We start from the raw sequence: 57,671 nt of genomic DNA on the forward strand, positions 1-57,671 counted from the left end.
ATATCCAGTCCTACAATAATGGGTTGTTCAGTGTTCATGGTGGTTGGTTTATTGCGTTGTGTAACTGTTGTTATTGTTTAATAAATTGTTAGGAATAATAATACTGCGTGTGGTGTCTTTTCGTGTGGCTACCACCTGCCCCCTGTACTGCACATTAATAGTGGAATAGGTATTCCATCCCACTTTTGCCAGCACTTCCCGGTAAAATATATACAGCTTCCTGAATTTCTGTTCCAGGTTGTATCCATCTCCTAACACGATAACATGATCTCCTATCTGCGGCGATAGCTCAAAGTTTTTTTGCTGTGTATAATCCACCTGTTCTATCTGCGCCAGCCAAAACGGATCAGCAGTAATTAATTCGCTTATTGCTTTGATCTGTAACAGCAGTACGCTGTCGGCTTTGTTCCATTTTGTTTTGTCTAAAGGGCAATTGGTAAAAACCGGAACGCTTGCTGAAAATTTGCTGCTCAGTGGCAGGCGCACAAATTCCTTATCTATATAATAGCTTTTGTTGCCTGTAGTAAATATCCTGGCCAGTGGTTCGCGTTCTTTTATTTTTACCTGCAATACTTCATTATTGTCAAAGAACAGCTCAGCATCCTTTATCCATACATTTCCTTCCAGTGTTTGTTCCATTTGCCGGAGGTTAAATTCAGTTAGCTTTTTGCCTTTAATATCCGGCATCATATGGGTGAGCATACCAGTGATGTCGTTTTTGTCTGCAAAAAGATTATTCTTCACTTCCCTGATCTCTATCTCTAATCCATTGCATATTTTATCATCCCTTTTACGCATAGCGGCAATGAGCAGCACCACCAGCGCCACGCCTGCAGCCACCCACAAGGTGACTGCAATAAACCTCCCTATTTTTCTTTTGCTTAGCCGCATATTGTTAACACTTTCTGTTTTTCACTCACCATTCGCTATTCACCATTCTCCAGTATTTCCTTTACCGGCTGAACCAGTTGATCAATGTCTCCTGCTCCTGCGGTAATGAGCAGGTTAGGATTGTTTTGATCGTACCTGTTTTTTATCCAGTTCAGTACTTCTGCTTTATCCATTATATGTTTACGTTCATTTTTCATTTTGTCGAATATCATTTTGCTGGTTACGCCAGCTATGGGTAATTCCCTTGCGGGATATACCGGTAATAGTATTACCTCATCTGCGAGGTCAAGGCTTGCCGCAAACGCTCCGGCAAAATCCCTGGTGCGGCTGAACAAATGCGGTTGAAAAACCACTGTACATTTTTTACCGGCGAACAACAGCTTCGCACCTTTAATTAAAGCCTCCAGTTCTGCCGGATGATGTGCATAGTCATCAACATACACTGTTCTGCTGTTTGATGGCGGGATGATGTATTCAAACCTCCGCTTTACTCCTTTAAAATCGGCTACGGCCGCTTTTATTTTTTCATCTTCAATATGCAGTTGCTTTGCTATGGCGATAGCTGCAACGGCATTTTCAATATTATGCAAACCGCCCATGTTCAGCGCTACATTTTTTAGCCACCCACCAGTTGTATGCACATCAAATACATAACCGCCTTCCTTATTTACAATGTTAGCCGCGTATGCATCGGCATTGCTATTTTGAAGACTGTAGGTAAAATGATGATCTGCTTTTAGCTCCGCCGATTTCTTTAATCCCCATTTGCTAAACAGCACGCCTCCTTTTTTTACCTGGCCTGCAAAATCAACAAAGGCCTGCTGCATTTCATCTTCCGTTCCATATATATCCAAGTGGTCGGCATCCATGGCGCTGATAACAGCGATATCGGGATGGAGCTTTAAAAAGCTCCTGTCGTATTCATCCGCTTCTGCCACGCATACATTTTTTTCGCTGCTCCAGAAATTACTGTTGTAATTGGCTGCTATACCACCCAGGAAAGCATTACAGCCATAACCCGAATGACGAAGCAAATGTGCCGTCATGGTAGTAATGGTAGTTTTGCCATGCGTTCCTGCTATACATATATTAAAAGAACTTTTGGTGATCTCACCCAGCACATCACTTCGTTTTAAAAGTGGATAACTGTTATCCCGGTAATACGATAAGCCTTTGTGTGCTACAGGAATTGCCGGTGTATATACTACTATATCCGCTTCTTTCGCTATGTGCTTTTCATCGTCTTCGTAATGCACCGTTATTCCCTCTTTTACCAGTTGCTTTGTTAGGGCTGTTTCCGTTTTATCGTAGCCGCTTACCTTTTTTCCCTTTGCTTTAAAATACCGGGCCAGCGCACTCATGCCTATTCCGCCAATGCCAATAAAGTAAACTTCCTTTATGTTATTTAGTTCTTTCATTTTTTTGTCTTCGCATGCAACGGATCAATGTTGTTATTCCTTATAATCCCGGGCAATTCCATCTCAAATTCAAATCACCTCCAGCACTTCTCTTGCAATCACTTCGTCTGCATTGGTTACAGCCAGTTCACCAATATTGTTTTTTAATTCCTGCCTTTCCGTATCATTTAATGCCAGCGCTATGGCACGTGCTGTTAATGTGTTTTTTGCTTCGCTGTCTTTAACGATCAATGCTGCGTGTTTCTCCGCCAGCCGCATTGCGTTAACCGTTTGGTGATCTTCAGCGGCAAACGGAAAAGGCACAAATATCACCGCCTGCTTTACTACGCACAATTCGGCTACCGACATGGCGCCCGACCTGGATATTACTACGTCTGCGGCGGCAAAAGCGTTTTCCATACCGGTAATGAAATCATTGGTCCATATATTATCCTTTCCCTGTGCCAACTGCTTTGCCTGGTCAACAAATAATTTGCCTGTTTGCCATATCAGCTGCAGGTTGTTTTTTTCAAACGCTGCTATATGGGCCGCTATCGCTTCGTTTATGGATCTGGCGCCCAGGCTTCCACCTGTTACAAGAATGGTTTTCTTCTGAGGATCCAATCCAAAAAACTGAAGCGCTTCCTCCCTGCTGATCCGGCTGTTTACAATAGCATCCCGTACCGGGTTGCCGGTAACCCGTATCTTTTCGCGCGGAAAAAATTTTTCCATACCATCATTACCCGTGAAAATCTTTGCCGCTCTTTTGCCCAGCAGCATATTTGTTTTGCCTGCAAAGGAGTTGGCCTCGTGGATAAATGTGGGGATACCTTTTTGCTGTGCATACCGCAGTACGGGAAAGCTGGAATACCCACCCACGCCAATTACCGCATCGGGCTTAAACCTGTTAACGATTTTTCTTACCTGCAAAAAGCTCTTCAGGAGCTTAAGTGGCAATCCTATATTTTTGATCAAAGAACTCCGGTTAAATCCTGCTATATCCAAACCCTCAATGGCATAGCCGGCCTGTGGTACTTTTTCCATTTCCATTTTTCCTTTCGCCCCCACAAACAACAGCACTATGGTTTTATCTTCTTTCTTTAATGCGTTGGCAATGGCAATGGCAGGAAAAATATGACCTCCTGTTCCTCCACCCGCTATGATTATTTTTTTTGCCAAAGCACTTTATTTTTATATCCTTTTTTATTCTGCCGCTGCCGGTTGTATTGTTCCTTCCAGTTTTTCAGCGTTTCTTGCAACGCTCAGTATAATGCCTATAGACATACATGTAAATAGAAAGCTGCTGCCACCCATGCTCACCAACGGTAACGGCACCCCTGTAACGGGAAAAAGATTTACGTTTACCGCCATATTCACCAGCGCCTGTATAACCAGCGTAAAGCTTAATGCCAATGCCAGGAAAGCGCCAAAGGCAAAGGGGCATTTTTTAAAAATGCGTATACTCCTGAATAAGAACAGGAGGTATAGAAATAATATCAGTACGCCGCCCAATAACCCGTATTCCTCTATGATAATGGCATAAATAAAATCGCTGTAAGGGTGGGGCAGGAAGTTTCGTTGCTCGCTGTTGCCTGGTCCAAGCCCGAGCCACCCGCCCTTGGCGATGGCAATTTTAGCCTGCTGCACCTGGTAAGCGGTTTCTATTTTATCGGCGTAGGCAAAATCCTGTATACGTTTTATCCATGTGGGGATACGTCCTACACTCAACACGACCGGCAGGTCTTTCGCCTGGTGATTTTCTTTGTCGTAATACGAAAAAGCGATACTTACCAGCAAAACCAGGGGTATTAGTGCGATACCTATTGTTGCCGCTATGTGCTTAAGATTTACCCTGCCAATAAACATCAGCAGCAAACTGGTAGCGCCAATTAATAAAGCGGTTGATAAATTAGCCGGTGCTATTAATGCGCAAATAATACCAACCGGAATAATAAGTGGGAGAAATCCCTGCTTAAAATCCTTAATATCGTTTTGAGACCGGCTAAGCTGCCGCGACAGGTACATGAACAGCGCCAGCCGGGCAAGGTCTGAAGTTTGAAAAGTAAGGTTAATGATGGGGAGTTTAATCCACCGGGTGCCTTCATTAATTTCGGCCCCGAAGAAAAGCGTGTATATTAGTAGTGGTATGGAAAGCACAAACAGGATCAGTGCGGCCCGGGAGTATAAAGTATAATTGATACGGTGTGCAAAATAAATGATCATGAAGCCAATAGCCGTAAATGCAAACTGTTTGAACAGGTACGATTCTGCGCTTTTCGACAGCCTGTAGGCAAGAGTGCCCGTACTGCTGTATATCACCAGCAGGCTCAGCAGGGTGAGCAGTATTACCGCCACCCAAATCACTTTGTCGCCCCGTGTTTTATTTAATAATGCCTGCATAATTAATTTCAAATTTGAAATTTCAAATCTCAAATTTTCTATAGTTCCCTTACCGCTTCCTTAAATTGCCTTCCCCTGTCTTCATAGTTTTTAAACAGGTCAAAGCTGGAGCACGCCGGGCTAAGCAATACCACATCGCCTTTATTGGCTAAATGATAAGCGGCATGAACGGCTTCCTTTGCACTCGTTGTATTTACCATTACTTCAACATCCCTGCCGAATGCTTCATGAATTTTCCTGTTGTCGAGGCCCATGCATACAATGGCTTTTACTTTTTCTTTGACCACATCCAGCATGAAGCTGTAATCGTTGCCTTTATCAACCCCTCCCAGTATCAGTATTACCGGCTGCATCATGCTTTCCAGTGCGTACCAGGTGCTGTTAACATTGGTGGCCTTACTATCGTTGATAAATTCAACACCCCTAACGGTCAGCACTTTCTCCATCCGGTGTTCCAGGCTTTCAAAATTTTCAACCGCTTCGCGGATCTTTTCTTTCCTTATACCGATCGTGAGGCCTGCCAGTCCTGCGGCCATGGTATTGTACTGGTTATGCTTTCCTTTTATGGCAAAGTCCAGCACACTCATTACAAATTCCTCATTATCTAAATGTATGGTCATGTTATTTCCGCTCACATAAGCTCCTTTGGGTAGTTCGTACTGCATAGTAAATGGCAATGGGTTAGAAAGTAATGGATTTGTTTCCAGATGTTTTGTTATCACAGGGTCGTCTGCACAATAGATGAAATAATCTTTGTGCGTTTGGTTTTTTATAATATTGAATTTTGAACGGATATAATTTTCAAACCTGTATGCATAGCGATCCAGGTGGTCTTCCGTTATATTCAGCAACACTGCTATATCCGCGTTAAAGTTTTCTATATCGTCTAACTGGAAGCTGCTAACCTCCACCACATACAGTGGTTTGGGATCCAGCGCTACCTGCCTGGCAAATGAATAGCCGATATTACCCACCACGGCGCAATCCATCCCGCCGGTTTTACATATATGCCCTGTTAAAGCGGTAGTGGTGCTTTTTCCATTGCTGCCCGTAATCGCTATTATTTTGCTCCCGCCTTTATACCTGTACGCCAGCTCTATCTCACTGATTACTTTAATGCCCTTTGCTTTTATTTTTTGTACCAGCTCATTTTTTTCCGGTATGCCCGGACTTTTTACTACTTCATCTGCGTTTAAAATTTTCTCTTCCGAATGTTTTTCTTCTTCAAATGCAATATCATATTGCCGCAGTTCGTTTTTATACCGGTCGTGTATCTTACCACTGTCCGAAACAAAAACTTCAGTTCCCTGCTTACGGCAAAGGATAGCTGCACCTGTGCCGCTTTCACCACCGCCCAATATGACCATTCTTCTTGCCATCACCTTGTATTAAAAGGGTATTCAACGGATTGATTCCCCCGGAATAATTTTTCATTTACCTGTTAAAGCACAGGCCGGCTTTGTATTTTATAATTTCTACTTTCTGCTTAGCGCATTTTGAATGTGGCTATGGCAAATAATACACACAAAACCGTTACGATCCAGAACCGGACCGCGATCTTACTTTCATGATATCCCAGCTTCTGGTAGTGATGATGGAGCGGGCTCATCAAAAATATCCGCCTCCCCTCGCCATACTTTCGTTTTGTATATTTGAAATAGCTTACCTGCAGCATAACGCTCAGGTTTTCTACCAGGAACACCCCGCAAAAAATGGGGATCAGCAATTCTTTGCGCACAATAATAGCCAGCGATGCTATGATGCCGCCCAGCGCAAGGCTCCCGGTATCGCCCATGAATACCTGTGCCGGGTAGGCGTTATACCACAAAAATCCTATACATCCCCCCACGAACGCACCAACAAAAACCGATAATTCCCCAAGGTTGGGGATATACATGATGTTCAGGTATTCTGCAAACCGCGTGCTGCCGCTTACATATACAAATATGCCCAGGCAGGCGCCGATCAGTGCGCTTACTCCCGCCGCAAGGCCGTCTAACCCATCGGTGATATTGGCCCCATTGGATACCGCCGTTATGATAAAAGTTACCGCTATGATGTAAATGATCCAGGTATACCTATCCGCTCCTTCTCCTATCCAGCTAATAAGCCTGCTGTAATTGAACTCATGGCTTTTTACAAAAGGGATAGTGGTAATGGGTGTTTTTACAACAGCATACCGGTGTTCTTTTCCTTCCATCGTTACAATGGTGTCGCCTACTTTTTTTTCTCCTTTCTTTAAAAAACTTTCTGTAATGGCAGTGGCCTGCGGCTCGTAATACTCTCTCCATACTACTACCCTGTCATTAAAATATAGTGTTGCCCCAATGATAATACCCAGTCCCACCTGCCCGAATATTTTCGTCATGCCCGCCAGCCCGTCGCTGTCTTTCTTTTTATATTTTTCACCTTTTGCTATGGCCGTTTTTCTTGCTTTCAGCTTCAGGTAATCATCCATAAAACCAATAAAGCCCAGCCAAACCGTGCACAACAGCATTAGGTGAATGTATACTTTGCTTAAATCGGCGAAGAGTAAGGTGGGAATAAGTATGGCCAGCAAAATAATGATACCGCCCATAGTGGGGGTGCCCTTTTTCTGTTGCTCTCCCTGGAGGCCCAGCTCGCGTACGCTTTCGCCTATTTGTTTTTTTTGCAGCAGGTTAATGATGCGTTTGCCGTACAGGGTGGAAATTAAAAGCGACAGCAATACCGCCAGCAATACCCTGAAAGTAATGAACTGCATTAACCCGCTTCCGGGAAATTTAATGCCTTCATCTCTTAGCCAGTCAAAAAAATAGTACAGCATATCTGCGCTTTATTTTAAGTTATCCCTTGTTTTATTTTTCCAGCAGATCGAACATATCTTTCAATACCGCTTTGTCGTCAAAAGGATGTTTCACGCCTTTGATCTCCTGGTATTTTTCATGGCCTTTGCCTGCTATCAGCACAATGTCTTCTTTGCCTGCCAGGGCAACGGCTGTTTTAATCGCCTCTTTCCTGTCGGTAATGGATATATACTTTCTCTTTGCCGATGGCTGCAGTCCTTTTTCCATATCCTGTATAATGTCATCCGCTTCCTCACTTCTCGGGTTGTCGGATGTAAACACCACGCTATCGCTGTGCGTGCAGGCCACTTCGGCCATTACCGGTCTTTTTGTTTTATCCCTGTCGCCGCCACAACCTACTACGGTTATGATTTTCTCGTGTCCCTGCTTTAATTTTTTTACCGTAGTCAAAACATTCAGCAGGGCATCGGGTGTATGCGCATAATCTACAATACCTATGATTTTTTCCTTTGGCGAAATGATATATTCGAACCTTCCTTCAGCCCCCGTAAGATTGCTGAGCACCTGCAGCACTTTGTATTTGTCTTCCCCCAGGCATACTGCAGCACCATAAACCGCCAGCAGGTTATAGGCATTAAACTCACCAATAAGCCTGAAGTGTACTTCCTGCTCGTTTACATTCAACTGCAAACCGGTTATGCTATTGTCTATAATCTTTCCTTTAAAGTCTGCCATTGTGCGCAGGCTATAGAAATATTTTTTAGCGGCTGTATTCTGTAACATTACCGCTCCTCTTTTATCGTCTGCATTGCTAATGGCAAACGCGTCAGCGGGCAGGTTATCGAAAAATGATTTTTTTACACGGATATATTCATCAAAGCTTTTATGGTAATCTAAGTGGTCGTGCGTGATATTGCTGAACAGGGCGCCCGAAAAATGCAGGCCGGTTATCCTGTGCTGGTGAATGGCATGGCTGCTGCATTCCATAAATACATGCGTGCATCCTTCTTCAAGCATCTGGCGCATTAAGGCGTTGATGCTAAGGGCATCGGGTGTGGTATGCGATGCCGGGATAATATTTTTGCCAACCTGGTTTTGTATGGTTGAAAGCAGCCCGCATTTGTATCCTAATGCGCTGAACAGCTTGAACAGCAGGGTAGCAATGGTGGTTTTTCCATTGGTTCCGGTTACGCCTGTTACTTTCATTTTGGATGATGGAGCGCCATAGAAGTTATGGGCTATATAACCGGCCGCTGCCGCACTGTTTTCTACCTGCACATACGTAACGTTTTCTTTTTTTATTGCCGGCAATTGCTCGGCGATAATTGCAGTAGCCCCTTTTTGAATAGCCGCATCAATAAAAGCATGTCCATCCTGCACACTCCCTTTAATAGCTATAAAGCAGGTTTTTTTCGACACTTTCCGGGAATCGAGCTGTATATCCTTTACCTCCGCGCCCATATTGCCCTGCACCGAACGGATGTTTACCCTGTATAATATGTCCTGTAATACTGCCATTTGCTTTTATATCCGCTTTCGTTTATGTTAATTCAATTCCAGCGCTATGGTTTGCCCTCTGTTGATAGCCAGTCCGGCATCCAAAGACTGGCTGGTTACCTTGCCCTTACCCTTCACTGTTACTTTTATGTTCATGTTTTCCAGTAAATGAAGGGCATCTTTTAATCCCATTCCCTTTACATCCGGTATCGTTTGTCTGCTAACGCTTAAATCTTTTAATACCGGTGTGTACGCGTTATTGGTTACAACGCCCCATTTGCCGGATGCTATGGAATCTGTATAGGGCACATTCATTTTCTCCAGCACATTTTTAAGCTCGCTGCCATAACCGCTCCACCTGTACTTATTGCTGTCGGTGGCTACGTTGGCAATAAACAACTGCTGCCTGTCGGCGCTTTCAGCATATAGCTTATCGGCAATTTCCCTGAATACCGGCGCCGCTACCGCTCCGCCAAAATATTTAGCGGCACGGGGCTTGTTCTTAATAACCACTATGCAGGAATATTTGGGGCTTTCAACCGGGAAATATCCTGCAAAGGAGGACTGGTATGCACCATCTCCGTATTTAAACTTTCCGTCGTTCACCTTAGTGGTACCTGTTTTCCCGGCGGCATAATATACTGCATCTTTAAAAACGGATTTGGCCGTTCCTTCGATGCAAACGGCATTAAGGCAATCTTTTAACTGGCGCAGTGTTTCTTCCGAACATATCCTGTTATTCAATACCTGGGGTTCAAATTCATGCAGCAGGTTCCCGTCTTTTTCTACCCTGTTCACTAAGTAAGGCTTCATAAGCCTGCCCTCATTGGCCACGGCGTTGTATACCATCAGCAGTTGCAGGGGGCTCAGCATTACTTCATAGCCGAAACCCATCGAAGGGAGGGTTTGCAAATGCCAGTCTTTGCGCGACGGGTTTTTTACCAAAGGCCTGAATTCTTCTTTCAGATCAATGCCCGTGCGCCCCGTAAGATGCAGCGCTTCGTAATGCTTTATGAACTGTGCGGGGTTTTTTGAATAATAAGTATAAGCAAGCTTGGCCATGGCTACGTTGCTGCTATGTTCGAATGACTCTTTTATGGTAAGCAGGCTTTTTGGCGATCTTTCCGCATCCCGGATATTTCTTCCGTTCAGTATCCACGAACCATTATTGATATCTATCATATCTGAAGTGGTAACATATTTATCTTCAAGAACAGACAGGAGGGTGATAAGCTTTATGGTAGATCCCGGTTCGGAAGTTTTTAGCGCGTAATTATCTGATTCAAAATAAGAGCCGTCGGGCATACGGCCCAGGTTAGCGATCGCTTTTATTTTTCCTGTAGCTACTTCCATTACTATGGCGCAACCTTCCAGCGCTTCATTGGAAACCATCATGCGCATCAGGGCGGTTTGCGTAATATCCTGTATGTTCACGTCTAATGTGGTTACAATATCTTTCCCGTTTTCCGGTTCAATCTCAGACCCTTCCACCGGCACAAAGGCGCCGCCCGATATACGGCGCACCAATCGTTTGCCCGATACGCCTTTTAACAAACTGTCGTACGTTTTTTCAAGTCCAACGTTTTGGGTTACCACCTGCTTGTCATTATTTACATAGGCCCTCGACAAACCGATGGTGCGGTTTGCCAGTAAGCCGAAAGGGGTGAGGCGCTTTTCCATATCTTCTGCAATAAACCCGCTTTTATTTCGGCCCTGCCTTACTAAAGGCAATTCACGCAAAGCCTGGTATTGTTCGAAACTCACTTTTTTCTTTAGCAGGAAGTAGCGCTCTTTTTTGCGGTATCCTGTTTCTAATGTTTTTTTGTATGCTGCGGGGCTTTTGTCTTTAAAAATATCCGCCAGTCCTGCGGCAAGGGAATCAATATTTTCTTTAAATCTTTTTCCTTCCTTTTCGCGAAGCCCGTCGGCCATAAAATCAATCCGTATGTCAAAGAATGGAATGGAAGTGCTTAACATGCTTCCGTCCTCACTGTAAATGGTTCCCCTGTCGGCATCTAAGGTGCGGTATTCGAGGTGCAGGCTGTCGCTAAGGCTTTTCCAGTAATCACCCTGGAATTGCTGAATGTAAAAAGCCTTGCCTATCACGCAAAGGCTTAATACCACTACCCCCAGGAAGCAGAGATAAACCCGCCATAGTATGTCTTTTTTTATTTCCAAAATTGTATCGGCAACCGTCTTTTATTTTAAATTGCTGACGGATTTTTTTATTTTTTCTTTTCTGTAATTTTTACCGGCGGTGCTTTCAGTTCTTTTAGTCCCAACGGCTCCACGGCTTTAGCCAGCTCACTTTGTTTACCCCGCATCATCAGTTCACCTTTTACTGTTTTGTATTCATACTGCAATTCTTTTAGTGCTTTGGCACTGCGGTTAATGTCTTTAATCGTATTTTCTGCGTAATGCCCGTTGTATATATATATTACGGCCAGTATGGCCAGGAAAAGAAAGAAATAGATGTTTTTAACCACCCATTGGTAATTCAACCATTTTTTTATTCCATCCATTAAGGAGGAAGGCGCATCGGGCTTTATTTTTTCTGTTTCCGGCATTATATATTGTATCGTTATTATTGTTTTATTTTCTTTCTGCTACCCTCAGCTTGGCGCTCCGGCTTCTTGGATTTGCTGCTATTTCGGCTGCGGAAGGCAGTATTGGTTTTTTGGTAATGATAAGAAAAGGATTTTCCGGCTTGGTGCCATATAAAGAATCGGCTGCCATTTCCTCAAAACTTCCGTTCCGGAAAAAGTGCTTTACCATCCTGTCTTCAATACTGTGAAATGTTATAATGGCAATACGGCCACCTTTCTTAAGGAGAGAAGGGAGTTGTTGCAGCATTTCCCGTAATGACCCCATTTCATCATTCACTGTAATGCGCAAAGCCTGGAATACCTGGGCAAAGTATTTGTTAGGATTACCTTTCACCACCGGGGAAACTGCATTTTTAAATTCATTAACCGTTTTAATGGATACCAGTTGCCGCTGCTGTACGATTGTTTTAGCCAGGGTTTTGGCGTTCGTAACCTCGCCGTACTGTTCAAACATTTTATGCAGCTCCTGTTCGGTATAGCTGTTGAGTATGCCGGCAGCAGTGAGTTCCTGGCGCTGATCCATGCGCATGTCTAACAGCGATTCATCAAAGCGGGTGGAAAACCCCCGTGCGGCTTTATCGAACTGGTGGCTCGATACACCAAGGTCGGCTATGACGCCATCTACCTCCTCTATTTTATGAAGCCGCAGGAATTTTTTAAGATGGCGGAAGTTATGCGGTACAAATGTGATCCGGGGATCATCGGGTATATTGAGCCTGGCATCCTCATCCTGGTCAAAAGCAATTAACCTGCCTGCCTGGTTCAATTCACGCAAAATAGCCCCGCTGTGTCCTCCACCGCCAAAAGTGCAGTCTGCATATACCCCCCCGGGTTTAACCTGCAGGGCACTAACCAATTCGCGGGCTAAAACAGGTATATGATATGGTTGATCCATAATGGTAAATTAAAGGTGAAAAGCCAGCGTGGAAATGGTTGTTTCCGCTTTGACCTTTCACCTTTTGACACTGTAATAAATTATACCTGCCCGCTTTTATCCGTCATTACGTCCTGAGCCAACTGGCTGAATGCTTCGGGTGAAAAAGTGTCAAAGAACTGCTGATACTTACTTTTATCCCAGATTTCAATTTTATCGAAGGCCGAAACCAACACAATGTCTTTTTCCAGTCCGGCGTATTCCATCAAATTTTTGGGTAACAATAATCTCCCCGCACTATCCATCTCCACGGTTATCCCATTTAAAAAGTAGCGGCGGAATTCGCGTACTTTTGGGTCAAAATCACTTTTTCTCCCTATGTCTTCAAAAATCGGTTCCCAGTTTTTCATCGGGTACAGGGTTAAGCAACGCTCAAATCCCCTGTTAATAAAGAAGCTACCGGTTTCCCCCTCCGGGATTTGCCTTTTAAATCCTGTTGGAAGGAGAAACCGACCTTTTGCGTCCAGAGTAGCTTCATATTCCCCTAAAAACCGTATCATTTATAAAGAGTTATGCGTAATTCCCATTTATTCCCACAAAATAACACATTTTCCCACCTTTAACGCAGGTTTTAATTTAATTATTTTATCCACAGCAAACTTTTTTTTGAGAATCCTTTTCCAGCGTGAATTTTAAAGGCTTTTTTGATGTGATTTGCTTCTCTACACCTGCGAATAATGTGAATAGCTGTGGATAAATGTGGATAGCCGGCTTACGCTTGCTATGCTTAGGTAACTGAGGTGGTTATGGTGTGTACTTATCCGGGTGGATCTTAAAAAAACAATTTAGCCACAAAGACACGAAGCCACAAAGTGTTTTCCCTTGTGCCATTGCGGTATGCGATTAATTAAGCCGAATGGATTTACCTTGCAAAAAATACAGTTGCATATTTGTACTATGGATCCAAAACAACTCCAGATCAAAGATTTTACCTATGCTTTACCTGAAAACCGCATCGCCGCCTACCCTTTAGCCGGTCGCGATGCCTCAAAACTATTGGTATATAAGCAGGGAAACATTTCCGAAGATGTATATCGCAATATTGCCCTGCATTTGCCGGAAGGGGCTTTACTGGTATTGAATGATACCCGGGTAGTGGAAGCAAGGCTGATTTTTCAGAAGCCAACCGGGGGGAGCATTGAAATATTCTGCCTGTCGCCGCATGCGCGATACGCTGATGTTACTACCGCTATGCTGCAAAAGAACAGGGTATGGTGGAACTGTCTTATCGGGGGCGCATCCAAATGGAAGCGGGGCGCCGTGCTGGAAAAGAAGATAGCTACCGGCACGGTTGATATTGTGCTGAAAGCGTTGCTTATAGAAAGGTTGCCCGACAGTTTTACCATTGAAATGCAATGGGAGCCGGGTGATTTATCTTTTGCGGAGGTATTGCATCATGCCGGCGTTATACCCCTTCCGCCCTATATAAAAAGGGAAGCCGATGAAAATGACAGGGAAAGATATCAAACCATTTATGCCCGGCAGGAAGGATCAGTGGCTGCCCCCACCGCAGGATTGCATTTTACGGATAGTATTTTCCAATCGCTCAGCGATAAAGCTATTGCACATGATTTTGTAACGCTTCATGTAGGCGCCGGCACCTTTAAACCGGTTAAAGCAGACCGCATGCAGGATCATGCGATGCATGCGGAGTTTATAGATGTACGTTATGAAATCATCGAAAAGTTACTACATCACGCGGGCAAGGTTTTTTGCGTGGGCACCACTTCGCTGCGAACCGTAGAAAGCCTGTACTGGATGGGAGTTAAAGTAAAGCAAAACCCGGACATTGACGTTGATGATTTGGTGATAGCACAATGGGAAGTATATGAAACGTTTGCGGCGCATGCCATACCCGTAGATGAATCCTTACAGGCCTTGCTGGAATGGATGAAGCGCCGGAATATGAAAAGATTGCTTACGCAAACACAGATTATGATAGCGCCGGGTTATTTTTTTAAAATTATTTCCGGGCTGATCACTAATTTTCATCAGCCACAATCTACCTTACTGTTACTGGTAGCCGCACTTATTGGAGAACGCTGGAAAGAAATGTATAACTATGCGCTGGAAAATGATTTCAGGTTTTTGAGCTATGGCGATGGTTGTTTATTGTTTGCCGGAGCAAAGGGAACTCCATCGTAAACGCAGATCCCCTTCCAGGCGTACTTTCTACTTTTATTTTCCCTTTTTGTGCTTCCACCATAGCTTTAACATAGCTTAATCCCAGCCCAAATCCCTTTACGTTGTGTACGTTACCCGTGTGCGCACGGTAAAATTTCTCAAATATCCTGCTCACGGTTTCCTTGGTCATACCTATACCGTTGTCTTCAATTTTAACACGGATGGCATTGCCTGTATTTTGAGTAAAGATCTTTATGTGCAGTCCGCTGTCTTTTGAATATTTGATCGCATTGTCAACCAGGTTACTGAGCAGGTTGGTAAAATGTACTTCATCTGCTTCAATAACGTCTTTTGCCGCATTAAGGTGCAGTTCGGCCTTGCCGTTCCTGTCTTCCATCTGCAGTCTGAAATTATCGGCCACGTGGTTAATAACCTCGTGCACATGCTGCGGCTTCATGTTAAGCTGCACTTCCTGCTTGTCGAGCAAGGCAGCCTGCAGTATGGTTTCTACCTGCTTGTTCATCCGCTTGTTTTCGTCTTTTATGATACCGCTGAAGTAATCCATCTTTTCCTTGCTTCGCCATACCTTATCGTTTTTTAATGCATCCACTGCCAGCGATATGGTTGCCAGCGGCGTTTTAAACTCATGCGTCATATTGTTGATGAAATCACTTTTAATTTCACTCAGCTTTTTTTGACGGAGCATAGTGCGAACGGTAGTAAAAAATGCCGTGCAGATCACCAGGGTAAACAATACCGATCCCGCAATCATCCAGCTCATGGACTCTAAAAGGAAATTTTTTACATCCGGAACAATCACCCACAGCTCCTCGTCTGCAACCAGTCCTTCGGCAATGCTCCCGGAAGGCGCCGAAAGCGGGAACCAAAACGTGCGGCTCCGGGTGGTGTCTGCCAGTAATTTGCTGAAATTAAGGGTTTGCATTTCATAGTTATTGGTAATGCTGTTGCGGTTCAGCACGGCAAATTCAAAATTGGTTTTTTTTAAGCCATGTTTATTTAAAGCCATCTTCAGTTTGTCGTACACCTGGTTAGGCGTATATCGTTGCGCTACAGTAGGTGTTTTGAGCAATTTTAAAAACTGGTCAGAAGGCCATTCCGGAGATAATTTGGGAAAGCCTGCGGATGGAAATTTGCCCGATTGTTCGGCTATTTCCTGGCCTACTTCATTTACCGCCATCTGGATATTCTGTTCCAGTTGCTCGTTCTTAATAATAAGGGCATTTTTGATGGACATGATCTGCACCACTATAATGCCAATAAGCGATAGGGTTATAAGAATAATAATCAGTAAGTAAATTTTCTTCATCGGCCTGTAAAATTACTTTGATATTAACCGGGGTTTAGCTACGGTATGAATGATTTAACTCAATTTTACACATGATAAGGGCTGGTATGCTGGTTTGCGATGGCAAGTATACAAAAATTAGCACATTACTGAGCCATATCTGTAAAAACGGGTGCATTTAAAATTGTTGCTGGTTTGGTTGGAACACCAACCGGGGCGGACTGTCGTGGGCGGTAGAGCCACCGTCCACACGAAGCAGAGCGATACGGCAATTTTAAATGCACCTGTAAAAACCTGTCCTGAACAAGGATATTTTTTTGATTTTAATTGCCGGCCAATATTTTCTATACTAACTTAGATCAAATGCTTACACCTTCTGCCGGTATATTATTAATTGCAGAGCCTTTTCTTAAGGACACTAATTTTATGCGTACGGTTGTTTTATTATGCGATCACCAGGAGGAGGGCAGCATTGGCTTTGTTTTGAACAAGCATATAGCGCATACCCTTGATGAAATTGTACCTGAACTGGAAGGCATAAAGATACCTGTTTTTTTTGGCGGCCCCGTGCAGGCCGATACGCTTCATTTTTTGCATGTTTGCCCGGATCAGATACCCGGCAGCCATGAAGTAACCGATGGCATTTACTGGGGCGGCGATTTTGGAATTGTTAAAGACCTGTTGCGGAAAAATAAGCTTAGCCACAGGAACATTCGCTTTTATATAGGTTATTCAGGATGGGGCAGCAACCAGTTAAATGAAGAGCTGAAAGGGGAAAGCTGGATCACCGCTATGGCAAAACAAGACCTTGTGTTTAACTATGATACAGAAGACATATGGAAAGAATCGCTGAGGCTGCTTGGCGGCGATTACAGCTTAATGACCAACTTCCCTATTGATCCGCAATTAAACTAAAAGTCCCCCGGCATTTACCTGGGGGACGCATTCTTGCACATAACCTAATTATGTTAGTTTTATTACTATTATTTTAAGGGGAATTTTATACCTGCATATAGTCCCCAGTTATTTAAATTTTTATTATCGCTGTAGCTAAAGGGCATAAAGTTATACCTGCCGCCTAATGTAAATGCCGATGCCCCGTGCTTCCTGAATGGTATAGCGATACCCGCCTCGGGTGAAGCAGCGAAATAAACACCGGATTTGCTGCCTGCAAATTCACCCAGGTACTGGCTATACGATACGAAGTTGCCTCCCACTCCGGCGCCAACATACGGTTGTACCATCCCCGAAGGCGCCAGGTTAAATCTTCCTTTAAGCATTACCGGCACGGTTTGTATAGAATTGCTCAGCACTGCCGATATGGCGCCGTCTTTAGTATCATATACCTGCCGCGGATATTTCTGGTAATAATCATTAAAGCCGGCTTCAAGGCCAAGTGAAAGCCGATCTGTAACGCCGTATAGTACATTAGCATTCCATCCGCGAAAAGAAGTTTTGCTTACGAGGTCCGATTTAAAACTTCCTGTGGGGGTATTTACAGCATAATTAATATGCATGGTTAGTTTTTGCTGTTGTGCAAGCGCCGGCAATCCGAACCCTGCACAGAGCATGGCTAAAAAAAATATTTTAAGCGGTTTCATGACGATATATTTTTAATGTATGCAACTACCTGTTTTTTAGTGATTGCTGCTGATGTATGGCGACTGATCAAATAATGCTTTTACCTGGGAAGCGGCGGTTGAAGCGTTAAAAATGGCTTCTCCCCTTATAAGTCCGTTCCACACGCCTTCGATCTTTTTGTCGTTACCTGCGTCTTTCAGATCAACCATATCAATTGATAATGCACCCTCGCGGATCTGGTATACGGCATAGGAAACATAAGGAAAGTAATAATCATAACCGCCGAAGCCCCAGTAATAAGGATCCCAGTAGCTGCCATAATAACCCCAGTAAGAAGGATAGCTGATTACACCTGTTTGGTTGTTAAATACGCTGCTGATATTTATACCAAGGTCGGGATGTTCATTATTTGCTACCAGTTGATAACCACGCTCCGCCATGTTATCTTTTACTGCCTGTATAAAAGCGGCATCAGTTGCCGTTAGCGTTCGCTTCTGCAACGCGCCATTGCTTATTACCGCCACCGAGTCGGTTATACTGTACGTTTGAAATGAACCGAAATGAGCAGAGCTGTCGTAATTGGTTATATAAATGCGGCTTTCTTCGTTGGTCATATTTTTTAACGGATCTTTTGCACAACTGCCCAGCAGCACAATGCCCAGCAGGCTTCCCGTTAGCGCCAGGTATATTTTATGTTGTTTCATGGTATGTTTTTGGTTATTGACGCTGATAAGGCATAAATGTTTAATTATGCCTGCTAATGTTAACAATGAGCTAACATTCCTTTTCCCGGCAAAGAAAAGCCGGCGGTATAACCGGGTGATTTGCGGCTATATTTTCGCACGCAGGGGAAATAAAAAAGTGTAAAGACGATTTTTACGATGACCTGTTTTTGCTGAACAGGAAGAATAGCGGGTTGCTCCCTGTTGCTTTGTATAGTAGTTTCTACTTAGTTGTTAGTTGCTTTAGTACGATTCTTCCTTGTTTTTTTGATTTAATTGGTATGGGTATGTTGAAGTTGTTTTGTTTTTATGTAATTTCCTGATGGTTAGCGCAATTAAAAATGTATAAATAAAAATAGCATTAGTATTACTGGTTTTTAATGAAGTTGACTAAGGGAAAATATTGTTGCTTACATTTCCGGCGGGAAAGCATGGTCGGACAGTATCATTAATATGCGCCGGCTGGAAGGACAGGCGAAGGCTGCAAGAGAAATTCATGATGAGTTGAAAATATGTAATTGAAAGCAAACCGGGTGAAGGCGCTGCGGTTAAAGTAAAAGTTCCTGTGGAAAAGAAAAATACGATTATCTAAATCCGAAAAACCAGGCATTATGATGCGGATTCTTATTGCTGACGATCATGCTATTGTACGAAAAGGGCTAAAGCAACTTATTCTTGAAGAGTATCCTTCTGCGCAGTTAGCCGGGGCTAAGGATACGGAGGAGCTCATGTCTAAGCTGGTGGAAGCGTCATGGGATATTGTAATCTGCGACCTCAATATGCCCGGGCGGAGCGGGTTAGATGCGCTGCATCAGATCAGGCATGCCTATCCTTCCCTGCCGGTATTAATTATGAGCATGTATCCCGAAGATCAGTATGCCCTCAGGGTATTAAAGGCCGGCGCTGCCGGTTATTTGGGCAAGGATAATATTCATGAAGATATTATTAAGGCGATACATACGGTTTTGCTGGGTAAAAAATTCATTACACCGGCAGTAGCGGAAAAATTAGCTGATGTCTTCGGCTCCAAAAATCAGGAACTCCATCTCCATGAAAAGCTTTCCGACAGGGAGTTTGATGTGTTTAAGCTGCTTGCTGCCGGGAAGCCGGTATCAGATATTGCAGAGCAGCTTTGCCTGAGCGTTACCACCGTTAGTACCTACCGGGCAAGAGTACTCGAAAAAATGGAAATGAAATCCAATGCAGATCTTACCCGTTACGCGCTTGATAATAAGCTTATCTGATGCGGAAAGGTGTAAGGTAAAAGGGTATAGGGTGTGAGAGTATAAAGTATAGAATGAAAACAAGCCTTTGATGTCCCGTATAAGCTGCAAGGATAAGTTTGGTTCCAGCAATAGTCTTCCCTGGAACCTGAAAATTCTTACCCCTTATTCCTTCTCCCCACTGTAGTAGTTCGTCTACAAGTTTTCGGCTTTTCACTCTACACAACGGCAACGGATAGTTATTTAATTTTCTCCCTGCGCTAAAGCCGCTCACTTTTATATGCTCAGGATATTAATTGCCGATGATCATGAATTTATCCGTAAAGGACTCAGGCAAATACTTACGGAAGCATTTGCTTCTGTTTATATAGGTGAGGCGGGAGATACCGGTACCTTAACCTCAATGGTTTTTTCAGCACCCTGGGACCTGGTGATATCCGACATTTCCATGCCGGGGGGAGGGGGGCTTGAAGCATTGAACAGCATCAAACGGCAGTTACCCGAAATGCCGGTACTGGTACTGAGCATTTATCCCGAAGACCAGTTTGCGCTGCGGGTATTGCTTGCCGGCGCTTCCGGTTATCTGAATAAGGATGCGGCGCCTGAAATGCTGATAAAAGCAGTAAAAGATATTCTTGCCGGTAAAAAATAATTTAGGATGAGCTTCAGCTCTTTTATCATTGGCAGTGTCATAAAAAAGGCCGCTTCTTTTGTGAAGCGGCCCGGAGTTTATCGGTTCATTTTAATTAATTATACCCATCATTTTGAGTCAGCTTACTGTTGATGAGGATTTGCGGGGCCGGAACAGGCAACAGGTATTCATGCGGCTCATATATATAATCCAGTTGATTAAAAGCCACGCCACCCCGGGGAACGGTGGGGTTTGCTTTTTCCGCTGTGCCATGGGCATTCATAAACGCGGCCAGCTCTGCAGGTGTCATTGTTCTTTTCAAATCAAACCAGCGGTGGTTTTCAAATGCCAGCTCTACTCTTCTTTCTTTGAGCACGGCGGTTCTGAAAGCGTCTTTGCCTAATCCGCTCAACGGGTCAAGCCCTGCTCTGTGGCGCACTTCATTCAGATAGCCTTCTGCCACTGAGCCTGGGCCGGTAGATTCATTAATCGCTTCTGCCAGCATCAGCAGCACATTGGCATACCTGTAAATGGGCCAGTTGTCATTGGTTCGGCCGGGAATGTTATGCGGGTGATTGTATTTATTTACGTATGGAATAGGATATAATACCCCGTCTTTTGTAAATCCGGTTTTTAATGATACATCTTTACGCAAATCTCCCGCTTCATAAGCGGCAATCATATTGTTGGTAGGAATGTTGCGTCCACCCAAACCCTGACCGGCAAAACCAACAATGGAGCTGGACGATTCCCTTGGAGCAAATACATACATGAAGTTGCTCTGTTCGCCGAGGTCGTTATCTCCCTGGTATTGTATTTCAAAAACAGATTCTATATTGTTTTTATTCTCAGTGCCGAAAACATCCGCGTAGTCCGGCACTAAATCGTAGCCCATTGGCAAAATGCTTTGCAGGGTGCTTACCGCTTCGGGGTATTTTTTAACGGTAAGGTACATTTCGCCAAGCGTAGCCAGGGCTGAACCTTTGGTAGCGCGTCCTCTTTGTGCGGCAGGCTGATCCGACCGGGTTAAAAGACCGGCAACCGCTTCTTTCAGATCAGTTTCAATTTGTGTATATACCTGATCCACCGATTCCGTCCTTATTATTTCAAAAGCCTCCGCAGGTGTTTTAAATGTATTGGTTACAAGCGCAACATTACCAAAATAACGTACCAGGTCGAAATACAAAAAGGCTCTGAGGAATTTTAACTCCGCATCGAGTGGCTTTTTCACAGCATCGTCTATAGTTGTTGATGCCGACAATTTTTCAATGGATAAGTTAACATTATACAATGCGCTGTAATACCTGTTCCATAAATTGGAAATTTCTCCATTCCCCGGATTTACGGTAGAATATTCAAAAGCTTCCCAGCCGGCGGCGCCACCACGGTCGGAAGGGTTCATGTCTATAGTGGTATTGTCTGATTGCATTTCCTTAAAAATGTAATTAACACTGGTAATACCCTGTAACTGGCCATAAATACCATTAATGGCACGATTTACCTGCGCCGCATCCTGGTAAAATATATCCACACCTATTCTGGTAGGATCTGTTTTGTTCAGGAAATCTTTTTTACATGAAAAAAGAACAGAACAAAAGATTAAGCTGATTATCGCAATTATATATTTCATGTGAGTAGCTTTAAAAGTTTAGTTTAGCGCCTATCGCAAATGTTCTTGGAACCGGGTAAGCTTCATCGTCATTTCCAGCCTGGGTACTGCCTCTCTGACTTACATCCGGATTATTGCCGGGGTATTTGGTAAAGATGAAAAGGTTATTGGCGCTTACAAATACACGGATATTGTTGAAGTATTTTGTTCTGGGGAAATTGTAACCTAAGGTTACGTTCTTTACCCATCCATAGCTGGCATCATACACATACCGGTTACTGCTTTCGCGCGACCATTTAAAGTAACTGGTGCCGCCCTGCGCATTCACATGAGTGGGGTTGGTGCCCGGATTTTCAGCAGACCTCCACCGGTCCTTTGCTTTATCCAGCACATTGAATACGCCATCCATATTCATGGTAGAAGCTTCAATATTCCGGTATACATCAAAATCCTGGGCGCCCATAAACAGCACATTAAAATCAAATCTTTTATAATCACCGTCAATATTAAGCCCCCATGTAAATTTGGGATTGGGGTTTCCTATTTCTACCATGTCTTTGGTATCATAGGTGATCTCGCCGTTACCATCTGCATCCCGGAACCTCATACCACCGGGAATCACACCATCCTGCTTGGGCGCCTTATCTATTTCGTCCTGTGTATTAAAAATCCCTATTTTATCATAGCCATAGATCATGGCAATAGGTCTGCCTACCTTTTGCACATTATAACCGCCATAAAAGCTACCGTACCATAATATATCATTCGGTCCGTCAATTTCAAGCACTTTGCTTCTGTTGAAGGCGATATTAAAGCCGGTTCTGAGATGCACTTCGCCTATGCTTTCCCTGTAATTAACAGCGAGCTCCACTCCCCTGTTCTGTACTTTACCTATGTTGCTAAGGCTGGAAGTAAAACCGGAAATAGAAGGAATGCTTACGGGCAACAGCATGTCATTGGTCAGTTTATTATAGTATTCGGCTGTAACCACTACTTTATTACTAAAGATCGAGAGATCCATCCCAATATTTAACTGGTCGGATTTTTCCCATTGCAGTGAGGAGTTGGCAAATGCGCTAACAATCACCCCCGGTGCAAATGAGTTATTCAGGATATAGTTGGTGGCGCTCAGGAAGGAAAGACTGTTATAATTTCCGATATCGTTATTACCGGTTTTACCATAGCTTGCCCTTAGCTTCAGATCCGATATCCAGTTAACGCCTGACAGAAAAGCTTCTTCACTTATTCTCCATCCTACAGAAGCAGATGGGAAGTCCCCATATTTATTCTGAGCTCCGAACCGCGAGCTTCCTTCCCGTCGGAAAGAAGCGGATAATAAATATTTGTCTTTGTACGAATAGTTCGCTCTTGCTATATAGGCCTGTAAGCTCCATCCCGCTTCAAATGAAGAAGATGACCTGATGGCGCCCGCATTTAAAAAAGGTGTTAAATCATCCGGAAAAGTATTGGCATCTCCCCTGATATTCTTTACAGTCTCTTCCTGAGCGGTAAAGCCTGCCAGGAAATCCAGCGTATGATCATCTCCAATATTGGGCGCATAGGTAAGCAACTGGTCGGTAGAATAATTCAGCAGCCGGTCATTGATTTCGATTGCGCTTGCTGTTTGGGGCGGAGCGCCGGATGTGCCGGTGGTAAGCCCTCTTCCGATAGTAGAAGGTCTGTATTCTTTGTACGTATTGTAATTTAACCGGATGTTAACCGAAGAACGGAATTTTAGATTCTTCAATATAGCCACCTCTATATAAGCGTTGGATAGTACATCTGCTATATCCCTTTTCTTTGAATAGTTTTCCAGCAGAAACAGCGGGCTGGGGTAGGCGAATACACCATCTTTGCCTCCTATAAATGGCCTGATTTTTCCGTTTTCATCATATGCGGGCTCTCTTGGGTCTATCAGCAGGCTTGAACCCACTATTGCATCGCGTCCGTCTGTACTGGCCTGGTTTTGCCTTGTATAGCTTCCGTTTACATTTAACCCGAGCGTAACAAAATTCCTAACTTTACCCGATATGTTTGAGCGCACGGAAAAGCGGTCATAGCCGGTAACTTTAAGCGCCCCGTCTTCTTTATAATACCCAACAGACAAAAGAGAATTCACATCTCCCTTGCCTGACGCGAGGGTTAGGTTAACATCTGTATAGGGAGCATTATTATGCAATATTTCATTAAACCAATCGGTGGAGTATTGGGTCTGTTCCGGGTAGCGGTATCCTTCGGGTATTTCATCAATGCTGGGCTCACGGTTTTGAAACATCCTGATCTTATCTGTAAATACATCGTTTAAAAACTGTGCGAACTCCGGCCCGTTTAATACTTTTACCCTTCTTGTTTTGGGTATGTTCTGAATGCCATAATCAACGGAAAGGTTTAAGCTGGATTGGCCTTCTTTTGCCGTTTTTGTGGTAATCAATACAACGCCGTTTGATCCGCGGGCGCCATAGATGGCCGTGGCAGCCGCATCTTTTAAAATAGAAATACTTTCTATATCATTTGGATTGAGGTTTTGGCCAACGCTTGTGCCTACAGCAAATCCGTCAATAACATATAGGGGCGAACTGCCTGCTCCCAAAGAGCCCACACCCCTTATTCTTACCTCAAATTCTCCACCCGGTGTTCCGTTCCGCTGGGTAGCAACAACACCCGGCGCCTGTCCCTGGATCATTTGCGTTACGTTTCTGGAAGGTAACTCTCCCACATCATCGAGGCTAATAGTAGATACCGCTGCTGTGATATCTCTTTTCCGTTGAGAACCATATCCTACAACCACTACTTCATCCAGCCCTTTCTCTGCTGCAATGAGCCGGATAGTAAGGGGGGTGCTGTTGCTTACGGTTACCTCAGTTTCCTGGAAACCAACAGAGCTGAAAACAAGCGTTGCACCCTGCGGTGCTGTGATGCTAAAATTTCCTGCGTCATCGGTTGTTGTTCCGTTTTGTGTGCTTTTAACTGTTACGGTTACGCCCGATAAAGCGCTTCCGTTTGATGCGGCAACTACCTTACCCGAAATGGTAAGGTTTTGCTGGGCGCAGAGCGCTGCACTAAGTAGCATCGCCGCAATAAACGCCGCCATTTGCTTACCTCCACGTGAGGCCTGGAGACACTTTTTAATCATAAAAGTTGTTTTGATGTTTAAAAATCTGTGATAAAGAATAGAAATGGTGATCTGAAAATGTATTCCGGAAGGTTAGAGCAGGGGTGCAGGATCGGGTAAAGAAAAGGAAGCTTTGAAACCTGTTATATGCATATTGCATTAAGCATCTGCCAGCGGGCAAACAGACGCGGGAATAATATACACGCTTACGCTGGTATATTGCGCAGGGCAATATCAATATTAAATATCTTCTCATATAGCAGTTTTCGTATCGTTTACCTAAGCCCGGTTACCGCAAGCGTACAGCAGTAAAACAACGCTTGTATCGAAAGATATTTAATAGGGCATGTGCCTGCATCCTGTACCTTCCTGTTAGAAAAAGCGTCATTTAGCAGGAAGATGCCTCACGGCTTTGCCTTTCATTTTAAGATAGGTATACGTTCAACTGCCGTGTTGTTTTTTTCTTTTACCGGTGCATCGCTTTTCTGAACTGTTCGGGCGAAAGACCTGTTTTTTCCTTGAATAGTTTTGAAAAGTAAAAAGAGGATTTGAAGTTTAAGCTAAAGGCTATTTCCTTTACCTGTTTGGAATGATCGGCTAACAGTGTTTTTGCTTTTTCAATTTTTAATTGCAGCAGGTATTGATGCGGTGCGATGCCGGAGTAAGCTTTAAAAGCTTTCCGGAACCATGCGTAACTTACGTTCAGCTCTTCCGCTATACTTTCTATCGAAATATCACGGTCAATATTCGTTCTGAAAATAATTCTTGCTTTATGAATAATAGATTCGGTAATATCTTCCGGCTTAAAATTATTTTGTTTGATACGGGAATGAATTTGTCCGAGCAAATGCAGCACAATGCCCGCCACCATTGGCTGGTAGCCCGTTTTTTCATTTTTTGTTTTTTCAATGATCTCCAGCATTAAATGAATTATGCTTTCATGAATGCCAACAGGTAATACCGCTTTGCGGTGATTGAAAAATTTCTGTTGTACGATATTGTCCATAATGGGGCCTTTAAAGCCAACCCAGTATTCATCCCATCCTGTTTGCTCATTGGGTTTAAAACGATGCCATTCTCCGGGAAACAGCAACAGCACTGTTCCTTCTTTTATAATGCTTTTTCTGCAGCTTGCAGATTCAAAAATACCTTCGCCTTTTGTAATGTAAATGACCTGGTACTCATCAAACACACGGCCTTTTCCCCAGTCAAAATAATGATGTGCGGGATGCTGCACAGAAGGATAAATTTCTTTTTTACTGATCCTGTTACAACCGGCATTTAATACATGCAATCCCCAGTTTTCATCCTCTATGCTGGTGGGGAGATATTTGTAATAATTGATCATATGCGGGAAAATTTTATATCAGGATGTACATCTGAAATATCAAATTGTGTATCTCTTTATGTGTTTATTAAACTGCTTTTTACAACCTGTATTTAATACAGCCGGCCACCGGTTTTTGCATTCAACTTCGCGCCGCGCTATTGGTAATGGTTGTACCATGCATAAAAATTTTATATCAGGATGCGTATCTGAAATATCAAATTGTGTATCTCCTTTTAATTTTTTTCATGATACTTTCATACCGGAAAATAGAGCAATGCAAAATAACGCCGCATTACAAATTAGAAATGGTGCGTGTTATTTGCATTGTCTTATTAAGATAATGATTTTATAAGTGGTTTTAAATATTTTATTATGATCAGATATTTATTATACACGGCAGTATTTCTTCTGGCAACAATCATAACTCCATTTCATGGCAGTTCACAAATGATCAGGGATAATGCAGATAGCAATACGTTTAAATATTTGCAAAAAGGATTTATATCCCCGGATAAAGCATACGGCAGTGCGCCCCTATGGGTGTGGCATACTAAAGTAACCAAAGCGATCATTGACTCCATGATGCAGGAATTCAAACAAAATGCGTTTGGCGGCGTAATGGTGCATCCCCGTCCGGGACTTATTACGGAATACTTATCTGCGGATTGGTTCAGCTTATATCAGTACACTATACAAAAAGGAAAAGAACTGGGACTGGATGTGTGGATATATGATGAAAATTCTTACCCCTCGGGCTTCGCCGGCGGCAATGTGCCCGACCAGATGCCGGAATCGTATAACCAGGGGCAAATGCTGCATTTAACAAAAGGAGATGCATTGCCTCCTGATGTTAGTGATATTTTTATTATCCTGAAGGAAGAGAATGGGAGTTTTATTGATATAACTTCTGCGGTGGAACAGGAAAGAGCAAAACAAGGGAAATATTATTTTTTTAAAAAAGCGTTTTATCAAAAACAGGCCGGTACCGTTGGTCCTCCGGAATTTCCTTATGTTGATCTTATGGTGAAAGGAGTTACCGAAAAGTTTCTTGAAGTAACCATGAAGGGATATGAAAAGATTGCCGGCAATGAATTTGGGAAAGCGGTTCCCGGCTTATTTTCGGATGAACCCAGCATCCCCTCGCATGGTGCAGGAAATGTGCGCTGGACACCTGATCTTTTCAGCAGCTTTCAACAAAAGTGGGGATACGACCTGAAGGCGCATCTTCCTTCTCTTTTTGAGGAAACGGGCGACTGGAAAAAAATAAGACACAATTACCAGCAAACCCTTTTGCAATTGTTTATTGACCGGTGGTCGAAGCCGATGTATGCTTATACCGAAAAACATAACCTGAAATGGACGGGTCATTACTGGGAGCACGGATGGCCGCACCCGGGGGAAGGACCTGATAATATGGCCATGTATGCCTGGCACCAGCAACCGGGTATTGATATGTTGTTCAACCAGTTTAATGAAGAAAGCCCCAATGCGCAGTTTGGGAATATCCGTTCGGTAAAAGAACTATCCAGTGTAGCCAATCAGCTCAGCAAAAAAAGAACGCTTAGTGAAACCTATGGCGGAGGCGGCTGGGAGCTTACTTTTAAAGACATGAAACGGCTGGGCGACTGGCAGTATGTGCTGGGCGTTAATTTTTTAAACCAGCACCTTTCCATGATGACGCTTACCGGGGCAAGGAAATACGATTATCCGCAAAGCTTTTCCTATCATACGCCCTGGTGGCCGTATTACAAAGCGCAGAATGAGTACTTTACACGCTTATCCTTTGTGATGTCGCAGGGCAAGCAACAGCATAATATTTTAATTATTGAGCCCACAAGCTCGGCCTGGATGTATGCCCGCCCGGGAAAGCAGCATGAAGGATTAAGCGCTATAGGGAACCGTTTCCAGCAATTTATAACCACGCTTGAGAAAGCGCAGGTGGAATATGATTTAGGTTCAGAGAACATTATTCAGGATCACGGGAAAACGGAGGGTACGAAATTTATAGTTGGTGAACGGGCCTATAGCACCGTAGTTATACCGCCGGGAATGGAAAATATAGACAAAGGTACTTATGCATTGCTGAAAGCGTATGCAGCGGCGGGCGGGAAAGTAATATTGTTCAACAAACTGCAAAGGCTCGATGGCGCCCTGGAAAATGAATTGCAGTATTTTAATGCGCCCAAAGATCATATTCTTCAGTTCACAGCACTCAATTCATCCATTATAGAACAACAGTTCGGGCAGGATGGTTTTCAGATCGCTCCAAATGAAGGGGATACTATCGGGGGCGATTTGTATCACCACCGCAGGATCATGAACGATGGGCAGATACTCTTTCTTACTAATGCCAGCATGACGTTGCCCGCAAAAGGAACCGTGCGTATAAAAGGAAAGGATGCGTTGCTGATGGATCTTGATACCGGGAAAATATCAGACTATCCGGAGCAGGAGGAGTTAGATAAAATAGCGGTAAGCTTTAATATTCCGCCAGCCGGTAGTTTGCTATTTTTTATTTCCGGTAAAAAGCAACAGGGATTGCAGCGTTATGTGGTTGCAGAGAACAAATCGGTAATGAAAGGATCGGGTGTTAAAACCATTCGCCCGGCAGAAAATACGCTGATGATAGATTTCTGTGATGTGCGGTTTGGCGATACCCTGTTGGCAGATGCCCATGTGGGCGCGGCGTCAAGGGCGGTATTTATGCATCATGGTTTTAACAGGAATCCGTGGAACCACCAGGTACAGTTTAAAGATCACATTATTGCAAGAGATACTTTTCCCAAAGGAACAGGGTTTACCGCTACTTATCATTTCACGATTGACAAACAGGTAAACTTTGAAAAATTCCGCGCTGTGGTAGAACAGGGAAGCCTGTGGACGGAAATTAAAGTGAACGGCAAACCGGTAAAGCCGCTTGCAGGGACGTGGTGGTTAGACCGGTCATTTGGTGTACTGCAGATCGGCGCGTATCTGAAAACCGGCGACAATACCATATCCGTTACTGCAAATCCCATGAGTGTATATGCGGAAATTGAGCCCATATATATTCTTGGCGATTTTAACCTGCAACCGGCAGATAAAGGGTGGCAGATTGCACCTCCAAAACCGCTACAGCCGGGAAGCTGGAAGGAGCAGGGGTTGCCATTATATGGATTTGGCGTGAGCTACGTTAAAGATTTCAACCTCGAAAAAACAGGCAGCCAGTTTGAGCTTCAACTGGGAGAATGGAAAGGAACAGTGGCCGCTGTAAAGGTAAATGGCACGCCTGCAGGTATTATATTTTCGGAGCCCAATACATTGAACGTTACAAAATACCTGAAGAAAGGCATTAACCGGGTGGAAGTTGAGGTAATTGGCAGCCTGAAAAACCTGTTGGGCCCCCACCATAATACGCCCAAACCAGGTATGGTTGGGCCGGGGCATTGGTGGAATATAAAATCATATCCCCCGGGTGAGGCTTACGATACGTATGATTACGGACTGATGAGTGATTTTCAATTACTGCAATACGCAAATAAATGAGCGCTTTATCCGTTGTGTTAAAAATGAATGAAGTTGCAGGGATGCCGTCTGCAGGCAATACATACCGGGCAAACTTTAGATGAAAAATATCAAATCATAACAATGACTCCCGCACTTAAAATTGGATTGTTTGGAATTGGACTTGAAGCGTACTGGGAGCAATTTGAGGGATTAGAGAAGCGGCTTTCAGGTTATGTGGATGTTGTTGCCGGCCGGCTAAAAACATTTGGCGCCGAAGTGGTTAACATGGGCTTAATAGATACCCCGGCCAAAGCGTTTGAAGCGGGGCACTGCTTTCGTACAGAGGATGTAGATCTTATATTTTTATATGTCACTACCTATGCCTTATCGTCTACGGTGCTGCCGGTAGTAAAGCGGGCGAAGGTACCTGTGATCGTGCTCAACCTGTCGCCCCAAGCGGCTATAGATTATGAATGGTTCAACAGACTGAATGACCGTACCCGGATGACAGGAGAGTGGCTGGCCTATTGTTCGGCCTGCCCTGTACCGGAGATAGCCAGTGTGTTCAACCGTTCGGGTATTCCTTTTTACCAGGTTACCGGCATGCTGCACGATGATCCTGAAGTATGGAAAGCAATAGAAGAATGGATAGCGGCGGCCAAAGTAGCCAATATCATGTATCACAATAACCTGGGTGTGATGGGTAATTATTATGGGGGCATGCTGGATATTTATTCCAATTTCACCTTGCATTGTGCGGTACTGGGCGGGCATATACAGATCATTGAGGCAGACGAGCTTTCTTTTATCCGGCGGCAGGTAACCGGCCAGGAGATAAAAGATAGATTGAAAATATTTGCAGAAGCGTTTGATGTGCAGCCTGATTGTTCTGCATTTGAGCTGGAACGGGCCGCGCGGACATCGGTTGCGCTCGATCAGTTAGTGCAAAAATACGGGCTGGGCTCAATGGCGTATTATCATAAAGGAACCGGTAATGCTGAAAATGAAGATACCATGAGTTCTGTTATACTGGGTAATTCGCTGCTTACCGCCAATGGCGTGCCGGTAGCGGGAGAATACGAGATCAAGAATGCACAGGCTATGAAAATAATGGACAGCTTTGGCGTTGGCGGATCATTTACAGAATATTATGCTATGGACTTTAATGATGATGTGGTGCTGATGGGGCATGACGGCCCCGGTCATTTGGCAATTGCGGAAGGAAAGATAAAAGTAAAGCCTCTGCGGGTATATCATGGTAAGGTTGGCAACGGGCTTTCTGTAGAAATGTCGGTACGCTATGGAGCCGTAACCCTGCTGTCGGTTGTGGAAACAAGAGATGGAAAATTATTATTTCTGGTTGCGGAGGCAGAATCCGTTCCGGGGCCTATACTGGAAATCGGCAACACCAACAGCCGTTATCGCTTTCCTGTTGGCGCACGGCAGTTTGTGGAGCAATGGAATGTGCATGGGCCAGCCCATCATTGTGCGATAGGGATTGGCCATATTGCATCAAAGATCAAAAAACTCGGTGAGCTGCTTGGAGTAGAGACGGTACAGGTATGCTGAGGAAGAGAAGTGAAACGTGAGACGAAAGACGTGAGAGGTGAATGGTGAATTCACTATTGCCTGTTCACTCCCTTTCACCTTTATTATCTCCCGTCTCACGGTAACACACAGGCATCATTTGATTGGCTTAACACTATGCCGCCCCTATTGGTGAGAACATCAACCGGCGACAAATATCCAAAATTGGGAATGAGATGATCTTGAACAGTATTTTTAAAGACGGGCTTATGTTTTTACTTCGGAATAGCAAATTAGGAACTGTTTTTATTTCAGTTATTGTGCTCCTTTGGTATGGATGCAATAAAAAAATAACCGGTTCCGATAAAGCAGATATATCGGGCATACAGGCGCTGCGGTCCGGATTTGTAAAGCCGCCTGATGCAGCCAAGCCCGGGGTATATTGGTACTTTATGGATGGAAATTTATCGGAGGAAGGTATGACGAAAGACCTGGAATCTATGGCTGAAGCAGGCATTGGCAATTTAATTTTTCTTGAAGTAAATGTTGGCGTGCCGCGCGGCAGGGTTGATTTTTTAAGCGACCGGTGGCTTGCGTTATTTGCACATGCTGAGAAAGAATGCCGCAGGCTGAACATTGCCATGACGCTGGGCATAGGCCCCGGGTGGTCGGGAAGCGGCGGCCCCTGGGTTGCTCCTGAACAATCTATGCAGCACCTGGTATCGGAAAGTATAGTAATAACAGGAAATGAAAACAAAAAAATAAAGCTCACGGTTCCTCCTCCCAGAAGACCGTTTTTTGGAGAAGGCGGATTCACCCCTGATTTGAAAAAGCAATGGCAGGACTTTTATGAAGATGTTGCTGTGCTGGCATTTCCTCAGCCCGCAGGAAATGATACAATAAAAGATATTGATGAAAAAGCGCTGTACTATCGTGCACCTTATTCGTCTGTTGCCGGTGTGAAGTCTTTTTTAGCTTCTTTTACAGATACCGGGAATGTTGCTGCCGGCGGCGCTGTTTCAAAAAGTGAAATAATAGATCTCACCGGTAAATTACACTCCGATGGAACATTAGACTGGGAGCCGCCACGGGGCAACTGGATCATTATGCGGTTTGGCAGACGCAACAATGGCGCGGTTACCCGGCCTGCACCTTTTCCCGGCTTAGGGTTTGAAGCAGATAAGTTTGATACGGTTGCTTTAAACAATCATCTTGATGAATACACGGGACGGATATTCAGGAAGATCGGAAAGCCTGCTAGGAGAAAGGAAGGCGGATTGAAATTCCTGCACATGGACAGTTGGGAGATGGGGGCGCAAAACTGGACAAAAAACTTCAGAACGGAATTTATAAAAAGAAGAGGGTATGATCCGTTGCCTTTTTATCCGGTATACAATGGTGTTGTTGTAGAAAGCCCGGAGATCAGCGAACGTTTTTTATGGGACCTGCGGCAAACAGGGCAGGAACTGGTATTGGAATACCATGCCGGGCAGGTTAAAAAATACAGCCACCGTCATGGCTTAGGCTTGTCTATAGAGCCGTATGATATGAACCCTAATGCCGATCTTGAGCTGGGCGCTGTTGCAGATGTGCCGATGTGTGAATTCTGGAGTAAGGATTTCGGCTATAATACTTCATTCAGCTGTATCGAAGCTGTTTCTGTTGCGCATGTAAACGGGCAACCGCTTGTTCCTGCAGAAGCATTTACCGCCGAAAAAAATGAAGGATGGAAGCAGCATCCCGGTTCCATGAAAGCACAGGGCGACTGGGCTTTTGCAACCGGCATCAACCGCTTTGTATACCATACTTTTCAAAGCCAGTCTTTGGCAGATAGCTTACGCCCCGGTATGACGATGGGACCTTATGGCATTCATTGGGACAGGAATCAAACCTGGTGGCCGATGGTAGCGGATTATCACCGTTATATTTCACGCTGCCAGTTCCTGTTGCAGCAGGGCAGAGCCGTGGCGGATATCTTATATCTAACACCGGAAGGCGCCCCGCATGTTTTTAGGCCACCTTCATCGGCGCTTACCGGCGAAGAACCGGTGCGCGACAGGAGAGGTTATAATTTTGACGGATGTTCTCCGGGGCAGTTGCTTACCGCAAGCGTTAAGGATAACCAGGTGGTATTTCCGGGAGGAGCATCTTATAAATTATTAGTGCTGCCGGATGTGGAAACAATGACCCCCCGTTTATTAGAAAAGATCAGAACCCTGGTATATGAAGGAGCTATCATAGTGGGTTCTCCGCCTGTTAAATCGCCTGGCTTAACAGGGTACCCGGGCTGCGATGAGGAGGTAAAAACATTGTCACGTACTATATGGGGCAGCCTGGAAGTTCCGCCTGTTTACACAGAACGCATATATGGTAAAGGAAAAATATTATGGGGCGCAGGTATAAGCACAAAATCTGATGGGCTTTACCCCTTATATAACATAACTGCCCAGTTGCTAAAAAATATGAACCTGCCCGAAGACTTTGAATGGGCCGGCGATTTGCGTTACACACACCGTACAGCGCCGGGCTGGGATATTTATTTTGTAGCCAATAAAACCGATGAACCTTTACAGGCGGATGCTGTATTCAGATGTGATAACAGCAGTCCCGAGCTCTGGGATCCCGTTACGGGAGAAATGCGAAGCCTGCCTGCGTTTATGCAGGGTAATGGTCAAACCAGCATCCCTTTGCAATTTGAACCTCATCAAAGTTTCTTTATTGTTTTCAAAAAGGGTAAAGCAACAGCCCCTGTTCCGGGAAAGGAGAATTTCCCGGAGTTCAAAAACATCGCCACATTAAATACAGCATGGACCGTGTCTTTTGATCCCAAATGGGGAGGGCCGGAAAAAATAATCTTCGATCAGTTAGAAGATTGGACAACCCGCCCCGAGGAAGGAATAAAATACTATTCGGGAATAGCGGTTTACAGCCAGCGCTTCGATCTTTTGGAAACAGGTACGGGAAATAAAAAAGAACGTATTGTTCTTGATCTGGGAGAAGTTAAAAACCTGGCGCGGGTAAAGCTTAACGGTAAAGATTTGGGTGTAATATGGACGGCGCCCTGGCAGGTGGATATTACAGGAGTGGTGAAACAGGAAGGAAACGAACTGGAGATAGCGATAGCCAACTTATGGCCAAACCGTTTAATTGGTGATGAGCAATTACCGGATGACGGAATAAAGAACGGGCAATGGCCCGAATGGCTGCTGCAGGGAACGCCGCGAACAAGTGGCAGATTTACATTTACCACTTTCAAACATTATAAAAAAGATGCGCCGTTATTGAAATCCGGACTTATAGGGCCGGTAACGATTAAACAAACAGAATTTTAATATATCATGATTACAACAGGATGGAACAGGATATGCAGCACCGGTTTAAAAGGTATCTTGCCGGAGTGTTTACCGGGGTTACATTTTATTGCTGAAAGTGGTTGAATGAAATGCCTTATGCTATTCGGGAAGTGCAGGCAGGGTAAGACTTTTAGCTATCTTTGAGGCAGGAAACTGTTGCGGTGTTTCGTGTCTACTATGATGCACTGTTGAGGTAGTTCATTTTTTAGTGTATTGATAATTTATATAACGATTGTAATATTTAGATTTTGATGAGCCAGACAACCATAAAAATACAATGTAAAGAAATTTTGAAGGCAGGTTATTTTAAAGCTGCTGGCATACTGCTTTTGCTTTCGGTTATGGTGCATCCCGCTATTGCCAATGAAACGGAAATAGCTTCCGGAACGCCTTTTTGGGTTTGGACCTTCCTGGGAAGATTACATCCCCTGGTTGTACATTTTCCTATTGGGCTGTTAGTTGTAGCCTGGTTACTGGAATTATTGGTTTGGAAAAGAAAATCGAATGATTTTGGTCCTGCCATCAGGGTGTTGATGGTTATTGGAACGATTTCATCTGTTATATCGGTTGCGTTTGGGTTGCTGCTCATTAATACGGAAGAATACGGGGGAGATATACTGCCCATCCACCAATGGACCGGAATTGCCACTATGGTGCTGGCGGCTATCACCACCTATACCTATTTCAAAAGATCACGGCGTATACAAAAGGTATTCCTTACGCTAACGGTAGCGGGCGTAACGGTGGCCGGGCACTATGGCGCATCCTTAACGCATGGCGAAGATTATTTGACCAGTGTATTGCCATCTTCCCAACCCGCTAATGCGGTTAACCAGCCCACATTTGTACTGGCTAATCAAACAGGCCCCTTAAGTGAAACACAGATACAGGAATTAAACCTGCAGATCCGTACCATTTTTGCGCATAGCTGCACCAATTGCCATGGAGAGGCTAAGCAAAAAGGGGATTTAAGGCTTGATTCAAAAGAAGCTATTTTCAAAGGAGGGGAAGATGGACCTGCGCTTGTAGCCGGCAGCCCTGAAACAAGTGAACTGGTAAGAAGGATTAAGTTGCCCCGTAATCATAAGGAAGCCATGCCTTCCAAGGGAAAGGGGCTCACTCCGCAGGAGATAGCTACTATTGAATACTGGATAAAACAGGGTGCGCCATGGCCTACGGGCGATTTAAAAAGTATTTACCGTGTGGCCGCACTGGAACCCCGCATGCCTGAAATTCCTGCCGCTACGGGCGATCTAACGAGCCCCGTTGATCTTTTTGTAAACGACTATTTTAAAAAGCATAAAATTGAATGGAACAAAAAAGTAGACGACCGCACGTATATACGTAGGGTGTACTTAGATGTAATTGGCCTGGTGCCTGCTGCTGATTCGGTAGACGCTTTTATCAGTGACAGCCGGCCAAATAAACGGGAAGTATTGGTAAGCAACCTGCTTAGCCGTAACAACGATTACGCCCAGCACTGGCTTACTTTCTGGAACGATGCGTTGCGCAATGATTACAGCGGTACCGGTTATATAACAGGTGGCCGTTATGATATTACAGCGTGGTTATACAATTCCCTGCGTGATAATAAACCCTATAATACTTTTGTAAAGGAGCTGATCAGTCCTGATGAAAAATCAAAAGGTTTTATAGCAGGTATTAAATGGCGTGGTACCATTAATTCCAGCCAGCGAACAGAAATGCAGGCGGCGCAAAACGTTTCGCAGGTTTTCCTTGGTCTCAATTTGAAATGCGCATCCTGTCACGACAGCTTTGTGAGCGACTGGAAACTGGAAGATTCTTACGCGTTTGCCAATGTATTTGCCGAGAGCCCCCTGGAGATTAACCGTTGTGATAAGCCTACGGGCAAAATGGCGCCTACCCGCATATTGTACAAACAATTGGGAGAAATAGACTCCAACGCCATTCCACAGGAGAAATTGAAGCAACTGGCCGATTACTTGGTACAGCCTAAAGATGGAAGATTGTACCGCACCCTTGTTAACCGGATGTGGGCGCAACTAATGGGGCGCGGCATTGTGGAGCCTGTGGATGTAATGGACAATGAACCCTGGAGCCAGGATTTGTTAGACTGGCTTGCGTCTAACTTTGTGGAAACCGGTTATGATGTAAAAAAGCTTATCTATAAAATTATTACTTCCAAAACCTATCAACTACCGTCGGTAGGCATAAAGGAAGCGGAGCTGATTGTTGCACCCGATTATACATTTACAGGCATGCTACGCAGACGGCTAACCGCAGAACAGTTTACCGATGCGGTAAGTAAATCCATTCAGCCCGTATATGGCGACAGCGCTATTGTGTATAAATTGTTGCCGGAAGATATTAAAGCCGCGATTCCTTTTCCCCGGGCGTCGCTGGTTAAAAATGATGCTTATCTTACGGCGTTGGGCCGCCCTAACCGCGAAACCGTTTCCACCGGCCGCTTGTCGCAGGCTAACCTGCTGCAGGCGCTTGAGCTTACCAATGGCGACAGGTTCAATAATGCAGTAGCGCGTGCCGCGGAAAAATGGAAGCAGGCATACCCCGACCCTCAAAAAATGGTAACTGAAATATACCGGAACACGTTGGGGAGGCCGCCGGCAGCAGATGAGCAGTTGGTGGCGCTGAAAGCGTTGGGCAAAACACCCACTGAGGCAGCAGTGCAGGACTTTTTGTGGGCGATGACCCTGCATCCCGAATTTCAGTTGATCTATTAGGAATGTTTTGCAGGAAAGGAGGGATGATGATTTTGTATAAATGAAAGATGCCACCGGTACAACTGTTGAAGTGATTGCGACGCAACAAAGATGCCATGAAATACAGAAGCCGGTATCTTAAAAAAATAACTAAAACGATTTGAATACTCCATTTAAAATATGCAGATAATGAAAGCCAATTGGAACAGGAGAGAATTTATTAAAAAGTCCGGCGCGGCAACGCTTGCTGCTTTGGCGGCAGGTGCACCGGTATCCAGCCTGTTAACCGGGTGCGGAAAAGGTAGAAAGATAGCGGCGGATACCAGCGCCGACACGGTTATATTATTGTGGTTAGCCGGCGGCATGGCACATACCGAAACTTTTGACCCCAAAAGATATACGCCCTACGAAAACGGGCTGGAAGGCAACCGGGTGCTGAGTACCTTTGAATCTTTTCCTACTGCTTTAGAAGGCATCCGGTTTTCCGACGGGCTGCAGTCTGTTGGCAGTGTAATGGATAAAGGCACTTTGATCAGGTCGTACGTAGCTGCCGACATGGGGCACATCCTTCATTCCAGGCACCAGTACCACTGGCATACCTGCTATGAACCGCCTCAAACCGTTGCCGCTCCGCATATGGGCGCATGGATAGCTAAAGAGCTGGGTCCCAAGAACCCGGTGATCCCCGCGTTCATTGATATAGGGCAACGGATGACCGTTGGCGAATCGGAAGAATTAAAAGCTTTTCATACTGCCGGTTTTCTGGGTAATGAATTTGGTCCGTTTTTAATCCCCGATCCCAGCCAGGGACTGGAGAGTGTTCGTCCGCCCGTAGGGATGGATGCCAAGCGCTTTGAGAAACGCAACCAGTTGTATAACGACCTGATCAGCAAAAGTGCGATAGGCGACCTGGGGAGCGATTACCAGAAAGAATCCCTTAAAAGATCTATGGAGCAGGCCTATATGCTGCTCAATTCGCCCGAGGCGAAGGCATTTGACCTGAGCTTAGAACCCAAAGAAGTGTATGATGTGTATAATACAGGTCGTTTTGGTTTGGGTTGTTTGCTGGCAAGGCGGCTTACCGAGCAGGGCGCCAGGTTCATTAGCGTTACCACGGAATATGAACCGTTTATGGGATTTGACACCCACGAAAACGGTCACACGCGTATGGTGGGTATGAAGAAAATGGTAGATGGCCCCATTGCGCAATTAGTAAAAGACCTGGATAAGAGCGGTCATCTTGACCGCACCCTGATCATTGTAGCCAGTGAGTTCAGCCGGGATATGATGGTGGAAGGGCGGCCCGATGCTAAAGTACAGGAGCAGGTAAACCAGCCCGACATTTTGAACGATATGAAGTTCTATGGCATGCATCGTCACTTTACGGATGGCTGCTCAATGCTGATGTTTGGCGGTGGCATTAAGAAAGGATTTGTATACGGCAAAACAGCCGATGAACGGCCGTGTAAAACCATTGAGAATCCTATAAAGATTGACCAGGTGCATCAAACCATTTATCATACCCTGGGCATTCCACCTGATACTAATTACGAAGTGGAGAAAAGGCCTTTTTATACCACACCCGATGGCGATGGAAAAATAGTAGAGGATTTGCTGATTAAGGTGTAGGGATTATTTTTTAAACCCGATCCTTTCCCTGTCATCCCATGTACGTTGAGCCGCTTTTTCATCCAGCAGGTTTTCGATGCTGTCGTAAACCTGCCTGCGGTAGGCAGGTCTGGCTGAGCTGCACATCGTGCCCGGTTATGCGTTCCTGTATTAAGCGTAATTGCTCCTTTATATCAGTTTGCTGTAACAATATCCGGCGCACTTCTATAAAGGCCCTCATTATGGCAATGTTCATGTTTATCGCCCGGTCGCTATTCAGTATGCCACTTAACATGGCTACTCCCTGCTCGGTGAAGGCATAAGGTAAGGCAGTTTTTGAACGGTGTTTTTGTGAACCGGTCACAATTTGTGACCAGTTGCTTCCAATGCTTTGTATCTCAACATCTTGTCCTATTGCCAGAGTCTTCAACCTATTCCATTCCGCCCGGGTAAGCTGAAACATAAAATCAGCAGGAAAACGCTTTATATTCCGCTTTACGGCCTGGTTAAAAACCTTTGTTTCTACCTCGTATAATCCGGCAAGGTCAAAGTCAAGCATTATACGCTCGCCTCGTACTTCGTAAATCCTGTTTTATTCAAACTTTACTTCAGGTAGCGCATTCACAATATCCACCGTTTGTACGCTTACATTGATGATGCTTAAAAGCAAATCTAAAATATAGCGTGGCTGGTTGTGTTCGGTAGCCCAGTCGTTGGGATTGTTGGTGATGCCGCTTTCCTTATGCGTGGTTATTTGGTAGCGTTCCATGATCCATTCAATGGCGGATTTGCCGTTGACCATAATTCATGCAGGAGTATTATTCTTTGCATGGGATATTGCTATAGTTAATTTGAAAATTAGAACTATTTCGACTGACCATGGGTGTCTCACGCCGTACTTCAATTTATACAAAAGATTCTTTCCTGTTCCTCGATTTCCTTTCCCAATACCCGACCGGTTTATGAAGGGTTAATTGACTTGAAATGTTTGATGAGCAAGACCTCCGGCCCCAAATCAAATTGATTTTGAGATTTGGCAGATAATTTATATTCTTGTACAACCATTACTCTATGAGAATTCGTAACTTTGCACTCCTCAAACAAACTTTATGGACAAAGCAACAAAAAAGCAAAAGCCCAAAAACTTTGAAAAGGAATATAACAAAGTCATGAAAGGGTTTCAGGCGCCTGTTTATCATGGTAATCAGCAACAATGGGCTGCACCGGGAGACTTTTTTGTGAAATTTTCAATGTACAGGGAAACCTCTTCGGGAGCTACGTCCTCCAACACCATCTACATAAGCCAGTAGCTACATGCCTAATTGGAAAGAAGTATTAGCAGAAATTCAAGATGAAAATAAGAAGGGTAATAAATCTTCCCTTGATACAGTTCGGAGAAAATACCTAACTAAAATCAGTGAAAAGACAGGAAGAAATGTAATTGCTTATTATTCCGGCTGGCTTCAGGGACGAAATCCTGCAGATGTAATAGTAAATGATAAAGACAAGAATGCTTTTATGGTCAATATACATAAACTTGACCGGAAAAAAGGACTTGATCTCATTTTACATACACCAGGCGGTGATCTGGCAGCCACTGAAAGTATAGTAGATTATTTGCATTCTATATTTGGAAAAGATATCCGGGCAATCATTCCTCAAATATCAATGTCTGCCGGAACGCTTATAGCGTTATCCTGTAAGGAAATAATGATGGGTAAACAATCCAACCTGGGACCGATTGACCCGCAAATGGGAGGAGTTGCATGTCAGGCTGTTCTTGATGAGTTTGAGCAGGCAAAAAAAGACATAAGAGCTAATCCCAGTTCAGCACCTTTATGGCAGGTGATTATATCAAAGTATCATCCGACCTTTTTGGGGGGCTGTCAACATGCCATTGATTGGTCTGAAAAGTTAGCTGAAGATTGGCTTACCCGGAATATGTGTGGTGGAGATGGCGCTAAAGCAAAAAAGATATTAAAGGAGTTTAGCGATCATAAAACACAAAAATCCCATGCAAGGCACATATCAAAAGCAAAGTGTTCAGATATTGGCGTTTCGATAATTGATATGGAAGCTGATAATGAATTACAGGATCATATTCTTACAACACACCATGCCTTTATGCATACTTTTTCGCAATCTAGGGCATCGAAAATAGTAGAAAACCAGATAGGTGTTGCTTATATAGAAAACGAAGCAGTACAGATGGCTATGCCGATTCAACTTCCTGGAGGGCAAAAATAACCATAGCCAAGGTGGTTGGCTGCTTCACTTCAGTAATTCACTCAAACCTCACCTTCGGAAGCCCCTCCATAATATCTACCGTTTGCACACTTACATTGACGATGCTTAAAAGCAAATCTAAAATATAGCGTGGTTGGTTGTGTTCGGTAGCCCAGTCATTAGGATTGTTGGTGATGCCGCTTTCCTTATGCGTGGTTATTTGGTAGCGTTCCATGATCCATTCAATGGCGGATTTTCCGTTTACCACGTATTCATAGGCTTTTGCAGGAATGTTGGAAACCGTGATCCGGCTGTTGTAAATGATGGTATTCTTCTGGCCCTTTTTTGGAAAACGCATTTTCTCTACCATATAAGATTCGCTGTCATCCCCCTCCACTTTTACGTCAGGGTAAGGAGCTACCGATTCGTAATTCAAATGCAGCTCCGCTAATTGTCTGCCTGCCTTGCTGAACGCCCAGAAATCTTTCACCGGTTCCACCAGTGGTAACCGCGGCAGCATTTTCTTTAGATCGTTGGCAAAGGTTTCCCGGTACTGCCTGCTGTGCAGGAAGCCGTATACATAATAGAAAATATCTTCTTTGGTAAGCCCCTCCCCGGCCCTCCCCGAAGGGGAGGGAGCCTTTAAACCATATTGCTTTCTGGCTCTTTCAAAAATGAAATCGCTGATGGCATCCCTACGGGTATATTGCTGTCCGCTGTCTTCGTCAAATAGTCCTTTTTGGATGGCGTTGTTTTCTTCGTAGTAGTAGAGAGGGAAAGCCTGTGTATCGCCATTAAAATGTAAATCTGGTATTTTATTTGTAATTATGATCGAACCATCTTTAAATGTTTGAGATACACAAATCACCAAATTTTTGAGAGAAGGATTTGGAAAAAACTCTTCAAATTGCCCACGTCTATGTATCATTTTATTGCCACGATAAACGTATTGTTTAATGTAAGGACGATAAATTCCAATCTCAATTTTGTCACTTTCAAAAAGTATCTTTTCACCCTTATCAAATTTTGCAACCAGACTGCTTGTCCAACTCAGTTTAGTAGGATCTGTATTGATAAAGTCAGTTGCTCTAACATTTTCTGATTTTCTTTTTGTAGCTGTATGTCTATCAATTTCGCTGTTATAAAATGCAATTGAAGAATTTATTTTAATTGAAAGTGTTTCTTTTGATGAATTATAAATCCACGCATCACGCCCTGTTTCCAATCCTCTTGAATTTACAACAAACCAGGATTGTGCTTTTACTTCAAATTTCCTTTCTGAATCAATAGCTATAAACGTACTAAAGCTATCACTCCTCAAACTAATCCAATCTCCATGCTCATTTGGTTGCAGTGATTTTAAGAGTAGCCTTGAATTTGCAAAGGTTTTGAAGTCGTGTATGATCTTCAGTTTTTCTTCCCTGCCCAGGTAGTCTCCAATATCGCGGTAATGAATAGCCGCTTTATCTGCACTTGCTGCCGGGTTTTTAACCAGTAAGGTAATGGCGATGGGTGTCCGGCTGCCTATACCAAATACGTTACCTGCTTCTTTTTGTCTTAACTCTCCACTTGTACGCGCATTGCCTCTTAAATTAAACACATAGATGGATGTAAATTCTTTTTCAATGGATTTACGAAACCCATCAGCACTATTACCATCTAACCAGGCTCCGTTTGAAACAAAACATATGATGCCGCCATTTTTATCCAAACGGTCGGTACTCCAACGGAAAGCTTTAATGTAACTATCGTACAAAGAGTTTTTGTTGGTGGCTTGTGTTTCCTTAGCGTAGGTGTTGGCAATTCGTTGGTTCAGCTTTTCATAAGTTTGGTTTTGGGCATTGTCGTTCGCAGAGTTTTGACCCACTGAATAAGGCGGATTCCCCATAATAATTTTCAGCGGGGCTTTCTTTTGCCGCTGCACCCTTTCGGAGTTTTGAGGAAACATTTCAGAAAACAACTTTTCGCCGTCTTCAGTTTCACCCAGTTGAAAGGTATCGGTTAAGCAAATTCCCTGGAATGCTTTATAAATCCCATTCGTTTTTCCCGGGGGAGCATCAGGAAGAATGATGTCGTGATATGCATTTTCAATGTTTACCGCTGCAATATAATAGGCCAATAAAACAATTTCGTTGCAATGAATTTCATGGTTGTATTTGCGCTCCATATCTTCTTTCCGGATCAGCCCGCTTTGCAATAAGCGGGTAATGAAGGTGCCGGTGCCCGTAAAGGGATCAAGGATATGTACGTTTTCGTCTGAGATGCTACGGTTAAATTCTTTTTGTAAAATATCGCTTACCGAATGAATAATGAAATCCACTACTTCAATAGGCGTGTACACAATGCCCAATCTTTCCACCATTTTTGGGAACGCGGTTTTAAAGAACTTGTCGTACAGCTCAATGATAATGCGCTGCTTTCCTTCCGCGTTGTCAATGCCGGAGGCCCTTGTTTTTACGGATGCATAAAACTTTTCAAGAACCAGGGCATCTTTTTCCAGCGACTGCTCTTCCAGCAGGTCCAGCATTTTTTGCATAGACTGGCTTACCGGGTTGTTGCGTACAAACGAATAGTTTTCAAACAGCGCATCAAATACAGGCCGGGTAATAATATGCTGCGAAAGCATTTCTATGGCTTCCGCCTGTGTAATGGAAGTATTGATGTTTTTATGCAGCCCTTTTAAGAAATTATCAAATGCCTGGTGGTGCCTGTTGTCTTCATTAATGATTTTCGTTATCCGTTCCGTTTGCCGTTGTGCAATTTCAGCTACTGATCTTGCCCATTGTTCCCAATACCTCCGGTCGCCTACTTTTTGCACCAGCCTTGCAAACATTACGCTTTGCAGTTGCTCAAACTGCAAGCTCATTTGCTGGCTTATGCTCCTGGTATTATAAGGCGCTTCATCTTCGTTTACCATAGACGCCATGCCATCATTATCAAATGTATATTCAGGTCTGCCAACAAGGATATTATTGGGTTTCTTTTTATTCAGTTCTATTTTGTTGATCGTTGCGTTAAAACGGTCGTCGTGTGCACGAAGGGCATTCAGCACGGTCCATACCACTTTATAGCGTGCGTTATCATCCAATGCGCTTGCCGCGTCTACATCGGACGGAACAACAACCGGTATAATGATATAACCATATTTTTTCCCCGGCGCCTTCCGCATTACACGCCCAACAGATTGCACCACATCTACCTGTGAGTTGCGTGCCGAAAGGAACATCACCGCGTCAAGAGACGGCACATCCACACCTTCGCTCAGGCAGCGCACATTGGTAAGCACACGGCATTCATTGCCACTGCTGTCTGCTTTCAGCCAGCTTAATAATTCATCTCTTTGAGGGGCGGCCATTGTACCATCAATATGTTTGGATGCAACCGATACCATTTGCCCTTTTTTTTCATAGGGTAATGCATCAAGGTAAACATCTGCGGTGCTGTTATAGGTAGCGGTAATCTTTTTTGAAACGGCAATGCTTGAACAGAAGGCAACCGCTCTGCGCATGGGTTCCGGGTCGCTGGATTGTATTACTCCTTCATCACCGAGAATTTTTTTCGACAAGGCATTGATACAGCCGATCAGCTTTGAAGCGTCATCGGTATTGATCTCACTTTTTTTATCGGCAATGATATCCTGCACGGCAGGCGGTATATCTTTATCGCTAAGGGTAAGGATCAGCACTTTGTAATCGCTGAGCAAATCTTTTTCCACTGCTTCGCCAAAACCTATCCGGTAAATTTCTTTCCCGTATAACTGCTCGTCATCCATAGAGCACAAAACTGCCTCCGCCTGCGCCGCTTTGCTTTTTGTATCGTCGCTGTACAGTCGTGGGGTGGCGGTCATGTACAGCCGCTTCCCCGCTTTGATGAAATCATTGTCATGCACTTTGGTAAAGGCCGATTCATCTTCATCAGACAGGGTTACACCTGTGGTTCTGTGCGCTTCGTCACAAATGATCAAGTCAAATTCGCCAAACCCCTTTTTGATCATTTCTTTCTGCGCTTCGGCTATTACTTTAATGGACTGATAGGTAGAAAACACTACCGTCATTCCCGCCGGGGGATGGGTGCGGATATGGTTGAATTGCCGGAGAATATCTTCCTTATTGGTAGATGCGGGTAAAGCCAGGTCTACAACACTGAAGGTATCGCTGTCATCATTCTTCGTTTTCTTTCTGGAGATTTCCGGATCAGAACAAATACAAATGGCATGTATTGGTTCATTGGCATCCGCCGACCATTCACGGAGGGTTTGTCCTAATAAGGCAATAGAAGGAACTAAAAATAAAACCAGGCCTTTGCCATTGGTTTCATTTTCAGCAATACGCAATGAGTTAAAAGTTTTACCGGTTCCGCAAGCCATAATAAGCTGACCCCGGTCGGCAGTTTTGAAATATGTATGTGTACTATTAAGCGCTTCTTTCTGGTGTGGGCGCAACGATTTTTTGGGTGCACGCGAGGCATCGCCATGAATTCCTTTATCTAATTTTTCCCAGTCAACCGGCGCTTCCTGTAAATCGTGGAGATTGAGCCTGGTTACCGCAGGATGCTGGTTCCGGATAGCTTCCGTTGCATTCGGCCCCCATTTGTTGCTTGTTGAGATCCAAAGCCGGTGGGAGAAGCCGATTGTCTGCAAGTCTTCACTTTTAAACTTCCTGCCCGATGTAGACAGAAAGCTGTCAACCGCGGGTTTGTCAATTACCGCATTTTCCTGGAAGCATTTGCATTGTATGGCCCAATAATCACCATCAAGGGTTTGAGCAACCAGGTCAATACCTGTGTCGCTTCCGCCCAAATCATTCCTGCCATGAAATTCATTCCAAAGCCATACTTTCTTTAAACGGTTGGAATATTGGGGATCGGTAAGCAGGTATGCCTGCATTAATCTTTCAAATCGTTCGCCTTTATCTTTCTCTGAAAAAGAAACCTTGCGGTACTTGTTAAGGAGTGTATTAAAAGTCATTCGGATTGCTGATGTTGGGTTTGGTTTACTGGATTTCGTTCAGTTACAGTTTGTGTCGTAAAAAAAACAAAAATATACTTTAAAGATAGTTTATCAACTTTAAAGAAATATAAAGGTTGTTAAAGGAAAAAATCTATACCTGCGTGAAGGGAAATTTGTGAGGTGAAGTACAAAATAGGATACCGGATAAGAAAGCTGCGGGAAAGCAAGGATTACAGCCAGCAAAATATGGCGGGAGAATTAGGTATTTCTACCAGCGCTTATTCCAAAATAGAAACAGGTAAAACTGATCCTTCGATTGGAAGGATTGAAGAAATAGCAGCAATTCTTGATGTAGATGTCTCCTATTTTTTTCAGGATGAGAACGTAGAAAGCAAAGTAAAAGATCCCAATAAAGCTTACGGTTTTGCCACTAAAAGCGATATGGAAGAATTGATGTTACTGATCAATGGCTTAAAAAGGGAAGTTGAAAATTTAAAAGCGCGTTTTCAAAACTTTAAAATTACCAAAGGGAAGAAAGTATAAGATCATACCTGTTATTGCTTTACGGCGGAAATGCTTAATAGTGTGAGGCTGCTGAGCTTGTTTCCTCTACCATCAAATACCTTGTGCTTCTTCCTCCTTCCGAACCTTTCATTAGTATGCCTTTTGCAACGAGGTCATTAATATCACGTACAGCGGTATCCGTAGAGCTGCCGGTGATCTTTGCCCAGTTGGAAGAAGTGATATGACCCTGGTAGCCGTCAAGTATTTTATTCAGCATGGTTTGCTGCCGGGTATTCAGGGAAAGTCCCATGTGCTTTTTCCAGAATGCTGCTTTCTGCATTACCATCGAGAGTTCATCCTTACTGGCATCCATTGCCCTACCCAGGCATTGCAGAAACCATTCCAGCCAGGCGGTAATATCTATTGAGCCTTTTTGAGTGGTTTCAAGCGTATGGTAGTACCGGTTACGTTCTTTACGGATCTGTGCAGACATGCTGTAGAACCGCAATCCCGATCCGTCTGACCTGGCAAGCTGCAGGTCAGTGATGGCGCGGGCAATACGCCCGTTACCGTCGTCGAAAGGATGTATGGTTACAAACCAAAGATGAGCGATAGCGGCTTTGAGCAGCATGTCCATATCATTACTGTCATCGAACCATTGCAGGAAGCCAAACATTTCATCAGGAACCAAAGCTGCATCCGGGGCCTGGAAATGCACTTTCTCCCTTCCCATCATGCCTGAGATTACCTGCATGGGTTGCTGCGGAGGATTGTTGCGCCAGTGGCCGGTTACAATAGGTGTAATGCCACTTCTGCCGGTAGGAAAAAGTGCCGCATGCCAGTTGAACAATCGCTCTGATGTGAGTGGCTGCCCGTAATGTGTGGTCGCATCGAGCATCATATCCACAATGCCTTCCACGTGCCGATCTGCAGGAGCAATACCGCCGGCTTCTAATCCAAGCCTTCTCGCCACAGATGAGCGTACCTGTGCTGTGTCGAGTATTTCGCCTTCAATTTCACTTGATTTTACAATATCAAGCGTTACTGTCTGGAGGTTCGCTTCTTCCTGCAAAGCAAAACCCAGGGACCACATGCGACCAAGCAGCCAGGCTTGTTTAACCCTCAGCTCAGCCAGCAAAGGAGCAATAACGGCTGTATCCCACCTGAAATGCGGCCATTCGTTTAACTGGTAAATATAATTTGCAACTCTTTGCATTTGCGGTAAATATAAGGTTTATTTACCGCATAATTTATTATTTGCCGTATATTTTGCGGTGAATAAAGGTAACCAATAAAGTGCTAAAAAGAATTGGTACTAACATGGAGTTAAACAAAAAACTGACCTGTCGTGTTTAGTGTCGTCATAGTAAGCTGGAACGGGTACCTCTGTTCTGTCTTATTGCCGCTCTTCTATCGTAAAATAGTCATACACCGATTTGCCGTTTTGGTCTTTATAATTTTTCAGGCTTTCAGGTGTGAAAGTGGAGAAGGGGTTTAAAAGATATATTTTATTTCCGGGCATTTGCACTTTTGCGCTCAGGTTGGTGCTTTGTATAGCATCGCCGGTTCGGTAATGTATTTGACCATCTGTCCACACTTCAATCGTTGTTTTGGTGCTGTTGTTTTTAAATTTCCGGGTAAACTGTTCGTCTGTTCCGTATACCAGCGCTACAATCTGCAGGTTTCTGTATCCCTGGTTTAAGGGTACTTTATTTTTTATAACGAGCCACTCCCTGCTGAAAAATGAAGCGAAGTATTTGAAATCAGCTTCTGAGAACTTTTCAGGGCTAACATACAACACAGCAAGGTTTTGAGCTGTATCATCATACCCGTTTTTATAGGTATAGCTATTGCTGTCTAATATTACATGAGGCGCCTGTTCATAGATGGCTAAATGATAAGGATAGCCTTTACTTGTGGTTTTATCATCAATGGAAAGTGCAGACAAGCCGTCAACAGAAAGCTCCTGGGAATACACTTTGCTGAAAATTTGATTTCTGATCAGGTTAACAAAGCGATATGACCTGCCTTCAAAGCTCCCCTGGTATTGCGTTTCTTTTGATGTACATCCGAATAGCATTATACTTATGATTATGGCTATAAAAACTTTGTTGCGCATATTGAAAAATTTATCTTCCATATTATAAGCGCCTTTTTTTAAGCTTTTGGAACCCGGCATTTATTCTCTTTTGTTCTTTAAGCAGGTAACTACCTGTGTGCGATGCAGCCTTATTTCTGCTATTTACCTGGTAAATCAATTTTCCGTTTTCGAAATAGCTTCTGGCTTCAATGATGGTTGATCTGTTAAAGTCAAAAGCTTCGGTATCATTTTCTGCTTTCATGGCCGCAGAATCATAATAAATGGGGCGGTTGTAGCGATAGGTTTTTTCAAGCATAAAAGAAAGCGCTCCATTTAACAGGTAATATTCATCTGTTTGCCGGTAAGTTTCCCCGAGGTATTTAGCCGTAATTTTTTCCAGTTGCCCGTTTAAATAATATAGTAGCGCCTCACTTCCTTCCAGCGCTTCTCCCGGGTTTGTTGTATCCACCTTTGTCCAATGGGTAATGGCGTTTATTCTCTTGAAATTCTCCCGCACAGGCCTCAGCCTTTCATCCATGGTATCTGTGAGCGTCCTGTCCTTTTCATTTATCATCGTTATTACAGCAGCCGTATCCTGCCTTGCACTATCCATTGCAGACGCTGCTGAAATGGGCTGGTCATCAGCTTCTTGCTGTGAATTAGTTTCACATCCGGCCATAACTGTTATGCATAAAACAAGTAAACGATATTTTAGTTTTATTTTTATTGTATTAGTTTTTTTGTTTGGGAATGATTTCAAACACCACTTCAATCGTTTCTCCTTTGGTATTCCTGAATGTGTATAGTTCTTCGGACGTTAATCCGTTATTTTGGGTGTTGCTATCCAAATAAAGTTTTTTTCCCGGCATTTGCACCACGGCTGAAAGCCCGCTATACACTTCATCTCTGTTTCCCTCACGCGGCATCAATCTTACCCGGCCATCGTTGTATACGCGTAAGATCATTTTTTTGTTCCCGTGCATCCCTTCAAATTCCTTTACAAAATCATCCGCTGCGCCATGCACTAAGCCGATGATGTGTTCTTTGATATAAGGGTACTCCTTGTTTACTGTACTTTCTATTTCCCTCCATTTACTCCTGAAAAGATCCGCATAAGCCTCAAAGCTTTTTTCATCATATTTATCTTTGGAAAAATACAGCATGGTAGGCGTTACCGGCTGGCGGCTTATTGCTTCGTTGTGGTACTGTGCGGTGTCATCATCTAAATAATAGCGGGTGGCATTTCCAAAAATATCATCGCTGTAAGGACGTCCGCGCAGATCGGTGGTAAGCGCATCAATCATAACAGGATGTAAATTACCCAATTGCAGGCGCCAGGTAATCGTGTTGCTAACCGGTCCTTTTGCGTTGATGCTTTTCAGTACTACTTTGTTTTCCTTGTAGCTGCTTTCATAGGCAATGCTTTCTTCTTTGCACGAAAAAAGCTGCAATATTGAAAATATACCCATAGCTGTTGTAAGTATTGATTTTGTTGTAAACATTATGCCATGTTTAAAATATCACCTGTAACGTATTATTTTTATCCGTATTTGTAAAATCTAACCAGCCAAAAAAGTAGTTATTGCATTAAAATAAACTCTAAAAATGGATGTAAAGTACATTACCGATGAGGTTTTTAATTTTTTAGACCGAACCGCATTGCCCCGGATACTGGATATGTTTGGAAGCGAAGCTTTTGCCGGGGAAAAACAACGGCTGAGAACGCAGGAACCCAATCCCCACCAATGGATTGAGCGGCAGGCGGCATTGCAAAAAGAGCAAAATGCACAGGTGGCAGATCTGACAAGATCATTGCTGAGCGCTTCTTTGCCGGGAATATTGCCTGAGGCATCGCTGTGGTTTAAAGGTGATGGAAGGCCTGCGAATGAATTGTTATGGGTGGTGAGCCCGTTTGAATTTGCATTGATGGCTCCCGCTACCGTAAGTATTGCATTACAGCAGGCAGACGATTTGCTGATGGGCATTTTGTGCACGGTTACGGAAACGGAGGTTTCCATAACTACCGGGGAGAAGGATGACGGATCCTGGACGGAAGACCGGAAATTGACGGTCAATCAGCATACCCTCTCGTCAGCCAGTGCCAATATGCAGTTTATGCTTACAGGAAATAAATTGCCCGAGAACTGCTCGGGCCGGTTGCTCAGCCTTAGAAAGCAATATGCAATCAGCACCATGACCAACAACCGCTCTGAAAATATAAGCCATTATATGAACAGTGTGGCTAATGGAAGTATTGATTTTTGCCTGGGGTTTAATTTCAGCTACCACGATATTGCCGCCGCTATCTGTATTGTGGAGCAGGCGGGTGGAATCGTTACTGATTTTTCGGGCGGCAGGAAAAAATTGTATTCCGGTGAATCTTTCTTTTGTAGTAATAAAGCAATTCACCGGCAGTTTATGGATCTGCTGAGCAGTTCCTGAGGAGCTGGTTAAGCAACCGGCAACGGCTTATGGTAGCCAAAGCACTGATAAAGAGTAAGAAATACGATCATACACGCATCAGCCGTTTTTTATACTTTCTGAAACAGTTTTTGTATATTAGAGGCAAGGCCCAAGTAGTTGCCAACCTGGTTAATGCAGGGAAGTTTACCATTTCTGAAATTGCTAATTTCTCCAATGTACCGGAGGCTTTCGTAAGAAAGGTAAAGAGAGGACTGAAGAAATAAAAGTTGTTTGCAAATATTTCTAATTATACTGAGGCTGCGGCCTCTTTTTATTTTCCGTATTGTTTAAAAATAGTTGCGCTGCTACGGCAATGAAAAATAGGTTAGTATATTTTATCGGAAAGCATCTCTCTGTTTTCATGAAACCGTTTTTCTTCTCCCTTGCCCTGCTTTGTTCATTATACAGTTGTTCGCCCGTAAGTAACATGATATTAAACGGGCAAAGCGATTATAAAATCTTTGTATCCGGCACTGCTTCCCGGCCTGAAAAGCACGCTGCAGAGGAGTTGCAGCAATACTTATTCAGGATAACCGGCTGCAACCTGCCCGTTACCCATGAGGTAAATCTGCAGGATAAGTATATATATGTGGGTTTTAGCGAAGCGCCTGCATCACTGCTGGCCAATATCAATCCACAGGAATTTGGTAACGAAGCATATATCATTCGCTCCGATGGGCAACACCTGCTGATAGCGGGCGGACAGCCGCGCGGTACATTATACGGAGTGATAGGCTATCTGTCGGATCACTTAGGCTGCCGCTGGTATACGAAGGATGTGATGAAAATTCCGGAAAGAAAGCGCATCCCGCTTCCTGATAAAGACGACCGCCAGCAGCCGGCATTTGAATACCGCGAAGCCTGGTACAATGAAGCCTATAATGCAACCTGGGCAATGCACAACCGCTTAAACCCCAGCATGCAGCCTGTTCCTGATTCACTCGGCGGCAGTTACATTTCCTACCCTTTTGTGCATACATTTTATAATATGGTTTCACCGGAAAAATATTTCGGGCAGCATCCGGAATATTTTTCGGAGGTAAATGGCAAACGTGCCGGTAAAGATGCGCAGCTTTGTTTAACCAATCCTGAAGTGGCGAAAATTGCTTCGGCAACCGTATTAAGCTGGATCAGGGAACACCCCGAAGCCAGCATATTTGCCGTTGATCAGAATGATGGCATGGGTTATTGCGAATGTGCCGGCTGTAAGGCGCTCGATGATGCGGAAGGAAGCCATGCCGGCACGCTGCTGCATTTTGTGAACCAGGTGGCCGGAGCTGTAGCAAAGGCTTATCCTAACGTGAAGCTGCAAACGCTGGCGTATGCCTACACCGAAATTCCGCCCAGAACACTTCGTCCGGCCGATAACGTTACCATACGCTTATGTCATTATAATTACTGCTCAGCCCACAAAATAGGGGGATGCAATGATCATAACCCCTTTATAGAAAGGCTGGATCAGTGGCGGGCAATTGCCTCACGCATTACCGTTTGGGATTATTTTACTGATTTCAACCGCTACCTCATGCCGTTCCCCAATTTTGAAGCGATGAAACATGATGTAAAGTTTTATGCCGATCGCGGGGTCAAAGGTTTATTTGCACAGGGCAGCAATATGCCCTCACAGGGGGGTAGCGAATTTTCGACATTGCGGGCGTGGGTATTTGCCCAACTCATGTGGAACCCGCAGCAGGATGCACAGGCATTGATCAATGAATTTGTAAAGAACGTATATGGGGAAGCATCGGGGTATATAAATGCGTATATACAAATGTTACATGACCAGGTGAAGCCCGATTCGGTGTATTTTAGTATCTGGTCGGAGCCGGGAGAAGTAAATTACCTGAACCCGGAAACGATCCGTAAGGCCGACAGCCTGTTTGCCCTTGCCCGCCAGGTGGCGAAAGAAGATGAACAGTTGCTTAAAAGAGTGGATTTGGCTTACCTGCCGGTTTTATTCACCAAATTGTATTTTCATACAATAGGAGGATCCGCTTATGTAAGCAGGGAGGAGGCTCCGGAAGTGCTGGCACAGTTTAAACGCATCACCGGTGAAAACAACATAACGCGTATTGCGGAGGGAGATGAATACGGCAATATGGATAAGTTCATACAGGGGGCTGAGCTCAGCCAGCAATTTTATACCGGCTGGTGGGTAATTGGACCGTTTGATAATGAAAACTTAAAAGGCCTTGTTACTGTTTTTGCACCGGAGAAAGGATTCGATACAGCACGAACCGTTACCGGTAAAAACGGGTTAAATGTGCAATGGAAGCGGTACAGTGATCATACGTCAGGATATATTGATTTTACAAAAATATTTGATCCTTCAGAAAATGTAGTTGCCTATGCGCGGAGAACGGTTGTGACGGACAGCGCAAAAAATGTGCAGTTTGGTATTGGCAGTAATGATGGCGTGCGGGTATGGGTGAACGGCATACTGGTGCTGGACAGGCAGCTTGCCCGCAGGGCGCAGGTAAATGAAGACAGGATCACCGTTCCTTTGCGCAAGGGAGAAAATGACATTCTGGTAAAAGTAGACCAGTTGAAAAGAGGCTGGGGATTTTATTTTACGGAAATTCAGTAACATTTTATAATAAACTAACGTTTTCTCCGTCTCTTTAGCAAAAAGAAAGCAACAGTGAAATGAAGCTGAAGCTAAGTTCACCTTTTTGCAAAGGTGCTGATTAAGCGGTGGAATGCGTAATTTCATTCCTTAATTGGGACTATGCAAAGCAAACGCAGAAAATTTTTGAAGTTAACCGGCCTTACGGGGCTGGGCGTTGCAGGAGGTGGACTGCTAAAAGGGTTTGCCAGCCCGGAAATTTTTTCTGATCAGATTAGCTCACCCTTTTCAAATACCAATAGGATGCTTGCAGAAAAAAATAATGCATTTGATGAAACGCAGCTGAATATGATCGGCCTTTATGGACCATGGGCCGCGGGGTTAACACAAAACCGGTTGCCTGCTTTTTCTTTCCGTAAAAAAGAATGGAAAGATATGGATAGCTGGAGAAAAGCTGCGCGGGCCCGGTTGCAGGAACGGTTAGCCATTCCTGTTATTGAAGGGATACCTGAAGTAAAGGTTAAAAAGCAATATGCGTATGACGGTTTGCATATAGAGGAAATAAGCTGGCAATTGCCATATGGCCGGCCAACAGATGCCATCGTATTGAAACCCCTGAACCAAAAAGGCCGCCTGCCCGGCATCCTGGCTTTTCACGATCATGGCGGCAATAAATACCTGGGCACCCGCAAAATAACCAGAACTTCAGATGAACGCCATCCCGTAGACGTTGCGCATCAGCAGGAATCTTATGAAGGAACTGCCTGGGCCAATGAAATTGCTAAAAGAGGATATGTGGTAATGGTATCGGATGCTTTTCCTTTTGCCAGCCGCAGGGTAATGCTGCAGGATGTACCTGAACGGTTACGTAATGGTTTAAATGACAATAACCCGGAGCAACCTGAAAATATAGAAGCGTATAATAAATGGGCGGGTGAGCACGAGCATATCATGGCTAAATCGTTGTTCAGCGCCGGCACTACCTGGCCGGGTGTATTTTTTGCGGAAGACCGAAAAGCTTTGGATATATTGTGTGCGCGAAAAGATGTGGATGCCGGTCGTATTGGCTGTGGCGGCTTATCGGGTGGCGGTATGCGTACCGTATTCATGGGCGGGTTAGACGAAAGGATCAAATGTGCGGTTTGTGTGGGTTTTATGACTACCTGGAAAGATTTCCTGCTTCATAAATCATTTACACATACCTGGATGACCTATGTGCCCCTGCTACCGAATGAGCTGGATTTCCCTGAAATACTGGGGTTGAGGGCGCCGCTGCCCACTATGGTTTTAAATGATAATGAAGATGAGCTGTATACCCTGCCTGAAATGAAAAGGGCGGATAAAATATTGCAAGAGGTGTATAAAAAAGCAGGTGCGCAAAACCGTTATCAATGTGCTTATTATCCCGGTCCGCACAAATTTGATAAACAAATGCAGGGAGATGCCTTTGCCTGGTTTGACCGGTGGCTGAAAGGGTGAATACTATTTTATGGGTGGTGTTAGTGGTAAACGATGATTTTCTCATAGGTTTAGCCAGACAAAAGTTATATCTTTGACCGATACATGCCAACACTTAATACAATATTAAAAGAAATCAAAAATGTTCCGGTTGACCGGTTGGAAGACCTGTATTCTATAGTCCATTCCTTAAGAGCAAATACCAAGAAATCAAATAACACAGCCAAAAAAATTCTCTCATTTGCAGGTGCTTTCGGAAGCATGCCTGAAAAAGATTACAAGGACTTTCAAAAGCAGACCAAACAGACCCGAAACAATCTTTTCGATAGAGATATAAATCTATGAAGCCCGGACTATTAGATACGGACATTCTTTCTGAATTTTTACGGGGCACCCCTCAAGTGGTAGAAAATGTAGAGATTTATCTGCAATCATACGATGCCATCAATTTCAGCATTATCAGTTACTACGAAATCATGAATGGCTTGTTGTACAAAGACGCCGGAAAGCAATTGAAACGATTCACAGAATTTGCAGAGTTGTGTAAGATACTGCCATTAACTATTAGTGCGACAAGACAGGCTGCTGGAATTTATGCAGACTTAAAAAAGAAAGGTCAACCCATCGGCCACACAGACTGTTTAATTGCTGGTATTGCTTTGACAAGCGACTTGCAATTGGTAACAAATAACACCGATCACTTCAAAAGAGTCAAAGGACTTGAAATAGTGAATTGGTTACGGTAAGACGACTTCCATCTCTCCTGAAAGGACGATAACGTTAAGCATCAGGCGGTTTTATATTTTTGCCTCACAATATCCCAGGCCTGTAATGAGCCAGGGTTCTGTTGGGCATGTAGTAATGTTTTGCGAACTGCGTCTTTTTGCCATTCGGAAATTTCGGCTACGTTTTCTTCAATAATCTCAATAGCTTCTTCTTTTCGCAAATGTTCAATTAAAGAAGCTGCATATGCTTTTTTTATGATTAAGTGCAATATTTCAGACATAGAAGATAGTTCTTTGATTAGACACTTTTATCGGAAACAACCCTTTTTTTTATAGAAAATGCTCAAACAAATCTACAATTTTCTGATGTCTTTCTAAAAAGCTTCTCCCCGGTTTGTTTAAAGTCAGGTTTTCATCTATATTTATCGGACTGCATTCAATGAAAATTACTGTTAGCATGAATATAAAGACTTTCAATTCCCCCCGGCAATTAGGCGAAGCGGCCGGTAAAGATGCTGCGGTTCTGATTCGGGAAGCCATTGAAAAGAATGGCGGCGCTCATATCATCCTGGCCACGGGCGCCAGCCAGTTTGAAACCCTTAACCAATTGATAGCGGAGAAAAGTATTGACTGGAGTAAAGTAATTATGTTTCATCTCGACGAATATATTGGGCTACCGGTAACGCATAATGCCAGTTTTAGAAAATATTTGCAAGAGCGGTTCTTAACGAAGGTGCCACCGCTCAAAGCCGCATATTTAGTAAATGGAGAAACAGATCCGGCAGCCGAATGCGCACGCCTTGGCCAACTGATCACGAAGCATCCTATTGATGTGGCGCTTGTGGGTATTGGTGAGAACGGGCACCTTGCCTTCAATGATCCTCCTGCCGATTTTGAAACCGGCGAACCCTATATTATTGTTGAATTAGACGAGCAGTGCCGCAAACAGCAGATGGGGGAGGGTTGGTTCCCGTTTGTTGAGGATGTGCCCCGCAAGGCCATCAGCATGTCGGTAAAACAGATACTGAAATCAAAACATATTATTTGTTCTGTTCCCGACGGACGGAAAGCCACCGCCGTAAAAAACACGGTGGAGCAGGCGGTAAGCAACCTGTACCCTGCCAGTATATTGCAAACCCATCCGGCTTGTACCTGTTATTTAGACAGGATGTCGGCCGCGCTGCTTTCCAACAATAATTAAACCCTTTCACAAAACAGTTACAATCCGCATCATGAGTACCGCTTTAACCAAAACCGTAGATGTTAGCGCTTTAACCAAACGCGATACCGTCATCTCCATACTGATCATCGGGTTGCTGTTCTTTATTTTCGGGTTTGTTTCATGGATCAACGCTATTCTTATCCCTTACTTTAAAATAGCCTGTGAGCTCACCAATTTTGAATCTTACTTAGTGGCTTTTGCTTTCTATATTTCTTACCTGGTAATGTCGGTACCTTCCTCCTTCCTGTTAAAAAAAATAGGATTCAAAAAAGGCATCATGGTGGGTTTTTGGGTGATGGCGGCAGGCGCTTTTATTTTTTTACCGGCTGCCCTTGCCAGAACCTATGAAATATTTCTCATTGGATTATTTACCATAGGCACGGGACTTTCCATTCTGCAAACGGCGGCCAATCCTTATATTACGGTGTTAGGTCCAAAGGAAAGCGCAGCGCAGCGCATCAGCATCATGGGCATTTGCAATAAAGGTGCCGGCATCCTGGCGCCCCTGTTGTTTGCGGCGGTAATTTTAAAAGCAACCGATACAGAATTGTTCAATGCTATTGGCAGCATGACCGAAGTGGAAAAAAATGCGGCATTAGATGAACTGATCAGAAGGGTAATTGTGCCTTATGCCTGTGTAGGTACTGTTTTAAT

General features: G+C 44.1%; 43 protein-coding genes and 1 pseudogene (1 of these 44 running past the window's edge). 18 read left to right on the plus strand and 26 right to left on the minus strand.

The genetic code is table 11. From position 1 onward, the window contains the following. Positions 1-48: 48 nt before the first annotated feature. From PLE34_RS09360 to mraZ, 11 genes are all read right to left on the minus strand, one after another. Positions 49-891, minus strand: a complete 843-nt coding sequence (locus PLE34_RS09360; RefSeq protein ID WP_324556166.1) for a cell division protein FtsQ/DivIB — start codon at positions 889-891, stop codon at positions 49-51. Between the two features lie 35 nt (positions 892-926). After that, positions 927-2,309: a UDP-N-acetylmuramate--L-alanine ligase gene (gene murC / locus PLE34_RS09365; RefSeq protein WP_324556168.1), complete on the minus strand. Its 1,383-nt coding sequence runs from the start codon at positions 2,307-2,309 to the stop codon at positions 927-929. 69 nt (positions 2,310-2,378) lie between these two features. Continuing rightward, positions 2,379-3,467, minus strand: a complete 1,089-nt coding sequence (gene murG, locus PLE34_RS09370; RefSeq protein ID WP_324556170.1) for an undecaprenyldiphospho-muramoylpentapeptide beta-N-acetylglucosaminyltransferase — start codon at positions 3,465-3,467, stop codon at positions 2,379-2,381. A gap of 24 nt (positions 3,468-3,491) precedes the next feature. Continuing rightward, the gene (locus PLE34_RS09375; protein ID WP_324556172.1) at positions 3,492-4,688 is read right to left on the minus strand and encodes an FtsW/RodA/SpoVE family cell cycle protein; all 1,197 of its coding nucleotides are present in this window, start codon (positions 4,686-4,688) and stop codon (positions 3,492-3,494) included. 38 nt (positions 4,689-4,726) lie between these two features. After that, complete coding sequence (murD, locus tag PLE34_RS09380; RefSeq protein WP_324556174.1) at positions 4,727-6,067, minus strand: UDP-N-acetylmuramoyl-L-alanine--D-glutamate ligase; 1,341 nt, start codon at positions 6,065-6,067, stop codon at positions 4,727-4,729. Between the two features lie 107 nt (positions 6,068-6,174). Then, positions 6,175-7,494 (minus strand): phospho-N-acetylmuramoyl-pentapeptide-transferase, encoded by a 1,320-nt coding sequence (gene mraY / locus PLE34_RS09385; protein WP_324556176.1) that lies wholly within the window; start codon positions 7,492-7,494, stop codon positions 6,175-6,177. Between the two features lie 31 nt (positions 7,495-7,525). Then, entirely contained in the window at positions 7,526-8,992 is a 1,467-nt protein-coding gene (locus PLE34_RS09390; protein WP_324556178.1) for a UDP-N-acetylmuramoyl-L-alanyl-D-glutamate--2,6-diaminopimelate ligase, read from the minus strand. A 27-nt stretch (positions 8,993-9,019) separates the two neighbouring features. Further along, positions 9,020-11,149, minus strand: a complete 2,130-nt coding sequence (locus PLE34_RS09395; RefSeq protein WP_324556180.1) for a PASTA domain-containing penicillin-binding protein — start codon at positions 11,147-11,149, stop codon at positions 9,020-9,022. A gap of 47 nt (positions 11,150-11,196) precedes the next feature. Continuing rightward, on the minus strand, positions 11,197-11,538 hold the full coding sequence (locus PLE34_RS09400) for an FtsL-like putative cell division protein (RefSeq protein WP_324556182.1): 342 nt from the start codon (positions 11,536-11,538) through the stop codon (positions 11,197-11,199). 25 nt (positions 11,539-11,563) lie between these two features. Further along, positions 11,564-12,472 carry a 16S rRNA (cytosine(1402)-N(4))-methyltransferase RsmH gene (rsmH, locus tag PLE34_RS09405; RefSeq protein WP_324556184.1) on the minus strand — a complete coding sequence of 303 codons (909 nt, stop codon included), beginning with the start codon at positions 12,470-12,472 and terminating at the stop codon, positions 11,564-11,566. A gap of 80 nt (positions 12,473-12,552) precedes the next feature. Beyond that, a complete protein-coding gene (mraZ, locus tag PLE34_RS09410; protein ID WP_324556186.1) occupies positions 12,553-13,011 on the minus strand; it encodes a division/cell wall cluster transcriptional repressor MraZ in 459 nt (152 codons plus the stop codon). Positions 13,012-13,408: 397 nt separating this feature from the next. On the opposite strand from mraZ, the gene PLE34_RS09415 reads away from it, so the two are divergent. Then, positions 13,409-14,656 carry an S-adenosylmethionine:tRNA ribosyltransferase-isomerase gene (locus PLE34_RS09415; RefSeq protein ID WP_324556188.1) on the plus strand — a complete coding sequence of 416 codons (1,248 nt, stop codon included), beginning with the start codon at positions 13,409-13,411 and terminating at the stop codon, positions 14,654-14,656. Here PLE34_RS09415 and PLE34_RS09420 read toward each other — a convergent pair. Beyond that, positions 14,592-15,962 carry a sensor histidine kinase gene (locus tag PLE34_RS09420; RefSeq protein WP_324556190.1) on the minus strand — a complete coding sequence of 457 codons (1,371 nt, stop codon included), beginning with the start codon at positions 15,960-15,962 and terminating at the stop codon, positions 14,592-14,594. The genes PLE34_RS09415 and PLE34_RS09420 overlap by 65 nt on opposite strands. A 342-nt stretch (positions 15,963-16,304) precedes the next feature. On the opposite strand from PLE34_RS09420, the gene PLE34_RS09425 reads away from it, so the two are divergent. Next, entirely contained in the window at positions 16,305-16,856 is a 552-nt protein-coding gene (locus tag PLE34_RS09425; protein ID WP_324556192.1) for a YqgE/AlgH family protein, read from the plus strand. Between the two features lie 68 nt (positions 16,857-16,924). On the opposite strand, the gene PLE34_RS09430 is transcribed toward PLE34_RS09425, so the two are convergent. Together PLE34_RS09430 and PLE34_RS09435 are read right to left on the minus strand one after the other, a co-directional pair. Then, positions 16,925-17,542 carry an outer membrane beta-barrel protein gene (locus PLE34_RS09430; RefSeq protein ID WP_324556194.1) on the minus strand — a complete coding sequence of 206 codons (618 nt, stop codon included), beginning with the start codon at positions 17,540-17,542 and terminating at the stop codon, positions 16,925-16,927. Between the two features lie 36 nt (positions 17,543-17,578). Next, complete coding sequence (locus tag PLE34_RS09435) at positions 17,579-18,226, minus strand: DUF4136 domain-containing protein (protein WP_324556196.1); 648 nt, start codon at positions 18,224-18,226, stop codon at positions 17,579-17,581. 629 nt (positions 18,227-18,855) lie between these two features. Here PLE34_RS09435 and PLE34_RS09440 point away from each other — a divergent pair. Then, complete coding sequence (locus PLE34_RS09440) at positions 18,856-19,488, plus strand: response regulator (RefSeq protein WP_324556198.1); 633 nt, start codon at positions 18,856-18,858, stop codon at positions 19,486-19,488. A gap of 259 nt (positions 19,489-19,747) precedes the next feature. Beyond that, complete coding sequence (locus tag PLE34_RS09445; protein ID WP_324556199.1) at positions 19,748-20,119, plus strand: response regulator; 372 nt, start codon at positions 19,748-19,750, stop codon at positions 20,117-20,119. A 94-nt stretch (positions 20,120-20,213) separates the two neighbouring features. On the opposite strand, the gene PLE34_RS09450 is transcribed toward PLE34_RS09445, so the two are convergent. The 3 genes from PLE34_RS09450 to PLE34_RS09460 all read right to left on the minus strand — a co-directional run bounded on the left by PLE34_RS09450 (position 20,214) and on the right by PLE34_RS09460 (position 26,167). After that, positions 20,214-21,728 (minus strand): RagB/SusD family nutrient uptake outer membrane protein, encoded by a 1,515-nt coding sequence (locus PLE34_RS09450; protein ID WP_324556200.1) that lies wholly within the window; start codon positions 21,726-21,728, stop codon positions 20,214-20,216. 10 nt (positions 21,729-21,738) lie between these two features. Beyond that, positions 21,739-24,840, minus strand: coding sequence for a SusC/RagA family TonB-linked outer membrane protein (locus tag PLE34_RS09455; protein ID WP_324556201.1), 3,102 nt, complete (start codon positions 24,838-24,840; stop codon positions 21,739-21,741). Between the two features lie 445 nt (positions 24,841-25,285). Further along, positions 25,286-26,167 (minus strand): AraC family transcriptional regulator, encoded by an 882-nt coding sequence (locus PLE34_RS09460; RefSeq protein ID WP_324556203.1) that lies wholly within the window; start codon positions 26,165-26,167, stop codon positions 25,286-25,288. 354 nt (positions 26,168-26,521) lie between these two features. Here PLE34_RS09460 and PLE34_RS09465 point away from each other — a divergent pair, with 354 nt between their 5' ends. The 5 genes from PLE34_RS09465 (at position 26,522) to PLE34_RS09485 (ending at position 38,846) form a co-directional block, all read left to right on the plus strand. Continuing rightward, entirely contained in the window at positions 26,522-29,674 is a 3,153-nt protein-coding gene (locus PLE34_RS09465) for a glycosyl hydrolase (protein WP_324556204.1), read from the plus strand. A gap of 102 nt (positions 29,675-29,776) precedes the next feature. Beyond that, complete coding sequence (locus PLE34_RS09470) at positions 29,777-31,204, plus strand: arabinose isomerase (protein ID WP_324556205.1); 1,428 nt, start codon at positions 29,777-29,779, stop codon at positions 31,202-31,204. Between the two features lie 194 nt (positions 31,205-31,398). Then, on the plus strand, positions 31,399-34,494 hold the full coding sequence (locus PLE34_RS09475; RefSeq protein ID WP_324556207.1) for a glycosyl hydrolase: 3,096 nt from the start codon (positions 31,399-31,401) through the stop codon (positions 34,492-34,494). A 272-nt stretch (positions 34,495-34,766) separates the two neighbouring features. Next, the gene (locus PLE34_RS09480) at positions 34,767-37,238 is read left to right on the plus strand and encodes a DUF1549 domain-containing protein (protein ID WP_324556209.1); all 2,472 of its coding nucleotides are present in this window, start codon (positions 34,767-34,769) and stop codon (positions 37,236-37,238) included. 168 nt (positions 37,239-37,406) lie between these two features. Next, positions 37,407-38,846 carry a DUF1501 domain-containing protein gene (locus tag PLE34_RS09485; RefSeq protein WP_324556211.1) on the plus strand — a complete coding sequence of 480 codons (1,440 nt, stop codon included), beginning with the start codon at positions 37,407-37,409 and terminating at the stop codon, positions 38,844-38,846. A 3-nt stretch (positions 38,847-38,849) separates the two neighbouring features. Here PLE34_RS09485 and PLE34_RS09490 read toward each other — a convergent pair whose 3' ends face one another. From PLE34_RS09490 to PLE34_RS09500, 3 genes and pseudogenes are all read right to left on the minus strand, one after another. Next, a complete protein-coding gene (locus tag PLE34_RS09490) occupies positions 38,850-38,972 on the minus strand; it encodes a hypothetical protein (protein WP_324556305.1) in 123 nt (40 codons plus the stop codon). Positions 38,973-39,165: 193 nt separating this feature from the next. Further along, positions 39,166-39,384 (minus strand): annotated as a pseudogene (locus PLE34_RS09495) (ORF6N domain-containing protein); the annotation flags it as partial. Between the two features lie 33 nt (positions 39,385-39,417). Then, a complete protein-coding gene (locus tag PLE34_RS09500) occupies positions 39,418-39,627 on the minus strand; it encodes a type ISP restriction/modification enzyme (protein ID WP_324556213.1) in 210 nt (69 codons plus the stop codon). A 307-nt stretch (positions 39,628-39,934) separates the two neighbouring features. On the opposite strand from PLE34_RS09500, the gene PLE34_RS09505 reads away from it, so the two are divergent. Both PLE34_RS09505 and PLE34_RS09510 read left to right on the plus strand, forming a co-directional pair. Next, the gene (locus PLE34_RS09505; protein WP_324556215.1) at positions 39,935-40,135 is read left to right on the plus strand and encodes a hypothetical protein; all 201 of its coding nucleotides are present in this window, start codon (positions 39,935-39,937) and stop codon (positions 40,133-40,135) included. Between the two features lie 4 nt (positions 40,136-40,139). Further along, complete coding sequence (locus PLE34_RS09510) at positions 40,140-41,072, plus strand: SDH family Clp fold serine proteinase (protein WP_324556217.1); 933 nt, start codon at positions 40,140-40,142, stop codon at positions 41,070-41,072. Positions 41,073-41,109: 37 nt separating this feature from the next. On the opposite strand, the gene PLE34_RS09515 is transcribed toward PLE34_RS09510, so the two are convergent. Beyond that, on the minus strand, positions 41,110-46,017 hold the full coding sequence (locus PLE34_RS09515; protein ID WP_324556219.1) for a DEAD/DEAH box helicase: 4,908 nt from the start codon (positions 46,015-46,017) through the stop codon (positions 41,110-41,112). A 162-nt stretch (positions 46,018-46,179) separates the two neighbouring features. On the opposite strand from PLE34_RS09515, the gene PLE34_RS09520 reads away from it, so the two are divergent. Beyond that, positions 46,180-46,542: a helix-turn-helix domain-containing protein gene (locus PLE34_RS09520; RefSeq protein ID WP_324556221.1), complete on the plus strand. Its 363-nt coding sequence runs from the start codon at positions 46,180-46,182 to the stop codon at positions 46,540-46,542. Between the two features lie 34 nt (positions 46,543-46,576). Here the strand turns inward: PLE34_RS09520 and PLE34_RS09525 are convergent, their stop codons facing one another. The 4 genes from PLE34_RS09525 to PLE34_RS09540 form a co-directional block, all read right to left on the minus strand. After that, a complete protein-coding gene (locus PLE34_RS09525; RefSeq protein WP_324556223.1) occupies positions 46,577-47,719 on the minus strand; it encodes a Fic family protein in 1,143 nt (380 codons plus the stop codon). A gap of 180 nt (positions 47,720-47,899) precedes the next feature. Beyond that, on the minus strand, positions 47,900-48,643 hold the full coding sequence (locus PLE34_RS09530) for a hypothetical protein (protein ID WP_324556225.1): 744 nt from the start codon (positions 48,641-48,643) through the stop codon (positions 47,900-47,902). Position 48,644: 1 nt separating this feature from the next. Continuing rightward, complete coding sequence (locus PLE34_RS09535) at positions 48,645-49,262, minus strand: hypothetical protein (protein ID WP_324556227.1); 618 nt, start codon at positions 49,260-49,262, stop codon at positions 48,645-48,647. Positions 49,263-49,314: 52 nt separating this feature from the next. Beyond that, positions 49,315-50,085 carry a hypothetical protein gene (locus PLE34_RS09540; RefSeq protein ID WP_324556229.1) on the minus strand — a complete coding sequence of 257 codons (771 nt, stop codon included), beginning with the start codon at positions 50,083-50,085 and terminating at the stop codon, positions 49,315-49,317. 103 nt (positions 50,086-50,188) lie between these two features. On the opposite strand from PLE34_RS09540, the gene PLE34_RS09545 reads away from it, so the two are divergent. From PLE34_RS09545 to PLE34_RS09560, 4 genes are all read left to right on the plus strand, one after another. Further along, positions 50,189-51,025, plus strand: coding sequence for an inositol monophosphatase family protein (locus tag PLE34_RS09545; protein WP_324556231.1), 837 nt, complete (start codon positions 50,189-50,191; stop codon positions 51,023-51,025). Between the two features lie 382 nt (positions 51,026-51,407). Beyond that, on the plus strand, positions 51,408-53,633 hold the full coding sequence (locus PLE34_RS09550; RefSeq protein ID WP_324556233.1) for a glycoside hydrolase family 20 protein: 2,226 nt from the start codon (positions 51,408-51,410) through the stop codon (positions 53,631-53,633). 141 nt (positions 53,634-53,774) lie between these two features. Continuing rightward, positions 53,775-55,091, plus strand: a complete 1,317-nt coding sequence (locus PLE34_RS09555) for a hypothetical protein (protein ID WP_324556235.1) — start codon at positions 53,775-53,777, stop codon at positions 55,089-55,091. Positions 55,092-55,411: 320 nt separating this feature from the next. Beyond that, positions 55,412-55,816 carry a type II toxin-antitoxin system VapC family toxin gene (locus tag PLE34_RS09560; RefSeq protein WP_324556237.1) on the plus strand — a complete coding sequence of 135 codons (405 nt, stop codon included), beginning with the start codon at positions 55,412-55,414 and terminating at the stop codon, positions 55,814-55,816. A gap of 41 nt (positions 55,817-55,857) precedes the next feature. Here PLE34_RS09560 and PLE34_RS09565 read toward each other — a convergent pair whose 3' ends face one another. Beyond that, positions 55,858-56,076: a hypothetical protein gene (locus PLE34_RS09565; protein ID WP_324556239.1), complete on the minus strand. Its 219-nt coding sequence runs from the start codon at positions 56,074-56,076 to the stop codon at positions 55,858-55,860. 176 nt (positions 56,077-56,252) lie between these two features. Here PLE34_RS09565 and PLE34_RS09570 point away from each other — a divergent pair, with 176 nt between their 5' ends. Next, positions 56,253-56,996: a glucosamine-6-phosphate deaminase gene (locus tag PLE34_RS09570; RefSeq protein WP_324556240.1), complete on the plus strand. Its 744-nt coding sequence runs from the start codon at positions 56,253-56,255 to the stop codon at positions 56,994-56,996. 31 nt (positions 56,997-57,027) lie between these two features. Next, positions 57,028-57,671, plus strand: partial view of a sugar MFS transporter gene (locus tag PLE34_RS09575; protein WP_324556242.1) — the start only. Its footprint extends 682 nt past the window's final position; the window shows 644 of its 1,326 coding nt (coding positions 1-644); its start codon is at positions 57,028-57,030; its stop codon lies off the right edge, out of view.

This window comes from Agriterribacter sp. (assembly GCF_035445465.1).
In the GTDB taxonomy this organism is placed as follows: Bacteria; Bacteroidota; Bacteroidia; order Chitinophagales; family Chitinophagaceae; genus Agriterribacter.

What these genes read in the sequence shown, in the direction of transcription:
- PLE34_RS09535 (WP_324556227.1), bottom strand. Translation starts at nt 49,262, where the DNA reads ATGGCCGGATGTGAAACTAATTCACAGCAAGAAGCTGATGACCAGCCC.
- PLE34_RS09415 (WP_324556188.1), top strand. Translation starts at nt 13,409, where the DNA reads ATGGATCCAAAACAACTCCAGATCAAAGATTTTACCTATGCTTTACCT.
- PLE34_RS09525 (WP_324556223.1), bottom strand. Translation starts at nt 47,719, where the DNA reads ATGCAAAGAGTTGCAAATTATATTTACCAGTTAAACGAATGGCCGCAT.
- PLE34_RS09390 (WP_324556178.1), bottom strand. Translation starts at nt 8,992, where the DNA reads ATGGCAGTATTACAGGACATATTATACAGGGTAAACATCCGTTCGGTG.
- PLE34_RS09465 (WP_324556204.1), top strand. Translation starts at nt 26,522, where the DNA reads ATGATCAGATATTTATTATACACGGCAGTATTTCTTCTGGCAACAATC.
- PLE34_RS09420 (WP_324556190.1), bottom strand. Translation starts at nt 15,962, where the DNA reads ATGAAGAAAATTTACTTACTGATTATTATTCTTATAACCCTATCGCTT.
- PLE34_RS09515 (WP_324556219.1), bottom strand. Translation starts at nt 46,017, where the DNA reads ATGACTTTTAATACACTCCTTAACAAGTACCGCAAGGTTTCTTTTTCA.
- PLE34_RS09555 (WP_324556235.1), top strand. Translation starts at nt 53,775, where the DNA reads ATGCAAAGCAAACGCAGAAAATTTTTGAAGTTAACCGGCCTTACGGGG.
- PLE34_RS09545 (WP_324556231.1), top strand. Translation starts at nt 50,189, where the DNA reads ATGGATGTAAAGTACATTACCGATGAGGTTTTTAATTTTTTAGACCGA.
- PLE34_RS09570 (WP_324556240.1), top strand. Translation starts at nt 56,253, where the DNA reads ATGAATATAAAGACTTTCAATTCCCCCCGGCAATTAGGCGAAGCGGCC.
- PLE34_RS09435 (WP_324556196.1), bottom strand. Translation starts at nt 18,226, where the DNA reads ATGAAACAACATAAAATATACCTGGCGCTAACGGGAAGCCTGCTGGGC.
- PLE34_RS09540 (WP_324556229.1), bottom strand. Translation starts at nt 50,085, where the DNA reads ATGTTTACAACAAAATCAATACTTACAACAGCTATGGGTATATTTTCA.
- PLE34_RS09530 (WP_324556225.1), bottom strand. Translation starts at nt 48,643, where the DNA reads ATGGAAGATAAATTTTTCAATATGCGCAACAAAGTTTTTATAGCCATA.
- PLE34_RS09450 (WP_324556200.1), bottom strand. Translation starts at nt 21,728, where the DNA reads ATGAAATATATAATTGCGATAATCAGCTTAATCTTTTGTTCTGTTCTT.
- PLE34_RS09490 (WP_324556305.1), bottom strand. Translation starts at nt 38,972, where the DNA reads ATGTGCAGCTCAGCCAGACCTGCCTACCGCAGGCAGGTTTACGACAGC.
- PLE34_RS09470 (WP_324556205.1), top strand. Translation starts at nt 29,777, where the DNA reads ATGACTCCCGCACTTAAAATTGGATTGTTTGGAATTGGACTTGAAGCG.
- mraZ (WP_324556186.1), bottom strand. Translation starts at nt 13,011, where the DNA reads ATGATACGGTTTTTAGGGGAATATGAAGCTACTCTGGACGCAAAAGGT.
- PLE34_RS09445 (WP_324556199.1), top strand. Translation starts at nt 19,748, where the DNA reads ATGCTCAGGATATTAATTGCCGATGATCATGAATTTATCCGTAAAGGA.
- rsmH (WP_324556184.1), bottom strand. Translation starts at nt 12,472, where the DNA reads ATGGATCAACCATATCATATACCTGTTTTAGCCCGCGAATTGGTTAGT.
- PLE34_RS09375 (WP_324556172.1), bottom strand. Translation starts at nt 4,688, where the DNA reads ATGCAGGCATTATTAAATAAAACACGGGGCGACAAAGTGATTTGGGTG.
- murC (WP_324556168.1), bottom strand. Translation starts at nt 2,309, where the DNA reads ATGAAAGAACTAAATAACATAAAGGAAGTTTACTTTATTGGCATTGGC.
- PLE34_RS09440 (WP_324556198.1), top strand. Translation starts at nt 18,856, where the DNA reads ATGATGCGGATTCTTATTGCTGACGATCATGCTATTGTACGAAAAGGG.
- PLE34_RS09565 (WP_324556239.1), bottom strand. Translation starts at nt 56,076, where the DNA reads ATGTCTGAAATATTGCACTTAATCATAAAAAAAGCATATGCAGCTTCT.
- PLE34_RS09475 (WP_324556207.1), top strand. Translation starts at nt 31,399, where the DNA reads ATGATCTTGAACAGTATTTTTAAAGACGGGCTTATGTTTTTACTTCGG.
- PLE34_RS09550 (WP_324556233.1), top strand. Translation starts at nt 51,408, where the DNA reads ATGAAACCGTTTTTCTTCTCCCTTGCCCTGCTTTGTTCATTATACAGT.
- PLE34_RS09500 (WP_324556213.1), bottom strand. Translation starts at nt 39,627, where the DNA reads ATGGTCAACGGCAAATCCGCCATTGAATGGATCATGGAACGCTACCAA.
- PLE34_RS09360 (WP_324556166.1), bottom strand. Translation starts at nt 891, where the DNA reads ATGCGGCTAAGCAAAAGAAAAATAGGGAGGTTTATTGCAGTCACCTTG.
- PLE34_RS09460 (WP_324556203.1), bottom strand. Translation starts at nt 26,167, where the DNA reads ATGATCAATTATTACAAATATCTCCCCACCAGCATAGAGGATGAAAAC.
- mraY (WP_324556176.1), bottom strand. Translation starts at nt 7,494, where the DNA reads ATGCTGTACTATTTTTTTGACTGGCTAAGAGATGAAGGCATTAAATTT.
- PLE34_RS09505 (WP_324556215.1), top strand. Translation starts at nt 39,935, where the DNA reads ATGGACAAAGCAACAAAAAAGCAAAAGCCCAAAAACTTTGAAAAGGAA.
- PLE34_RS09455 (WP_324556201.1), bottom strand. Translation starts at nt 24,840, where the DNA reads ATGATTAAAAAGTGTCTCCAGGCCTCACGTGGAGGTAAGCAAATGGCG.
- PLE34_RS09510 (WP_324556217.1), top strand. Translation starts at nt 40,140, where the DNA reads ATGCCTAATTGGAAAGAAGTATTAGCAGAAATTCAAGATGAAAATAAG.
- PLE34_RS09485 (WP_324556211.1), top strand. Translation starts at nt 37,407, where the DNA reads ATGAAAGCCAATTGGAACAGGAGAGAATTTATTAAAAAGTCCGGCGCG.
- PLE34_RS09480 (WP_324556209.1), top strand. Translation starts at nt 34,767, where the DNA reads ATGAGCCAGACAACCATAAAAATACAATGTAAAGAAATTTTGAAGGCA.
- PLE34_RS09430 (WP_324556194.1), bottom strand. Translation starts at nt 17,542, where the DNA reads ATGAAACCGCTTAAAATATTTTTTTTAGCCATGCTCTGTGCAGGGTTC.
- murD (WP_324556174.1), bottom strand. Translation starts at nt 6,067, where the DNA reads ATGGCAAGAAGAATGGTCATATTGGGCGGTGGTGAAAGCGGCACAGGT.
- PLE34_RS09560 (WP_324556237.1), top strand. Translation starts at nt 55,412, where the DNA reads ATGAAGCCCGGACTATTAGATACGGACATTCTTTCTGAATTTTTACGG.
- PLE34_RS09400 (WP_324556182.1), bottom strand. Translation starts at nt 11,538, where the DNA reads ATGCCGGAAACAGAAAAAATAAAGCCCGATGCGCCTTCCTCCTTAATG.
- PLE34_RS09425 (WP_324556192.1), top strand. Translation starts at nt 16,305, where the DNA reads ATGCTTACACCTTCTGCCGGTATATTATTAATTGCAGAGCCTTTTCTT.